The sequence below is a fragment of the Streptomyces sp. NPDC025273 genome (assembly GCF_040638585.1).
GTDB lineage: Bacteria > Actinomycetota > Actinomycetes > Streptomycetales > Streptomycetaceae > Streptomyces > Streptomyces cinereorectus.
In genome coordinates this window covers 56,333-113,361 of the sequence record NZ_JBEZYP010000015.1, presented here as the reverse complement: position 1 = coordinate 113,361, position 57,029 = coordinate 56,333, and the positions used below count along the sequence as shown (strand labels likewise).

General features: G+C 71.8%; 48 protein-coding genes and 3 pseudogenes (1 of these 51 cut by a window edge). 25 read left to right on the top strand and 26 right to left on the bottom strand.

The features are described from left to right. From AB0F38_RS23665 to AB0F38_RS23655, 3 genes are all read right to left on the bottom strand, one after another. Positions 1-574 carry the 5' portion of a transglycosylase family protein gene (locus tag AB0F38_RS23665; protein WP_361896761.1) on the bottom strand. 173 nt of this gene lie to the left of the window's left edge, so 574 of the gene's 747 nt are visible here — the first part of the coding sequence; it begins with the start codon at positions 572-574; its stop codon lies off the left edge, out of view. 196 nt (positions 575-770) lie between these two features. Continuing rightward, on the bottom strand, positions 771-1,505 hold the full coding sequence (locus AB0F38_RS23660) for a peptidoglycan recognition protein (protein WP_361896758.1): 735 nt from the start codon (positions 1,503-1,505) through the stop codon (positions 771-773). Positions 1,506-1,593: 88 nt separating this feature from the next. Beyond that, positions 1,594-2,238: a ScbR family autoregulator-binding transcription factor gene (locus AB0F38_RS23655; protein WP_361896755.1), complete on the bottom strand. Its 645-nt coding sequence runs from the start codon at positions 2,236-2,238 to the stop codon at positions 1,594-1,596. Positions 2,239-2,344: 106 nt separating this feature from the next. Between AB0F38_RS23655 and AB0F38_RS23650 the strand changes: the two genes are divergently transcribed. Next, positions 2,345-3,259: a ScbA/BarX family gamma-butyrolactone biosynthesis protein gene (locus AB0F38_RS23650; protein ID WP_361896752.1), complete on the top strand. Its 915-nt coding sequence runs from the start codon at positions 2,345-2,347 to the stop codon at positions 3,257-3,259. A 33-nt stretch (positions 3,260-3,292) separates the two neighbouring features. On the opposite strand, the gene AB0F38_RS23645 is transcribed toward AB0F38_RS23650, so the two are convergent. Beyond that, a complete protein-coding gene (locus AB0F38_RS23645) occupies positions 3,293-4,054 on the bottom strand; it encodes a glucose 1-dehydrogenase (protein WP_361896749.1) in 762 nt (253 codons plus the stop codon). Further along, positions 4,047-4,667 (bottom strand): ScbR family autoregulator-binding transcription factor, encoded by a 621-nt coding sequence (locus tag AB0F38_RS23640; RefSeq protein WP_361896746.1) that lies wholly within the window; start codon positions 4,665-4,667, stop codon positions 4,047-4,049. The genes AB0F38_RS23645 and AB0F38_RS23640 overlap by 8 nt, the downstream gene beginning before the upstream one ends. 187 nt (positions 4,668-4,854) lie before the next feature. Between AB0F38_RS23640 and AB0F38_RS23635 the strand changes: the two genes are divergently transcribed. Together AB0F38_RS23635 and AB0F38_RS23630 are read left to right on the top strand one after the other, a co-directional pair. Next, positions 4,855-5,763 (top strand): zinc-binding dehydrogenase, encoded by a 909-nt coding sequence (locus AB0F38_RS23635; RefSeq protein WP_361896743.1) that lies wholly within the window; start codon positions 4,855-4,857, stop codon positions 5,761-5,763. A gap of 65 nt (positions 5,764-5,828) precedes the next feature. Continuing rightward, complete coding sequence (locus AB0F38_RS23630) at positions 5,829-6,905, top strand: acyltransferase family protein (protein ID WP_361896740.1); 1,077 nt, start codon at positions 5,829-5,831, stop codon at positions 6,903-6,905. A 184-nt stretch (positions 6,906-7,089) separates the two neighbouring features. Here the strand turns inward: AB0F38_RS23630 and AB0F38_RS23625 are convergent, their stop codons facing one another. From AB0F38_RS23625 to AB0F38_RS23610, 4 genes and pseudogenes are all read right to left on the bottom strand, one after another. Continuing rightward, positions 7,090-7,410 carry an SCO5918 family protein gene (locus AB0F38_RS23625; protein ID WP_361896737.1) on the bottom strand — a complete coding sequence of 107 codons (321 nt, stop codon included), beginning with the start codon at positions 7,408-7,410 and terminating at the stop codon, positions 7,090-7,092. Between the two features lie 60 nt (positions 7,411-7,470). After that, positions 7,471-9,033, bottom strand: a complete 1,563-nt coding sequence (locus AB0F38_RS23620) for a DEAD/DEAH box helicase (protein WP_361896734.1) — start codon at positions 9,031-9,033, stop codon at positions 7,471-7,473. Between the two features lie 302 nt (positions 9,034-9,335). After that, complete coding sequence (locus AB0F38_RS23615) at positions 9,336-9,539, bottom strand: cold-shock protein (protein ID WP_031090619.1); 204 nt, start codon at positions 9,537-9,539, stop codon at positions 9,336-9,338. A gap of 305 nt (positions 9,540-9,844) precedes the next feature. Further along, a pseudogene (locus AB0F38_RS23610) lies at positions 9,845-10,176 on the bottom strand (MerR family transcriptional regulator). A 345-nt stretch (positions 10,177-10,521) separates the two neighbouring features. Here AB0F38_RS23610 and AB0F38_RS23605 point away from each other — a divergent pair. Beyond that, the gene (locus AB0F38_RS23605; RefSeq protein ID WP_361896730.1) at positions 10,522-11,370 is read left to right on the top strand and encodes a GNAT family N-acetyltransferase; all 849 of its coding nucleotides are present in this window, start codon (positions 10,522-10,524) and stop codon (positions 11,368-11,370) included. Between the two features lie 25 nt (positions 11,371-11,395). Here AB0F38_RS23605 and AB0F38_RS23600 read toward each other — a convergent pair whose 3' ends face one another. The 3 genes from AB0F38_RS23600 to AB0F38_RS23590 form a co-directional block, all read right to left on the bottom strand. Continuing rightward, the gene (locus AB0F38_RS23600) at positions 11,396-11,809 is read right to left on the bottom strand and encodes a hypothetical protein (protein ID WP_361896727.1); all 414 of its coding nucleotides are present in this window, start codon (positions 11,807-11,809) and stop codon (positions 11,396-11,398) included. 52 nt (positions 11,810-11,861) lie between these two features. Beyond that, positions 11,862-13,559, bottom strand: coding sequence for a SpoIIE family protein phosphatase (locus AB0F38_RS23595; protein ID WP_361896724.1), 1,698 nt, complete (start codon positions 13,557-13,559; stop codon positions 11,862-11,864). A gap of 73 nt (positions 13,560-13,632) precedes the next feature. Beyond that, positions 13,633-14,421 carry an alpha/beta hydrolase gene (locus AB0F38_RS23590; RefSeq protein ID WP_361896721.1) on the bottom strand — a complete coding sequence of 263 codons (789 nt, stop codon included), beginning with the start codon at positions 14,419-14,421 and terminating at the stop codon, positions 13,633-13,635. A 161-nt stretch (positions 14,422-14,582) separates the two neighbouring features. Between AB0F38_RS23590 and AB0F38_RS23585 the strand changes: the two genes are divergently transcribed. The 5 genes from AB0F38_RS23585 to AB0F38_RS23565 all read left to right on the top strand — a co-directional run bounded on the left by AB0F38_RS23585 (position 14,583) and on the right by AB0F38_RS23565 (position 19,343). Continuing rightward, positions 14,583-15,068 (top strand): peroxiredoxin, encoded by a 486-nt coding sequence (locus AB0F38_RS23585; RefSeq protein ID WP_361896717.1) that lies wholly within the window; start codon positions 14,583-14,585, stop codon positions 15,066-15,068. A 105-nt stretch (positions 15,069-15,173) separates the two neighbouring features. After that, positions 15,174-15,695, top strand: coding sequence for a hypothetical protein (locus tag AB0F38_RS23580; protein ID WP_361896715.1), 522 nt, complete (start codon positions 15,174-15,176; stop codon positions 15,693-15,695). Positions 15,696-15,787: 92 nt separating this feature from the next. After that, complete coding sequence (locus AB0F38_RS23575; RefSeq protein ID WP_361896712.1) at positions 15,788-17,239, top strand: SPFH domain-containing protein; 1,452 nt, start codon at positions 15,788-15,790, stop codon at positions 17,237-17,239. 377 nt (positions 17,240-17,616) lie between these two features. Then, on the top strand, positions 17,617-18,087 hold the full coding sequence (locus AB0F38_RS23570; protein ID WP_361896709.1) for a TrkA C-terminal domain-containing protein: 471 nt from the start codon (positions 17,617-17,619) through the stop codon (positions 18,085-18,087). Positions 18,088-18,089: 2 nt separating this feature from the next. After that, positions 18,090-19,343 (top strand): cation:proton antiporter, encoded by a 1,254-nt coding sequence (locus tag AB0F38_RS23565; RefSeq protein ID WP_361896706.1) that lies wholly within the window; start codon positions 18,090-18,092, stop codon positions 19,341-19,343. A 310-nt stretch (positions 19,344-19,653) separates the two neighbouring features. Here the strand turns inward: AB0F38_RS23565 and AB0F38_RS23560 are convergent, their stop codons facing one another. Next, a complete protein-coding gene (locus AB0F38_RS23560; RefSeq protein WP_361896703.1) occupies positions 19,654-20,727 on the bottom strand; it encodes a helix-turn-helix domain-containing protein in 1,074 nt (357 codons plus the stop codon). Positions 20,728-21,010: 283 nt separating this feature from the next. On the opposite strand from AB0F38_RS23560, the gene AB0F38_RS23555 reads away from it, so the two are divergent. The 4 genes from AB0F38_RS23555 to AB0F38_RS23540 all read left to right on the top strand — a co-directional run bounded on the left by AB0F38_RS23555 (position 21,011) and on the right by AB0F38_RS23540 (position 30,923). After that, the gene (locus AB0F38_RS23555; RefSeq protein WP_361896700.1) at positions 21,011-21,661 is read left to right on the top strand and encodes a hypothetical protein; all 651 of its coding nucleotides are present in this window, start codon (positions 21,011-21,013) and stop codon (positions 21,659-21,661) included. Positions 21,662-21,767: 106 nt separating this feature from the next. Beyond that, positions 21,768-23,903: a flotillin family protein gene (locus tag AB0F38_RS23550; RefSeq protein WP_361896697.1), complete on the top strand. Its 2,136-nt coding sequence runs from the start codon at positions 21,768-21,770 to the stop codon at positions 23,901-23,903. A gap of 136 nt (positions 23,904-24,039) precedes the next feature. Then, positions 24,040-28,911, top strand: a complete 4,872-nt coding sequence (locus AB0F38_RS23545) for a DNA repair ATPase (protein WP_361896694.1) — start codon at positions 24,040-24,042, stop codon at positions 28,909-28,911. A gap of 17 nt (positions 28,912-28,928) precedes the next feature. Continuing rightward, positions 28,929-30,923 carry an NAD-binding protein gene (locus AB0F38_RS23540; protein ID WP_361896691.1) on the top strand — a complete coding sequence of 665 codons (1,995 nt, stop codon included), beginning with the start codon at positions 28,929-28,931 and terminating at the stop codon, positions 30,921-30,923. Positions 30,924-30,999: 76 nt separating this feature from the next. On the opposite strand, the gene trpS is transcribed toward AB0F38_RS23540, so the two are convergent. After that, positions 31,000-32,064 (bottom strand): tryptophan--tRNA ligase, encoded by a 1,065-nt coding sequence (trpS, locus tag AB0F38_RS23535; protein ID WP_361896688.1) that lies wholly within the window; start codon positions 32,062-32,064, stop codon positions 31,000-31,002. A gap of 303 nt (positions 32,065-32,367) precedes the next feature. Then, positions 32,368-32,496 carry a DUF6126 family protein gene (locus AB0F38_RS23530; protein WP_361896685.1) on the bottom strand — a complete coding sequence of 43 codons (129 nt, stop codon included), beginning with the start codon at positions 32,494-32,496 and terminating at the stop codon, positions 32,368-32,370. 180 nt (positions 32,497-32,676) lie between these two features. Here AB0F38_RS23530 and AB0F38_RS23525 point away from each other — a divergent pair, with 180 nt between their 5' ends. The 3 genes from AB0F38_RS23525 (at position 32,677) to AB0F38_RS23515 (ending at position 34,968) form a co-directional block, all read left to right on the top strand. After that, complete coding sequence (locus AB0F38_RS23525) at positions 32,677-33,771, top strand: LLM class flavin-dependent oxidoreductase (RefSeq protein WP_361896682.1); 1,095 nt, start codon at positions 32,677-32,679, stop codon at positions 33,769-33,771. A 5-nt stretch (positions 33,772-33,776) separates the two neighbouring features. Further along, on the top strand, positions 33,777-34,436 hold the full coding sequence (locus AB0F38_RS23520; protein ID WP_361896680.1) for an FMN reductase: 660 nt from the start codon (positions 33,777-33,779) through the stop codon (positions 34,434-34,436). Between the two features lie 109 nt (positions 34,437-34,545). Next, positions 34,546-34,968 carry a universal stress protein gene (locus AB0F38_RS23515; RefSeq protein ID WP_361896887.1) on the top strand — a complete coding sequence of 141 codons (423 nt, stop codon included), beginning with the start codon at positions 34,546-34,548 and terminating at the stop codon, positions 34,966-34,968. 146 nt (positions 34,969-35,114) lie between these two features. On the opposite strand, the pseudogene AB0F38_RS23510 reads toward AB0F38_RS23515, so the two are convergent. Together AB0F38_RS23510 and AB0F38_RS23505 are read right to left on the bottom strand one after the other, a co-directional pair. Continuing rightward, positions 35,115-35,251 (bottom strand): annotated as a pseudogene (locus AB0F38_RS23510) (daunorubicin/doxorubicin resistance ABC transporter ATP-binding protein DrrA); the annotation flags it as partial. 11 nt (positions 35,252-35,262) lie between these two features. Next, positions 35,263-35,673 (bottom strand): hypothetical protein, encoded by a 411-nt coding sequence (locus AB0F38_RS23505; RefSeq protein ID WP_361896677.1) that lies wholly within the window; start codon positions 35,671-35,673, stop codon positions 35,263-35,265. A 128-nt stretch (positions 35,674-35,801) separates the two neighbouring features. Here AB0F38_RS23505 and AB0F38_RS23500 point away from each other — a divergent pair, with 128 nt between their 5' ends. The 3 genes from AB0F38_RS23500 (at position 35,802) to AB0F38_RS23490 (ending at position 38,118) form a co-directional block, all read left to right on the top strand. Next, entirely contained in the window at positions 35,802-36,668 is an 867-nt protein-coding gene (locus AB0F38_RS23500) for a hypothetical protein (RefSeq protein WP_361896674.1), read from the top strand. A 208-nt stretch (positions 36,669-36,876) separates the two neighbouring features. After that, entirely contained in the window at positions 36,877-37,818 is a 942-nt protein-coding gene (locus AB0F38_RS23495; protein WP_361896671.1) for an NADP-dependent oxidoreductase, read from the top strand. A gap of 54 nt (positions 37,819-37,872) precedes the next feature. After that, a complete protein-coding gene (locus AB0F38_RS23490) occupies positions 37,873-38,118 on the top strand; it encodes a DUF2630 family protein (RefSeq protein ID WP_361896669.1) in 246 nt (81 codons plus the stop codon). 24 nt (positions 38,119-38,142) lie between these two features. Here the strand turns inward: AB0F38_RS23490 and AB0F38_RS23485 are convergent, their stop codons facing one another. Together AB0F38_RS23485 and AB0F38_RS23480 are read right to left on the bottom strand one after the other, a co-directional pair. After that, positions 38,143-38,547 carry an RNA-binding S4 domain-containing protein gene (locus AB0F38_RS23485; RefSeq protein ID WP_361896666.1) on the bottom strand — a complete coding sequence of 135 codons (405 nt, stop codon included), beginning with the start codon at positions 38,545-38,547 and terminating at the stop codon, positions 38,143-38,145. Positions 38,548-38,708: 161 nt separating this feature from the next. Continuing rightward, positions 38,709-40,769, bottom strand: coding sequence for a PhoX family phosphatase (locus tag AB0F38_RS23480; RefSeq protein ID WP_361896663.1), 2,061 nt, complete (start codon positions 40,767-40,769; stop codon positions 38,709-38,711). A 293-nt stretch (positions 40,770-41,062) separates the two neighbouring features. Here AB0F38_RS23480 and AB0F38_RS23475 point away from each other — a divergent pair, with 293 nt between their 5' ends. Next, positions 41,063-42,784 carry a VWA domain-containing protein gene (locus AB0F38_RS23475; protein WP_361896660.1) on the top strand — a complete coding sequence of 574 codons (1,722 nt, stop codon included), beginning with the start codon at positions 41,063-41,065 and terminating at the stop codon, positions 42,782-42,784. Here AB0F38_RS23475 and AB0F38_RS23470 read toward each other — a convergent pair. Beyond that, positions 42,718-42,892: pseudogene (locus tag AB0F38_RS23470) on the bottom strand (two-component sensor histidine kinase); the annotation flags it as partial. The gene AB0F38_RS23475 and the pseudogene AB0F38_RS23470 overlap by 67 nt on opposite strands. Before the next feature lie 279 nt (positions 42,893-43,171). Between AB0F38_RS23470 and metG the strand changes: the two are divergent. Next, on the top strand, positions 43,172-44,785 hold the full coding sequence (metG, locus tag AB0F38_RS23465) for a methionine--tRNA ligase (RefSeq protein WP_361896657.1): 1,614 nt from the start codon (positions 43,172-43,174) through the stop codon (positions 44,783-44,785). Positions 44,786-44,849: 64 nt separating this feature from the next. On the opposite strand, the gene AB0F38_RS23460 is transcribed toward metG, so the two are convergent. After that, positions 44,850-45,599 (bottom strand): L,D-transpeptidase family protein, encoded by a 750-nt coding sequence (locus AB0F38_RS23460; protein WP_361896654.1) that lies wholly within the window; start codon positions 45,597-45,599, stop codon positions 44,850-44,852. A 473-nt stretch (positions 45,600-46,072) separates the two neighbouring features. Continuing rightward, a complete protein-coding gene (gene aspS / locus AB0F38_RS23455; RefSeq protein WP_361896651.1) occupies positions 46,073-47,887 on the bottom strand; it encodes an aspartate--tRNA ligase in 1,815 nt (604 codons plus the stop codon). Positions 47,888-48,071: 184 nt separating this feature from the next. Here aspS and AB0F38_RS23450 point away from each other — a divergent pair, with 184 nt between their 5' ends. Beyond that, a complete protein-coding gene (locus AB0F38_RS23450; protein WP_361896648.1) occupies positions 48,072-50,183 on the top strand; it encodes a SpoIIE family protein phosphatase in 2,112 nt (703 codons plus the stop codon). A 35-nt stretch (positions 50,184-50,218) separates the two neighbouring features. Here the strand turns inward: AB0F38_RS23450 and AB0F38_RS23445 are convergent, their stop codons facing one another. From AB0F38_RS23445 to AB0F38_RS23435, 3 genes are all read right to left on the bottom strand, one after another. Beyond that, the gene (locus AB0F38_RS23445) at positions 50,219-51,274 is read right to left on the bottom strand and encodes an AI-2E family transporter (RefSeq protein ID WP_361896646.1); all 1,056 of its coding nucleotides are present in this window, start codon (positions 51,272-51,274) and stop codon (positions 50,219-50,221) included. An 80-nt stretch (positions 51,275-51,354) separates the two neighbouring features. Beyond that, entirely contained in the window at positions 51,355-52,311 is a 957-nt protein-coding gene (locus AB0F38_RS23440) for a pirin family protein (RefSeq protein WP_361896643.1), read from the bottom strand. A 175-nt stretch (positions 52,312-52,486) separates the two neighbouring features. After that, positions 52,487-52,927 carry an SseB family protein gene (locus tag AB0F38_RS23435; protein WP_307126116.1) on the bottom strand — a complete coding sequence of 147 codons (441 nt, stop codon included), beginning with the start codon at positions 52,925-52,927 and terminating at the stop codon, positions 52,487-52,489. Between the two features lie 168 nt (positions 52,928-53,095). Between AB0F38_RS23435 and AB0F38_RS23430 the strand changes: the two genes are divergently transcribed. Next, complete coding sequence (locus AB0F38_RS23430; RefSeq protein ID WP_361896640.1) at positions 53,096-54,922, top strand: acyl-CoA dehydrogenase; 1,827 nt, start codon at positions 53,096-53,098, stop codon at positions 54,920-54,922. On the opposite strand, the gene AB0F38_RS23425 is transcribed toward AB0F38_RS23430, so the two are convergent. Continuing rightward, a complete protein-coding gene (locus AB0F38_RS23425; protein WP_361896637.1) occupies positions 54,919-55,317 on the bottom strand; it encodes a hypothetical protein in 399 nt (132 codons plus the stop codon). The two genes, AB0F38_RS23430 and AB0F38_RS23425, sit on opposite strands and share 4 nt — an antisense overlap. On the opposite strand from AB0F38_RS23425, the gene AB0F38_RS23420 reads away from it, so the two are divergent. After that, the gene (locus AB0F38_RS23420) at positions 55,316-56,614 is read left to right on the top strand and encodes a M18 family aminopeptidase (protein ID WP_361896635.1); all 1,299 of its coding nucleotides are present in this window, start codon (positions 55,316-55,318) and stop codon (positions 56,612-56,614) included. The genes AB0F38_RS23425 and AB0F38_RS23420 overlap by 2 nt on opposite strands. Before the next feature lie 103 nt (positions 56,615-56,717). Further along, the gene (locus AB0F38_RS23415; RefSeq protein WP_361896632.1) at positions 56,718-56,936 is read left to right on the top strand and encodes a DUF6458 family protein; all 219 of its coding nucleotides are present in this window, start codon (positions 56,718-56,720) and stop codon (positions 56,934-56,936) included. The last annotated feature ends 93 nt before the right edge of the window (positions 56,937-57,029 follow it).

Here is a 57,029-nt window from a genome sequence, read left to right as displayed (position 1 = left end):
CGTGGGAGTCGGACGCCTCAGCGGCGTCGGACGCCTCGTGGGAGGAACCTTCCGAGCTGCTCGGACCGCTGTCCGACTGACGCTGCGGTGCGGCCTTCGCCGTCTCGTCGCGCTGAGGGGTGCTGCCTGCCTGCGGGCTCGATGTGCCGTTCGCGCCGAGCCGGCCGCAGGTGGGCCAGGCCGACAGTCCCTGCGAGCGGGCGACGCGTTCACCGACGGCGATCTGCTCGGACCGGGTGGCGAGGTCGGCGCGCGGTGCGTACTGACCGCCGCCGTACGCCCGCCAGGTGGAGGGCGCGAACTGCAGCCCGCCGTGGTAGCCGTTACCGGTGTTGATGTTCCACCGGCCGTTGCTCTCGCACTCGGCGATGCGGTCCCAGTCGGTGCCCGCGGTGACCGTCGGCGCCGTGACGGCCAGGGCCGGGAAGGCCTGCACGGTGGCGGACTGCGCGGTGGCGGGCCGGGCCGGGGCGGCCGCGGCGCCGCGGCCGGAGAGGCCCAGCACGCTCAGGAGGACCAGCAGAAGGGCGAGCGCCGATTCAACGGGTCGCTTGGCGAGGGGTGATGCCGGCATGTCGGTATTCCTCCGCTGTGCTCCGGAATGTGCAAGGGCACGAACAGATAAGCCGCCGATATGCTTTTGAAGGCGCTCCGACGCGTTTCGCGTCCGCGACTTCACCCGAGTGGAGGCCGCGGCCCCATCGCCCGGGCCGGCGCTGCGGGGCCGGGCGCGCAGGGCGGGCGGAACGCCGGCGCAGGGCGGGCGGAGGTCACCTCCGCGGAACTCGCAGCCTGGCCATCTCGGCCCGGATCACGGGCAGTTGGTCGTACAGCGCGTCCCCGGGGCAGCTGGTCCGGAACGTGTCGCGGTGACCCGAGACCGCGTGGAGGTGGACCACCTCACCCCGCTGGTAGAGGCTCTCGTCGTTCGTCGAGACCATTCGCACGGTGCTCCGCGGGTCGGTGCCCGGCCGCAGCTTCCACGCGCCCACCTTCGCGATCCCCTCGATGAGCGCCTGCGGCACCGGCACCCCGGGACCGAAGCTGCCCAGCGCCGCGATCCCCACGCTGTGCGCGTTGAAGCCCTTGGCGTGCGCGCCGCGCACGGAGCGGCCCACGCCGCCCGCCCTGCCCTCGTAGATGGTCCCGCAGCGGTCGACGACGAAGTTGTAGCCGATGTCGTCCCACCCCTCCCCCGCGACGTGGTCCTCCTCCATCGCCCGGAGCATCCTCGGGGCGTCGGCGCAGTCGTAGTCGTTGGTGTGGTTGGTGTGGTGGACGAAGACCGCGTTCACCGACCCCGTGTACGTCGCGTGCTCCCTGACCAGGCTCTCGTCCGCGTGCCAGTCCGCCCGTCCGACGATCGCGGGCCGCGGGGCTCCTCGCGGGGCCTCGGGCTCGGCCGTGGTCGGCTCGGGTGCGACGAGCCGTACCGGCGCGTCCCGGAACACCAGGACGGCCAGCGGCACGACGACGGCGCCCAGGGCTGTTCGGCGAAGCCACATAGCGCCACCCTGCCCGCTGACCAGCCACGTCGCAGTCGTGCCGCACCCGGTCGGGTGAAGCGGCAGCCGCCGGCCGGGAGGCGACGGGTCAGGACGCGGCGGCGGCCCTGTGCTCCTCGATGATGCGCCGGGCGCGGTGTGGGGAGGTGTCCAACCGGGCGAGCACACCGGGGACGGCGTTGTTGGGGAGGATGAGCTCGAAGAGCGCGGATATCTCGGCGACCAGGTCCGGCGCGTCGGCCATCGACTCGGTCACCAGCTGCACACCGGTCCAGGCACCGACGAGCAGCCGGGACGTGGCGACCGGGTCGACGTGCGGCAGCAGCTCGCCCCGCTCCTTGGCCTCGGTGAGGAGTTCGGCGCCGAGCGTGATCCAGTCCGGCCAGCGGGTGCCGAACAGGCTGCGTGCCCGGGGGTCGACGGACAGCCGTATCGAGGCGCTGAGCATGGGTTCCCGGGGCAGCCGGTAGGCCAGCAGGAGCGCGATGTCCACCCACTCCTGCAGCTTGAAGGTCTGCGGAGTCACTCCGTCCGAGGTCACGGCCTCTTCGAGGACACCGCGCGCCAGCTCTTCCTTCGAGGTGAAGTGGAAGTAGAGCGCACCCCTGGTGAGACCGGCCCGCTCAAGGATCGCGGCGATCGTGGCGGCGTCGTAACCGTGCTCGTCGAAGACCTCCGCAGCGGCCTCCAGGAAGATTCTGCGCGTCCGGATCGCCCGTTGCTGTCTTGCCAACTCGCGCTCCCCTTGACCTCGGCTTGACGCTTCTCCAAAAAAGACCGGTGAACCGGTATTATATCAGCGCCAGGCTGCCCACTTTGCGCCATGTCCGGGGGGGACCGTGCCCGACGTACCTGTTTTCCCTCATACTCCGCGCGCCGACGTCGGGGGCGGCGACAGGGTCCCTGAGGAATACGTCCACCTCAGGCGTGCCGAAGCCGTTCTCGTCACCGGATGGCACCGCCGCGAAGATGGCGAATTCTCGCTCACCGTCATCTGGCCGGCCCCCGGTGGCGGACTGCCCTACGACCCCCGGATGCTCACCCAGGCCATCCGGCAGAGCGGCCTGCTCATCGCGCACGCGGAGTACGGCGTACCGCTTTCCCACCACACGCTGCTGCACTCCTTCGACTTCACCGTAGCCCCCCGGTTCCGTGTTCCGGCGAGCGGGCCGTCCCCGCTCACCGTCGGGATCTCCCTCGCGGAGCCGAAGAAGCGTGGCCGGGCCGTGAGTTCCCTCGGCATGGACATCCGCCTCTACCAGGACCACACCATGGTGGCGCGGGCGGATTGCGACTTCGGCTGGATATCCCCGGGCGCCTACCGCAGGCTCCGCGGCGAGCACCTCACGGCCGGGTGGAACACCTGGGCGCTCCCCGCGCCGGCCGACCCCCGCACCGTCCGGCGTGCCACCGGCACCGATGTCGTCCTGGCACCCGGCGACGGACCCCACCGCTGGCAGCTGCGCAACGACGTGGACAACGTCCTGCTGTACGACCACCCCGTCGATCACGTCCCGGGGCTCGTCCTGATCGAGGCCGCACACCAGGCGGCCAACGCCGTCCTGCACCCTGCCCCCTTCGAGGCGACCACCGTCCACACGTCCTTCGAGCGGTACGTCGAATTCGACAGCCCCTGCTGGATCGAGGCGCGGGTGGCGCCCTCCCCCCGCCCCGGGGAGGCCACGGTGCTGGTCACGGGGACACAGGCCGGCGAAACGGTCTTCCGGGGCCGGCTGAGCGGTCCGTACGGCTGAGAGCCCCACAAAGCCGCCGGGCGAGCGGGCGGCTCACTGGTTGACGAAGCCGCCGTCCACCGGCAGGACCGTGCCCGTGAGGAACGGGCAGCGGTCGCTGAGCAGCCAGGCCGCCGCGTGCGCCACCTCTTCCGGCTCGGCCGTACGGCCTTGCGGTGTCATGCTGTTGACCATCTCCTCCAGACCCGGATTGCGTCCGAACCAGTCGGCGGTGATCTCGCTGCGCGTGGTGCCGGGGGCAACGGCGTTGACCCTGATGCCCTGTTGGGCGTACTCGTCGGCGGCGGCCCGCGTCAGGCCGACGACCGCGTGCTTGGCCGCTATGTAGGGCGCCGCGGCGGGAATGGCCACCAGGCCGCCCACACTGCTGTTGTTCACGATGGAGCCTCCGCCGTTCGACAGCATGGCCGCGATCTCGTGACGGAGACAATTCCAGACACCGCGCACATTCGTGTCCATGACGGCGTCGTAGACGTCGTCGCCCATCAGGTGCAGGGGAGTCCGGTCGCCGCCGAGCCCGGCGTTGTTGAACGCCGAGTCCAGTCGCCCGTAGGTGTTCACCGCGAAGTCCACCGCCCTGGCGGCGTCCTTCGCCACGGTGACATCGCAGACGACGTGGGAGGCCTCCCCGCCCTTGCCCCTCAATTCCGCGGCCAGTGCGGCCAGTCGGTCCTCCCTGCGCGCGGCGAGGACCACCGTCGCGCCTTCCTGGGAGAACACGCGTGCCGCGGCCGCGCCGATGCCGCTGCTGGCCCCGGTGACGAGGACGACTCTGCCGTTCAGAAGATCACTCATGGGGCGCAGTCTGGCAGGCCCGGTCGAGCGGGACCATGGCCGCGGAGATCCGCGGCAGCATCAGGTTCCAGAACTGGGCGACCGCGTACCGCGGGGACCATTCCACATCCAGCCGCGCGAGGGCCTGCGTCCCCGCGACCGCCGCCGTCACGGTGGAGACCACGTCCTCCAGCGGGACGTCCGGCGCCAGCGCGCCCTCGCTCCGGGCCTGGGTCAGCGTCGAGCGGACCCAGCCGCCCCACACCTGCCACAGCGCGACGTCCTGCCGCCAGGTGACGTCCGCGGCCAGGCCGAAGCCGGCGCGCAGCACGACGTCCTCGGTGAGCCGCCGGGCCAGCACGTGCGAGGTGTCCACCAGATTTCCCAGCGGGGCCGGACGGTCCCCCGGGCGCGGGGCGAGGATGTCCTGGAGGAGGCCCACCGCGGCGGTCTCGACGGCAGCCCCCAGCGCCTGCTTGCTGCGGAAGTGGAAGTGCAGCGCCCCACTGCTGACCCCGGCCCCGCGGGCGATCCCGGTGAGCGAGGAGAGCGCGAATCCGCCCTGGTCGAAGGCCTCCGCGGCCGATCGGATCAGCTGCTGGCGCGTGCGTACCGCGCGGTCCTGCTTGGCCATCCTGCCGCTCCGGTGAGTACGGGGATCCGGGAGGTACGAGTGCCGCTGTCCGTTCGGTACCCATGGGCAGCGACGCAGAGTGATCACCTTAACAAACCGGGTGTATTGTTTTCCCGCTCTTCCACCGATCCGCCCCGACGCCGTCCGGGATGTCCCCACGGCGTCGCACCCCGCGATACCGTGCGACATGATCGCTATCCAGTTCGACCGCTTCGGTGGTCCCGAAGTCCTCCGGCCCGTTGAACTGGCCGCCCCCGTCCCGGGCCCCGGTGAGGTGCTGCTCACCGTCGAGGCAGCCGGGGTGAACTTCGCGGACACCCATCAGACGGACGGCTCCTATCTGGGCGCGGACGCCCTGCCGTACGTCCCGGGCAGCGAGGTCGTGGGCCGTACCCCGGACGGCAGGCGGGTGCTGGCCCGGGTGTCGCACGGGTACGCGGAGCAGGTGACCGCCAAGGAGTCCGCCCTCCTGGAGATCCCCGAGGAGCTCGGCGCCGCCGAGGCGCTCGCCCTGATGGTGCAGGGGCTGACGGCCTGGCACCTGCTGCGGTCCTCCGCCCGGCTGCGGGCCGGCGAGACCGTCGTGGTGCACTCCGCGGCGGGCGGCGTGGGCAGCCTCGCCGTCCAGTTGGCCAGGGAGTTCGGGGCGGGCCGGGTCCTCGCCCAGGTGTCCTCCCCGGCGAAGGAACGGCTCGTCCTGGACCTCGGCGCCGACGCGGTCATCAGCTATCCGCTCCAGGAGAGGGCGGACGTCGTCCTGGACGCCGTCGGCGGCGAACTCTTCGACCAGGCGCTGGACTCCCTGGCGTCCTCCGGCCGGCTCGTGACCTACGGCAGCGCGGCCCGGACCGGATTCACACCGGTCGACCCGGCCAGGCTGGGACGGCTCAACGCCGCCGTGGTCGGGTTCTGGCTGCGCCCCACCCTGGCGGCACCAGGGGCGGTCGACGGACCCCTCGAGGAGCTCTTCGGACTGGTCGCCGAGGGACGGCTGCGGCCGGTGGCGGGCGGCAGCTATCCGCTCGCCGAGGCCCACCGCGCCCACGAGGACCTGCTGGCCCGCCGGACGGTCGGCAAGGTGGTCCTGATCCCCTGAACGGCACCTGACCGACCGGGCCCCGCACGGGGCCGGGTGCTTGCGGTGGTCATTAGGGTGGCCGGATGCCCTCCCTGACCTCAAGCACCCCGGGTCCGGCCCCCGCCGGGGCGGGGCCCACGGTTCCCGCCCCGTCCCGGGCCGGCCGCGATCCGTACTTCGACAACGCGAAGTACCTGGCCATCGTCCTGGTCGCGATGGGGCACTCCTGGGAGCCGCTGCCCGGCAGCGGCCGCGTGATCGAGACGGTCTACACCTTCGTGTACGCCTTCCACATGCCGGTCTTCATCATGATCGCCGGCTACTTCTCCCGCGGCTTCGATCTGCGGCGCGAGCGGGTGTGGAAGCTCGTCACCAGCCTGGTCGTGCCCTACGCGGTCTTCGAGGTGGCCTACACGCTCTTCGAGCGCCTCACCGGAGCCCCCGGCTTCCCGCTGAGCCCGCTCACCCCGTACTGGGTGCTGTGGTTCCTGCCCGCGCTCTTCCTCTGGCGTCTGACGACACCGGTCTGGCAGACCGTCCGGTGGCCCGTGGCGGTGTCCCTGGTCATCGCGGCCATGGGGGCGGTGACCAGCAACATCGGCGGCGATCTGCAGCTCCAGCGGGTCCTGCAGTTCCTGCCGTTCTACGTGCTGGGCCTCCAGCTGCGGCCCGCGCACTTCGACTTCGTGCGCCGCCGCGCGGTGCGCCTCGCGTCCGTCCCGGTCTGCCTGGTCGCCCTGGCCGCGGCGTACTGGGCGGTCCCGCGCACGACAACCTCGTGGTTCTTCCGCCGCTACGGCGCCGAACAGCTCGGCTCGCCCGCCTGGACGGGCGCGGTGGTGACCCTCCTGCTGTTCGGCTGTGCCGTGGTGCTCAGCGCCTGCTTCCTCGCCTGGGTGCCGAGCCGCCGCACGTGGATGACCGCACTCGGCGCGGGCACCCTCTACGGCTACCTGCTCCACGGCTTCGTCGTGAAGGGCGCGGTCCGGCTGGACCTCTTCGAGGCGGACCTGGTCTCCACGCCGCTCGGCCGGATCGTGGTGACGGTCCTCGCGGCGGCCGTCGTCACGCTGCTGTGCAGCCCGCCCGTCCGCCGGCTGTTCCGCTTCGTCGTGGAGCCGCGGCTCGACTGGGCGAAGAAGCCGTCCCCGGCGGCCTGAGGCCTCCCGGACGTGTCAGCGCGACACGCCAGACGTAAGAAGCGGCCCCTGGCGTGTCCGGGATTTGCGCCCGAGAGGCGCGGGAAGGACCTTCACTGACATTCCCGGCATCGGCGGAAGGCCGCGCCGGTGTCCGGACGCACCGCACCCCCCGGCCCGTAGGGGCGCGGGGGGTGCGGTGTCATCAGACGGACGGACGGACGTCCGCGGGCGTTCCGAGCATGGCTGACGCGTTCTCCAGCGGAGTGAGGGGCACCGCCGGGGCGGGCACCTCCGCCGGGCGGCAGGTGAAGCCGAGACGCGTCAGCGCCCTGGTCACCTCGGCGGCGCTGAAGTCGCGGCGGTCCTGCCGGGTGATGATTTCCCCGACCTGCTTGACGGGGTAGACGCGGCGGCTGATGACCACCGCGTCACCGGTGACGGGTTCGGGCTTGATGCCCTTCATCGAATCCTCGACCTCGTTCTTGAACAGATCGAAGGGGAAGCGGGCGATGACACAGCGCATGGTGCCTCAACAGGGTCGGTGAGAAAGCCGGAAAGGGTCTGCCGGACTGCTGTCCGGTGACTACGCGGCCCGGTTGGACCGGCGCAGCGCGGCAGCGGCACGCGCCTCGGGGGTCGCCGTGTTGGCGTTGGCACGCCGGCCCTGCGGGGGCCTGCTGCCACGCCGACGCGAGGGGGAACCGCTGCCCTTGCGCTCCGTCAACGGCGCGGAGATCGTCACGGGGACGCCCGAAGGCGCCTGCGCCCCGGTGATGCGGCTGAGCTCGGCCTCGCCGGAGCGGACCTGGGCGACCTGCGGGGTGATCCCGGCGTCCACCATCAGGCGGGTCATCTCGCGGCGCTGGTTGGGCAGCACCAGCGTGACGACGCTGCCGGACTCCCCGGCACGGGCGGTACGGCCGCCGCGGTGCAGGTAGTCCTTGTGGTCGCTCGGCGGGTCGACGTTGACGACGAGGTCGAGGTTGTCGACGTGGATGCCACGGGCGGCGACGTTCGTCGCGACCAGCACCGTGACGTGGCCGGTCTTGAACCGGTCCAGGGTGCGCGTGCGCTGCGGCTGCGACTTGCCGCCGTGCAGCGCCGCGGCCCGGACCCCGCTGTGCAGCAGGTGGTCGGTGAGCTTGTCCACCGCGTGCTTGGTGTCCAGGAACATGATCACCCGGCCCTCGCGGGCCGCGATCTCGGTGGTCGTGGCGTACTTGTCGGAGCCCTGGACGTAGAGCACGTGGTGCTCCATCGTCGTCACCGCACCGGCCGCGGGGTCGACCGAGTGGACGACCGGGTCGTGCAGGTAACGACGGACCAGCAGGTCCACGTTGCGGTCCAGGGTGGCCGAGAACAGCATCCGCTGGCCCTCGGGGCTGACCTGGTCGAGCAGCTCGGTGACCTGCGGCATGAAGCCCATGTCGGCCATCTGGTCGGCCTCGTCGAGCACCGTGATGGCGACGCGGTCGAGCTTGCAGTCACCGCGCTCGATGAGGTCCTTCAGCCGGCCCGGGGTGGCGACGACGACTTCGGCGCCGCCGCGCAGGGCGCTGGCCTGGCGGCCGATGGACATGCCACCGACGACCGTGGCCAGCCGCAGCTTGAGGGACCGGGCGTACGGGGTGAGCGCGTCGGTGACCTGCTGGGCCAGCTCCCGGGTGGGGACGAGGACCAGGGCCAGCGGACGCCGCGCGTCGGCGCGGTTGCCCGCGGTACGGGCCAGCAGCGCCAGGCCGAAGGCGAGCGTCTTGCCCGATCCGGTCCGGCCGCGGCCCAGGACGTCACGCCCGGCGAGCGAGTTGGGCAGGGTGGCCGCCTGGATGGGGAACGGCACGGTCATGCCCTCGGAGCCCAGCGCCGCCAGCAGGGGCGCGGGCATGTCGAGGTCGCCGAACGTCTCGACGGCGGGGAGGGCCGGGGTGATGGTCACCGGCAGGGCGAATTCGCCCGAGACGGAGGAGGAGCGGCGTCCGTAGCCGCCGCCGGAGCGCTTCGGTCCGCCGGAGCGGCCCTGCGAGGGTGCGCCCTGTCGGTTGGAGCCCTGCGAGCGGAATCCGTTGGCGGTACGACTACCGGAGGATCCGCCGGAGCGCGTCCGGGAAAATCGGTCGTTCGTGCGAGCTGTGCGATCGCGGTTCAATGGAGAACCTTCCCTCGAATGGCACGTATCGAGGGATTCTTTCCGGGCGGCTGCAGCCATGTACGGCGCCAAGAATCGCAAGAACGAGCCGGTGAAATATCGAAAAACGAAGCCCGTCCGCCGGATGAACCAGCTGCCTACGGCACTTCAGAATGACTGCAATGACGTGCACCGACGTGACATGCGCACACCCGGAATTGGTTCACGGGTCAAGACGTCCGCGGTCACGGTCGGGGAAAAACAACGAGCTGGGGCCCGCACCCCAAGGTGCGGGCCCCAGCTGCGCCATACGCCTGAGGTGATCAGGCGGGGGTGATGTTCTCCGCCTGCGGGCCCTTCTGGCCCTGCGTGACGTCGAAGTTCACCTTCTGGCCTTCCTGCAGCTCGCGGAAGCCCTGGGCGGCGATGTTCGAGTAGTGGGCGAAGACGTCAGCGCCGCCACCCTCCTGCTCGATGAAGCCGAAACCCTTTTCCGCGTTGAACCACTTCACGGTGCCAGTAGCCATGTCATATCTCCTTCGGGGCGTTGCCCGTGGACTCACACTGTGCGAGTCCTACGTCGCCGCAAATGATTGCCCCGACCGGAAGAGTCCGGAAATACAAAAGTGCACCCACCCGAGTGAAACCGGCGAGAGCACTTGAAGTTTTGGGAACCACAACTGCAACTGAGATCAACAGTAGCACGATTCGGGCAGATGCGAGCTGTACGCCATATCACTCCACCGTCACTCCGTCGCACAGGGCATAAACTCTCACCGCTGATTGCGCGTATTTCTGTGCCCACGGAAACAGATATGCGCCCGTCCGCCGGTCAGAAATCGGTACCGCTCCGGCCGGCCGCGGGCCGCCGCAGTTCCTCGTCGAGCCGCAGGGCCTCCTCGAGCCGGTCCTCCAGAATCACGATGCGGCACGCGGCGTCGATCGGCGTACCCCCCGTCGACCAGCTCGCGGCACGGGAGGCGACGCGCAGCTGGTAGCGGGAGTAGCGGCGTGGCCCCCCTCGGAACGCGGCGGCGTGATCAGTCGGGCCCTGAGAAAACCCGGCGTCGCACCGGTGATCTCGGCGGCTCACCCCATCGTGTAAGCGGGGTAGTCGTCGTCTTCGAGACGATCCGTGGCGTGCGAAGGGGATTCCGGGGGCATCTGCGTCTCTCTGCGTGCCGTGCCATAAATATGACCTGGCTGCACAAGAAAGCCTAGGCATGCGGGTAGGTCATGTCTATCGTGACCGGCACAAGTTTCCACGGCCTGCGGCGTCCCGCGCGTCCGGCGGCCCACCGGGGGATTCTCGCGCCGCACCGCGCGGGGCCACCGGTACGCCCCAACGCGGCTGACCGACCGGTCAGTTGTCGACTGACCGGCGAAGGGTCATACTGCACGGGTAGCCCTTCACGCATCCCCCGTCGTGAAGGGCTACATTCATGCCCGGGCGCACGGGTCACCCCGGCCCGGCCGTTGAACCGGCCCCGCACCGGGTACGAGTGATCCGTGCCGACATTCGAGATCACCACCGCCAGCGCCGACGACCTGGGAACGCTGGGAGGCTGGGCGCACGACGTGGGCTGGAACCCCGGCCTCACCGACGGGCAGACCTTCTTCGCCGCCGACCCCTGCGGCTTCCTGATCGGCCGGCTCGACGGCGAGCCCGTCACCTCCGTGTCCGTCGTGCGCTACGGCCCCTGCTTCGGCTTCCTGGGCCTCTACCTCACGCGGCCGTCGCTGCGCGGCCGGGGATACGGGAGCCAGGTCTGGCGGGCGGGCATGGCCCGGCTCTCCGGGCGCACGGTCGGCCTCGACGGCGTACCCGCCCAGCAGGACAACTACCGCAGGTCCGGCTTCCGTGCCGCCTGGAGCAACGCGCGCTACGAGGGCTTCGTGCCCGCCGGCATCGCCCCGCCGGACGGCGTCACCCTGACCGACGCCCGCACCCTTCCCTTCGACCGGCTCGCCGCGTACGACAGGCGCTACTTTCCCGCACCGCGCGACAGCTTCCTCGCCCTCTGGATCACCGCACCCCGGCGCACGGCACTCTGCGCGGTCCGCGACGGAGAGCTCGTGGGCTTCGCCGTACTGCGCGCCTGCCGGGAGGCCTCCCGGATCGGACCGCTGCACGCCGATTCCCCGGGCGTGGCCGCCGCCCTCGTGAGCGCGCTGGCGGCCACGGCACCGGGCACGGCGGTCGCGATCGACGTGCCCGACGTCAACCCGCCGGCCGTGTACCTCGCGGAACAGCTCGGTCTGACCCCGTCGTTCGACACGGCCCGGATGTACGCGGGCCCCGTACCGGAGATGGACCGGACCGGCATGTTCGGCATCACCAGCCTCGAACTGGGCTGAGCCGCCCCCTGTCCTGCGCGGCCCCTCAGACCGTCCGGACCGGCGCACCCGCCCGCTTCCGCCCTCGCAGCCGCTCCAGCACCCGCCCACGCAGCAGCTCGTACTCCTCACGGAGCCGGACGATCTCCACCGGACGCTCGATCACCACACCTGCGACGACGATCTCGTGCGGTCCGAACTGCTCACGCGTCAGGTCGATCTCGATGCCCATGCCCAGGCGGTTCCACCAGTGGTAGTCGACACGCACGCCGTCGACCCGCACCTCGCCCCGGATCAGCTCGCCGCCCAGCAGGTCGTTGACCACCAGCGCGGTGACCCCGCACTGGTCCCGGGCCGGATTGTCCGGGTCCCACCGCGGACGCCATGCGGGCGTGGTCGTGTCCGCGTCCCAGCTGCTGCGGACGGCGGCCTCGATGTCGGCGAGAAGCAGAGGTTCCATGCCGCTGATCCTCGCACCCGCCACTGACGACGTCACCGTCCGGCGTGGGAGTTCAGTGCTCCCGGGCCCGCGAGGCAAGGATCGCGATGTCGTCCTGCGCCATGTCCCCGAACCGGTCCACGGCCTGGTCCAGCAGGTCATCGAGCCGCCCGCTCGCCGGGAGGGTGAGCCGGGTGAGGCGTCCGACGGAGACGTCGATGTCCTCCCCCCGGCGCTCCACCAGGCCGTCGGTGTACAGGAACAGCACCGTCCCGGCCGGGCACGGCACCACCGTCGTGCGGTACCCGCCGAATCCCGTACCGAGCGGCGGCCCCGCCCGCAGGCGTGCCACCCGCGCGCCGGACGGACCCGGATCGATGAACACCGGCGGCGGATGGCCGGCGCTGGCCACCTCGCAGACCCCGGCCTTCCGGTCGACGACCGCCAGCAGACAGGTGGCCGCCCGGTCCAGGCCGGACCGTTCCACCGCCGCGTCGAGCCGATCCAGAATGCGGTGCGGCGACAGGCCGTCCTCGGCCACGAGGCGCAGCATCGAGCGGTAGTGGTTCATGGCGACGGCGGCTTCCACACCGTGGCCCGCCACATCGCCGATCACTTCGAGATGGCGTCCGTCCCCCAGCCGGATGGCGTCGAACCAGTCGCCTCCCACCAACGCGCCCTGCCCGGCCGGGAGATAGCGGGTCGCGATCTCGATGCCCTGGTCGGGCAGGCGCGGTTCGGAGAGCAGGGAGCGCTGGAGCTCCCTGGCGACCCCGTGCTCGCGGACGTACTGGCGGGCGTGGTCCACGTCGACGGCTGCCCGGCCCGCCAGCGCGCGGGCGATGACGAGGTCCTGGCCCTCGGTGAAGGGGGGAGAGTCCCCGGCCCGCAGAAGGCTGAGGACGCCCAGCGGCCTCCCGCGCGTGGTCAGCGGCACGACGACCGCCGAGTGCAGTCCGACGGCACGGTAGGCGGCGACCCGCTCGGGGGTGGGGGCGGGGCCGCTGAGCTGTCCGTCGCCGGAAAGATCCTCGATCACCGGTGATCCGGCGGCCAGGCAGCGTGGCACGGCCGCGTCCTCCTGGTACTCGATGTCCGACCCCGGGCCGCCGAACTGGTCCATGGCATCGGCCAGTTCCGGGATCGCGGCCAGCCCGGCACGTCTCAGCCGCAGGGGCCCCGACACCGGCTGCCGCGCCGAGTGACGCCTGTCCACGGGGAAGATCTCGACCACCGCGACATCGGCCAGCGCGGGGACGACGAAGTCCGCGAGTTCCTGGCAGGTGGTGTCCACGTCGAGCGTCGTACCGATGCTGACGGCCGCGGTGTCCAGGAGCGTCAGACAGCTCCTGGACCGTTCGAGCTCTTCCTCCTGGTTCTGGGTGGTGCTGATCTCCAGCGCGATCGCGAGGAGCACCCGCGCACGCCCGTCCCCGTCGAGCCGGTGGCAGGCGACGCGCCAGAAGCGCCGTTCCGGGGCGGAGTCGGCCCAGGTCCGGCCGCTCGTGGTGACCTCGCGGGGCCGCCCGTCGGCCAGCACCCGCCGCAGGACGTCCGCCTGTACGTCGACCTCCGGCAGCACCTCGGTGATCGTCTTGCCCATGTGCGCGGCGGCGGGCACCCCGTTGATCCGTTCGAGTGCCGCGTTCACGTACAGATAGCGCAGCCCGCTGTCGAGGACGGCCACCCCGGCCGGAGTGCCGCCGACGAGGGCGGCCACCGCCTCCGCGTCGAAGGCCGGCGGAAGGTCGGCGTGCTCGTGGGCGGGCAACGGAGCCTCCAGTGGTGCGGACGCGACGGACGGGAAGCGGACGGGGCCACGGCTTTCCCGCGTACCGGGTCCCTCATCGTCGGACGCCCCACCCCGCTCCGCATCTCCGCGGGGGCTGTCCGTCCGGCCCGCTCCGGTGGAGCGCGTCCAGGCACAGTGTCCCGTCGGACGCCGGGGCGCCCGGCGGTAGGTCGAACACCTTTTCGATCTGATCCGGGACCGGGGCCAGTCCCAGCAGCCCGGTCACGAGCGTGCTCGTCAGGTCGTGCCAGGCCGGGGCGCGGCGGAGCATCGCATGGTCGCTCCCGGGGATCGTGACCAGGCAGGTGCGGGCACCCGCGCGACGGGCCCTGGCCGTCAGCGACTGGGAGGCCTGGGGACTCGTCACCCGGTCCCGGCTGCTGTGCAGCAGGACGACGTCGCGCCCCCCGAGCTGCGTCACCGGGTCGCCGGGCGGACACCACGGGGCGAGGCCGACCACCGACCGGACCAGCGGGTGACCTGCGGCGTGGAGGGCGGCGCGCGCACCCATGGAATGGCCGACGAGCACCACGGGGATGTCTCCCGCCTCGTCCCGCAGGGCGTCCAGCGCCTTCATGGTGTCGTGCAGCGGATCCGCACGGGTGCCGTTCCAGCCGCGGCGCGTGTAGCGGACGGTGCGCACGCGCACGCGGGACTCGCCGCGTCCGCCGGGCTCGCCGCGCACCGCGGACCCGACGCGTACGGCGCGGGTCACGGCGCGGGCGATCGGCAGCATCCGCAGGCCGGGCAGGTTCAGGACTCCGCGCGCGGGCGGTGCGAGGCCCGTCTCGTAGCCGCCGTGGAGGATGAGAACCGCTGCCGACGGCGATCGTTCGGCCACACGTACCTCCAGGTCGGGGTGCGGAGCCGGTGTCCGCCCTCTCCCCCCATGTTCGGCGCCGGACGCCGTACGGATGGGTCGAACCCGTCGACGCGTGGAAAGTACCGTTCACCGCACGAGGCACCGATCCACGCGCACACCGAGACCAAGGAGCTTCCGACATGGCATCAGGACCCCAACCGGGAGAGATCGCGCAGGACTTCACCCTGCCCGGCGGCATACTGTCCGACGACACCTTCGAGCGCCGGGACTACACGCTCTCCGCGGCCCGCGGCCGGGCCGTCGTCCTCGCCTTCTATCCCGGCGACAACACGTCCGTCTGCACCAGGCAGCTGTGCTCCTACTCCTCCGGGTTCGAGACCTTCGAGGGGCTCGACGCCGAGGTCTGGGGAATCAGTCCACAGGGTGTGGACAGTCACGAGTCGTTCGCCCGCGCCTACGAGCTGCGCATGCCACTCCTGGCCGACGAGGGCCGGGAGATCGCCCGCGCGTACGGCGTCACGGCACCCGGGATCGGTGTCCGTCGTTCGATCTTCCTGATCGGGCCGGACGGTGTGCTGCGCTGGAAGCACGTCGCCCTGCTCGGCGCCACGTTCCAGTCGCTGGACACCCTCGCCGAGCAGCTTTCCGGCATCAGAACCGCGTAAAGACTGCCGGGGTCCGGCAGTACCCCTCACCCGTGGTCCATGGGATCATTCAGCCAGTTGGACGGAAACACACCGGGGGAATGCGAAAGTCGGGGGAGTGATCGCGTGACCATCCTTCTTGGTCTCGGCCTGGTGGGAATCGCTCTCCTCACGCTCTCGCTGATCTTCGACGGAATCCTCGAAGGGCTCTTCGGCGACGCCCTGGGCGGACTGCTGAACGGCTTCTTCGACGGCCTGCTCTCGCTGCCCGTCATCGCGGGCTTCCTCTCCATGCTCGGCTTCGGCGGCGCGATCGTCCTCGGCACCACCGAGGCGGGCGCGACCGTCGCGGTCGCGGCCGGAGCCGCGGCAGGGGTCGTCGCGGCCTGGCTGACCTGGAAGCTCAGTCAGGCCCTGATGCGGGACCAGACCACCGCGACTCCGCGTGGCGAGGACCTCGTCGGCACCTCCGGGTCCGTCGTCACGCCGATCCCGGCCGACGGCTACGGCGAGGTCCTGCTGCGACTCGCGGGCCAGACCGTGAAGTTCTCCGCGAAGAGCGCGGTCCCGGTCGAGCGCGGCGCCGAGATCTGGGTCGAGGCCACGCTCTCGACCACCGCGGTCACGGTCCGCCCCGTCGAGCGCTGACCCGCGCCGCCCACCCCGACCGATTCCCGCACAGCCCGAACAGTCCGATCAGAACTGCCGCCCTCCGCGGGAGGCAGAGGGGGACACCACTCATGAGTCCAGTAGTGACAGCCGTCATCGGCATAGTCGTTCTCGTCGTACTCCTGGCCCTCGCGGTCATCACCCGGTACAAGGTCGCGGGCCCCAGCCAGGCCTTCATCATCACCGGCCGCCGCGGCAAGAAGTCCACCGACCCGGTGACCGGCCGCACCAGCATCGACAACAGCGGCCAGAAGGTCGTCGTCGGAGGCGGCGTCTTCGTCGTGCCGTTCGTCCAGCAGAAGTTCACCCTGGACCTCTCCAGCCGGCACATCCCCGTCGCCGTACGCGGCGCCGTCACCCTGCGCGGCGTGAAGTCCAACCTCGAAGGCGTCGCGATCGTCAAGGTCGGCGGCAGCGAGGACGCGATCCGCGCCGCCGCCCAGCGCTTCCTGCAGCAGCAGAACGGCATCGTCGGCTTCACCCAGGAAGTGCTCTCCGGCGCCCTGCGCGCGATCGTCGGCCGGATGTCCGTCGAGGACATCATCCGCGACCGCGCCGCGTTCGCCGGCCAGGTCGCCGAGGAGGCCGAGGCCAGCCTCTCCGGCCAGGGCCTCATCCTGGACGCCTTCCAGATCCAGGACATCACGACCGAGGGCTCCTACCTGGAGGACCTCGGCCGTCCCGAGGCCGCGCGCGCCAAGCAGGAGGCCGACATCGCCGAGGCCATCGCCCGGCGTGCCTCGGAGCAGGCCCGGCTGAAGGCGGCCGAGGAGATCGCCATCGCGGAGCGGACGTTCTACCTGAAGCAGGCCGAGATCAAGGCCGAGACGGAGGCCGCCGCGGCCAAGGCCAACGCCGCGGGCCCCCTCGCCGAGGCCGCCCGCCAGCAGGAGGTCCTCGCCGAGCAGGAGAAGGTCGCCCAGCGCCAGGCCGCCCTGACCGACCGCGAGCTCGACACCAAGGTCCGCAAGCCCGCCGACGCCGCCCGCTACCAGGCGGAGCAGGAGGCCGAGGCCCGTCGCATCGCCCAGGTCAAGGAGGCCGAGGCGGACGCGGAGCGCTCCCGCCTGACCGGACAGGGCGAGAAGCTCCACCGCTCGGCCCTCGCCGACGCCGTACGCATCGAGGGAGAGGCCGAGGCCGCCGCCATCGCCGCCAGGGGTGCGGCCGAGGCCGAAGCCATGCAGAAGAAGGCGGACGCCTTCGCCCGGTACGGTGACGCCGCCGTGCTCCAGATGCTGGTCGAGGTGCTCCCGCAGGTCGTCGCCAAGGCGTCCGAGCCGCTGAGCGCCATCGACAAGCTGACGGTCATCTCGACGGACGGCGCCGGCCAGCTGGCCCGCACGGTCACCGACAACGTGGCCCAGGGCATGGAACTGCTGAGCTCGACCACGGGCGTCGACCTGGGCGCGCTGCTCCAGAACCTCAAGGGCAGGACCGGCGGCGGCGCGGCGTCCGAGCAGGCGGCCGTCGCCGTACCGCGGCCCGCGAACGCGGACGACAAGATCGAGGTAACGGACTGACGCACCCCTGCTCCACCGGGTCCGGCGGTGAACCCTCACCGCCGGGCCCTTCCGTATGCCCCGGCCTCACACACCCTGTGTGGCGACCCGCTCCCGCCACGGGATACGGCGGTCCGGATCCTCGCCCGCCACCGCCCGGTCCTCGGCCTCCCGCCGCTCCGCCCAGAGCTTCCACGCCGCAGCCCGACGGCAGGGATGGATATCACGACGTGCCGACAGCACCGCCGCCCGGTTCCGGACGCCCGCCGCGCGGTCGCCGCCCGGCCCGGCCGGTCCGTCAGCCAGGCGGCCGAAAATCGCCGCCGGTTAGGGTAATGGGCAGCTAAAGAGATCACCAACAAGCCGCGCCGGACCGCCGCGCTCCTCGGGAGGAAGCCATGGGAACCCACCGCACACCGCTGCCAGGAGTCGGCGTTCAGTACGACTACACCACCGAGTCGGGACAGCACATCTCCGTGGTCGTGCACCATGACGGACGGCGTTTCCTCGGGTTCTACGAGAAGGACGACCCTGATTCGTGCCGGCTCTCCGTGCCCCTGACCACCGCTGAGGCCACCGGGCTCGCCCATCTCATCGACGCCGCGCCGATCGACGCCGTGCGGACCGAGGGGATCGATCTCGTCACCGAGCACATTCCGCTCGGGACCCGCTCCCCCTACGGCGGGCGGCTGCTCGGGGAGACGAAGGCACGGACGCGGACCGGTGCGTCGATCGTGGCTGTTCTGCGTACGCACAGTGCGCATCCGTCTCCGGGGCCGGACTTCCGGCTGGCCATCGGGGACACGCTCGTCGTCGTAGGCACACGTGAGGGCGTCGACGCGCTCTCCGAGATCATTGCGGAGGGCTGACCGTGCACGACACGACTGCGCTGCTGGTGGAGCTGGGCTCCGTCATTCTGGGGCTCGGCATCATCGGGCGCCTCGCCGGACGGGTCGGGCTCTCGCCGATCCCCCTCTATCTGCTGGCCGGTCTGGCCTTCGGCAAGGGCGGGCTGCTGCCGCTCGGTGCCAGCGAGGAGTTCACCGCCATCGGGGCGGAGATAGGTGTCATCCTCCTGCTCCTCCTGCTCGGGCTCGAATACAGCGCCTCCGAGCTCGTCACGAGTCTCAAGACGCAGTATCCGTCCGGGGCCGTCGACTTCGTGCTCAACGCGACGCCCGGTGCGATCGCGGGCCTGATGCTCGGATGGGGGCCCGTGGGGGCCGTCGCGCTGGCCGGGGTCACCTGGATCTCCTCGTCCGGCGTGATCGCCAAGGTGATGACCGACATGGGGCGGCTCGGTAACCGCGAGACGCCCGTCATCCTCGGTGTCCTCGTCATCGAGGACCTCGCCATGGCCGTCTACCTCCCGCTGCTCACCGCGATGCTGGCCGGAGTCGGCCTGGCCGGTGGCAGCATCGCTCTGCTGATCGCGCTCGGGACCGTCGGGTTCGTGCTGTATCTGGCGCTGCGGCACGGGCGGCTCATCAGCCGTGCGGTGTCCTCCGACAATCCGGAGATGCTCCTGCTCGTCGTCCTCGGGCTCACCGTCCTGGTGGCCGGGGTGGCACAGCAGCTGCAGGTGTCCGCGGCCGTCGGTGCGTTCCTCGTGGGCATCGCCCTGTCCGGTGAGGTCGCCGAGGGTGCCCGCAAGCTGCTGACGCCGCTGCGGGACCTTTTCGCCGCCGTCTTCTTCGTGTTCTTCGGTCTGTCCACCGACCCGGCGGACATCCCGCCCGTGCTGCTTCCGGCGGCGCTGCTGGCGATCGTCACCGTCTTCACCAAGATCGGCACCGGCTGGTACGCGTCGCGGCGGGCCGGGATCGGTCCGCGGGGCCGTTGGCGCGCGGGCGGCACGCTGGTCGCGCGTGGCGAGTTCTCGATCGTCATCGCCGGTCTGGCCGTGGCGACGGAGCCGCGGATCGGCCCCATCGCCACCGCGTACGTGCTGATTCTCGTGATCGTCGGACCCCTCACCGCCCGCTGGACCGAACCGGCCGCCACCAGGCTCCAGGCGATGCTGGCCGACAAGGGGGAGAAGGCCGCACCCGCCGTGGCGCGTGACGAGCCGAAGCCCTCCCACGACGACCTCACGCCGGAGCCCGCCGGGCGCGACGCCGACTGACCTGCGGGACAGGGAACGCAGAAGGGGCGGGGAGCTGCGTTGGGCCGAGCGGGCGGACGCCCGGCCGGACGGCTCCCCGCCCGCTTCCGCGCCGGGCCGCCGAGGCCGGGGCTTTCATCCGGACCGCATCGTCATCGGCGGTGCGCCTGGAGGACGACTCCCCCGTACGGCCCGGGGAGCAGACGGGCCGTACGCTCCATGACGCCGGACGACCGCGGACCACCCACTCCGGTCCGCATCCGGCGGGCCGGGGGCGCTGCACCCCCCTGTGCGCCCCCGGCCACCCCGCACCGGGCCCCGCCCGCCCAGGTCAGAGCTCCTTCGCCGGCCAGTCCAGCAGCCGGGCACCGATCACCGCGGTCTGCAGCGTGTAGCGGTGCATCGGATCGGACGGGTCGGAGCCCGTGAGCTGGTGGATCCGCTCCAGCCGGTAGGTCAGGGCGCGCACGCTCAGCGACAGCCGTCGGGCCGTCTCCGCGGCGACACAGCCCGCGTCGAAGTACACCGACAGCGTCCGCAGCAACGGTTCCGCACCGCCCCTGGCCTCCTGGAGCGGGCCCAGCTCGCTGCGCACCAGATCGGCCATCGCCTGCCGGTCGCGGGTCAGCACCGGATAGACCAGCAGGTCGGCGGCGTACAGCACCGGTTCGTCGAGCCCCATCCGCCGGGCCAGGTCGATCGCGTCGAGCGCCTCGTCGTACGAGTGGACGACCCCGCCGGGACCGCGGTGCGGGCGGCCCACCGCCACCTGGCCGCCGTCCGTCGCCGCGTGCGCCTGCTTGGCGAAGTACCGCAGGACGTCCGGCTGGCTGCCGGGAGCGATACAGACGAGACGGCCGTCCTTCGTGGTGAGCAGGATCTTCCGGCCGCTGAAGCGTGCGAGCAGGGCCGCCTCCACGTTGCGCGGCACGGCGTCGGTCTCGGTGTACGCCTCGGGGCCCGCGGCCACCGCGACGGCGTGCGCGCGTGAGAGGCGGAGCCCGAACCGTGTGGCGCGCTCCGCGAGCCGGCCCAGGTCGCTGCGCCCGTAGAGCAGGTCGTCGATGAACTCCCGCCGCGCCGCCTCCTCGCGCCGCACCGTGAGCCGCTGCGCCCGCTCGAAACCCTCCGCGAAGGCGTCGACGGCCTGCTCCACGGCCGCCAGCACGGCATCGCCGGCGCTCGCGCCCGCCCCGATCACGGTGTGCGGCCAGGCCGAACGGGTCGCCGACAGATGGAGGTTCACCAGGGCACGCAGCTGGTGGCCCGCCTCCGCGGCCCCCCTGCCGAGGGTGCGCCTGGTCTCCAGCTCGTCGCGCGTGAGCCGACGGCCCGTGTCCGCGACCTCGGCCAGGATGCGGGCGTAGTCCCCCAGGACATCCGCGGTGATCTCCGGCTCCGCCATGGTGCGTTCCTCCGTACGTATGTCAGCGTCTCCGTCCGCCGACGCAGGAGTCGGTGTGCCGGTATCCGGCAGGGTGACCCCACCAAGTTTGCCGGATTCCGGCAATGCGTGGCGACGCCCCCGGCTGACACCATCTGTTCAGCAACACACGGGGGAATCACGGGGGTCACGGGGGAAATACCGGTTGCTGCGGGACCGTTCGCGGTGTCGCGGCGCCGGTGCCCCGGCTGTCGCCCGGCCTCCTGGACCGCACAAGGACGCGCAGAGTCACAGGGGGGACCGGATGAACGCTTTCCTTTCCGCGGCACTCGCCTTCCCGGCCGTCCTGTTCGGTGCCGCCCTGGTGGTCGTCGTCTGCTTCTGGCTGCTGGTGCTGGCCGGGGCCGCCGCGCACGACTCCTTCGACACCGACCTCGACGCCGACGCGGTCGGCGTCGGCGGGGTGCCGGTATCCGTCTCGGTGTCACTGGCCGTCGTCGTCTCCTGGTTCATCAGCCTGACGGGGTCGGTCCTGGTGGTGCGCGCCGGCGTCACCGGTACCGCGCGCTCCCTGCTCCATGTCCTCGTACTGGCGGCCGCCCTGCTGATCGCCTGGGGGGTGGTCCGCATGCTCGTACGTCACTTCCGCCGGTACTTCCCGGCACAACCTCCTCCCTCGCGCCAGGACTTCGTGGGGCAGGTCTGCACGATCCGGACGGGTTCCGTCACTGCCGGCTTCGGGCAGGCGGAGGTCGCGGCGGCCGATGGTTCGACCGCGATCGTGCAGGTACGCCGGCTGGAGCGGCCGGACGCGTCCGGCGGCGGTGACCTGCTCGTGGCGGGCGGTGCGGGGCTTCTCTACGCGTACGACGCGGAGGGCGAGTTCTTCTGGGTGTCGCCGTACGACGCGGCGCTCGACCCAGGACCGCGACCACTGCCACGCGAGGCCGGCTGACCCACCGTCGGACGCTCCGGGCCCTCCGGGCCCTGGTTCCGCGTGCCGTCCTCACACGACGGTGCGCCCTTCCTCCTCCCTTTCTCACCAGCCGCCAAGGACTGACATGGATGCCATCTCCCTGGGCATCGGCGTGATCGTCGCCGTTGTCCTGCTCATCACCGTTGCTCTGCTCCTCGTCGTCACCCGCCTGTTCCGCAAGGTCGAGCAGGGCAAGGCGCTGATCATCTCCAAGACCAAGAAGGTCGACGTCACCTTCACCGGTGCGGTCGTCCTGCCGGTGCTGCACAAGGCCGAGACCATGGACATCTCGGTGAAGACCATCGAGATCCGCCGTACCGGCCGCGAAGGGCTGATCTGCCAGGACAACATCCGCGCCGACATCCACATCACCTTCTTCGTCCGGGTCAACAAGACCGTGGAGGACGTCATCAAGGTGGCGCAGGCCATCGGTACGGAGCGGGCGAGCGACAAGGTCGCCATCCAGGACTTCTTCGCCGCGAAGTTCTCGGAGGCGCTCAAGACCGTCGGCAAGCAGCTCGACTTCGTCGACCTGTACACCAAGCGCGAGGAGTTCCGGGACCGGATCATCCGGGTCATCGGGACCGACCTGAACGGCTACCACCTCGACGACGCCGCGATCGACTTCCTCGAGCAGACGCCGATGGCGCAGCTCGACGGCGCCAACATCCTGGACGCGCAGGGCATCCGGAAGATCACCGAACTGACGGCGATCGAGCACGTGCGGACCAACGAGTTCCAGCGCACGGAGCAGAAGGAGATCACCCGGCAGGACGTCGACGCCCGCGAGACCATCCTGGAGCTGGAGCGCCGGCAGGCCGAGGCCGAGATCAAGCAGCGCCGCGAGGTCGAGACGCTGCGGGCCCGCGAGGAGGCGGCCACCGCCCGGGTGCAGGAGGAGGAGCGGCTCGGTTCGCAGAGCGCGTTCATCCGTACCGAGGAGCAGCTCGGCATCCAGCGGGAGAACCAGGCCCGTGAGGTCGCGGTCGCGCAGAAGAACCGCGAGCGGGTCATAGCCGTGGAGAACGAGCGCATCGAGAAGGACCGGCTGCTGGAGGTCATCGGGCGCGAGCGTGAGACCGAGCTGAACAGGATCGCCGCGACGAAGGAGGTCGAGGCCGAGCGCCGCGAGGTCGCGGACGTGATCCGGGAGCGGATCGCGGTGGACCGCACGGTCGCCGAGCAGGAGGAGTCGATCCTGACGCTGCGGGCCGTCGAGGAGTCGGAGCGCACCCGCAGGTCGGTCATCATCGCGGCCGAGGCGGAAGCGCAGGAGAAGCTGGTCAAGGACATCAAGGCGGCCGAGGCCGCGGAGGCGGCGGCGACGCACCTGGCGGCCGAGCAGCTGACGCTCGCGGAGGCCCGGCTGAAGACCGCCGACCTCGACGCACAGGCGAAGCTGCGGCTCGCGGAAGGCATCCAGGCCGAGACCGCCGCCGCGGGGCTGGCGGACGTCCAGGTCCGGGAGGCGGAGGCCGACGTCACGGAGAAGGCCGGACTCGCTGAGGGCCGGGCGACGGAGGCGCGGCTCAGGGCGGAGGCGGAGGGCTCGCGGCTCAAGGCGCTGGCGGTCGCGGAGGGCACACGGGCCCAGGCGACGGCGGACGCGGCGGTGATCGGCGAGAAGCTGAAGGCCGAGGCGGAGGGACTCACGCAGAAGGCCGCGGCGATGGCCGCGCTGGACGACGCGTCGCGCGGGCACGAGGAGTACCGGCTGCGGCTGGCCGCGGAGAAGGAGATCCGGCTGGCCGAGTTCGATGTGCGGCGGCAGGTCGCCCAGGCTCAGGCCACGGTGCTGGCGACGGGGCTGGAGAACGCGGACATCGACATCGTCGGCGGCGACTCGGTCTTCCTCGACCGGATCGTGTCGTCGATCTCGCTCGGTCGCGGCATGGACGGGTTCGTGGACCACTCGAAGACCGCGCAGGCGCTGGCGGGTCCCTGGCTGGACGGCAGCGCGTCGTTCACGGACGACCTGACCCGGGTGCTGGGGTCAGTCTCCACGGGGGACGTGCAGAACCTGACGGTGTCGGCGCTGCTGATGCGGCTGATGCGGGGGACTTCGGGCGCGGCCTCGGGGCAGGTACGGCAGTTGCTGGCCGCGGCGGAGGAGCTGGGGCTGGCGGGGATGACGGTGTCCTCGTTGACCGGGACGGGTGCGGGAGCGGGTGCCGGGGCCGGGGATTCTCCGGCGGCCCGGAACGGGGCGGCTGCGAGGTAGCCGGGGGCGCTGTGTCCCCGGACGCCGGGCGGGCCGCAGCCGGCCGGGCATCCCGTCCCCGGTGTAGGGGCCGGCCTTGCGGGCCCGGGCCGGGGGCGGTGGGTCGGACGTAGACATCTCGTAGGGAGCCGTACGCATGGACCGCGACACCACACTCACCGATGCCGGTGCCTACGAGGTGCTCCGGCGCCGGCTCGGCGCGCAGGCCGCCGAGCTGGTCCGGCGGGCCGAGGCGCTCAATGTGCGGCGGACCGAGGAGTTCGGGTCGACCGGGCTGCGGCTGCTCGCCACCGAGCGGGTGACCACGGAGCGGGAGTCCACCGCCCGGGATCTCGTCGCCGTGGGCGGGCAGCTGCTGTTCGGCTTCGAGCGCGGGCCCGGGGCGGGCGGGGAGACGGCCGTGGGTGACGTACTCGTCCTGCGGGGGGCCGGGCTGGAGGAGGCGGGTGCCGGGCTGCTCGGCGACGAGGCGTTCGTCAGGGAGTTCGCCGGGCTGCACCGCTACTACCGCAGCGCCCGCCTGCTCCGGCTGCGGCGCGTCAACGGCCGGCTGCTCGCCGTCTTCCGTACCGGCGAGACCGCCGGGGACGTCCGCGTGCTGCGCTGGGCGCTCGGCCCGGACGGTGCGCCCGGGGCGTTCCTGGACGCCCGGGGGGACCGGGACCACGTGTTCCCGCCGTCCCACGACGTCGACTGGACCCCGGCCGGCCGGGACGCGCATGTTCCGGGGCGGCACCCGCACATCGCAATCCTCGGCACGGTCTTCGTCGACACGCTGCACGGCAGCCTCACGGTCAAGACCGTCGACGACACCGAGTCTCCCGACGGGATCCACGAGGAGCCCGTCGACGAGCCGCTCCAGTCGCTCGCGGACGCCGACGTCGAGTACGCCGAGGCCGGACCGCTGATCCTGCTGCGGGTGCGCCCGTACAAGGAGGAGCACTGGCGCTACCTGGTCTTCAACACGCTGCTCTCCACCGTCCGGCGGCTCGACGCGATCGGGCCGTCCTGCCACCGGCTGCCCGAGGACCAGGGCATCATCTTCCCCGGCGGCTACTACCTCACCACCGGCTCCGCCAGGACCTTCGAGACGGCCGAGGAGCTCACCGACCCGGTCTTCGAGGGCGCGGTCCACTCGCCCAACGGCGAGGACGTGCTGTACGTCTTCCGGTCCCGGGACGAGAGCCGCACCCTGCTCCTGCCCTACAACCTGATCCGGCAGGAGGTCGCCACCCCGCTGCTCGGCCGCGGCCACGCCCTCCTCGACGACGGCACGCTGATCCTGCTCAGGGGCGGCGGCGGGAGTGACGACGGGCCCGGGCGCGTCCACCCCCTGCAGCGCTGGCAGACCCCGTACGTCTCCGACACCTACGCGGCCTCCCGCCCCGCCGGCACGGGCCCGCTCGCCCGGACCGGGAACGCCGACCTGGTGCGCGGGATCTCCGACTGCCTCGCCCTGGCGCACGGCGTACGGGACATGACCCCGACCACCGCCGTGTACCGGCAGCTCGTCGCCGACTGCGCCAGGGCCGGCGACCGCTACCACTGGCTCGCCGACCCGGACCTGGGCGCGCTCGCCGAGCCGCTGGAGGAGCTGAGGGCCACCGCCCACCAGGTCCTGGCCGAGTTCGGGACGGTGCAGGAGCTGACCCGGCAGGCCGCCGACGCCCTCGCGGAGACGGCCGCCCGGCTCACCGCACTCGTCCGCCGCATCCACGGCGAGGCGCCGCGGACGGCCGCCGCCTGGGTGACCCAGCTCACCGAACTGCGCCGCGCCCACGGCCACTTGGCGACGCTCGCCGAGATGCGGTACGCGGACACCGGCCGCATCGCCGAGCTCTCCGCCGAGACCGAGCACGACCTCGCCTCCGCCGCCCGGCGGGCCGTGGCGTTCCTCGCCGGGCAGGACGCGTTCACCGGCTACCACGAGGACCTCGCACAGCTCACGGAAGCCGCGGGCGCGGCGGCCGGCGTCGCCGACACCCGTGCCGTCGCGGACCGGCTGACCGGGATCACCGAGGGCCTCGGCACCGTGACGGACGTCGTCGCCGGGCTCGACATCGGCGACGCGGGCGTCCGCACGTCGATCCTGGAGCGGATCGCCGAGGTGCTGGGCGGCGCCAACCGTGCCCGCGCCACGCTGGACGCCCGCCGCGCGGAGCTGCTGTCCCGCGAGGGACGGGCCGAGTTCGCCGCCGAGTTCGCGCTGCTCGGGCAGACCGTCACGGGGGCGCTGGCCGCCGGGGACTCCCCCGACGCCTGCGACGAGCAACTGGCGCGGGTGCTGCTCCAGTTGGAGAACCTGGAGTCCCGGTTCGCTGAGTCCGACGACTTCCTGGGCCGGCTGGCCGAGCGCCGTGCGGAGGTGTACGAGGCGTTCTCTTCCCGCAGGCAGACGCTGCAGGATGCCCGCGCCCGTCGGGCCGAGCGGCTCGCGGACTCGGCGAACCGGGTCCTGGAGACGGTCACCCGGCGTCTGGCCTCGCTGGAGGACCTGGACGCGGTCCACACGTACTTCGCCTCCGACCCCATGGTCGGCAAGGTCCGCCGCACCGCCGAGGAGCTGCGCGGGCTCGGCGACCCGGTGCGCGCCGAGGAGCTCGACGGGCGGCTGAAGGCGGCCCGGCAGGAGGCGGGGCGGGCACTGCGCGACCGCGGCGAGCTGTACGCGGACGGCGGGTCGGTGATCCGGCTCGGCCGGCACCGGTTCGCGGTGAACACCCAGCCGTTCGATCTGACCCTGGTCCCGTCCGGCGACGGACTCGCCTTCGCGCTGACCGGCACGGACTACCGGGCCCCGGTCACCGACCCGCGCTTCGCGGCGACCCGCCCGTACTGGGACCAGCTGCTGCCCTCGGAGTCCGCGGCCGTCTACCGGTCCGAGCACCTGGCCGCCCGCCTCCTGGAGGAGCACGGCGCGGATGCCCTGGGCGCCGCCCCGGACCTCGCCGCGCTCGTGCGGGAGACGGCAGCGGCGGCGTACGACGAGGGCTATCAGCGCGGCGTGCACGACGAGGACGCGACCGCGATCCTGACCGCCCTGCTGCGGCTGCACCCGGGCGCGGGGCTGCTGCGCTTCCCGCCCGCCGTGCGCGCGGCGGCGCAGCTCTTCTGGACGTACGGGGCGGACGACGCCCGGCGCGCGTCCTGGGCCCGGCGGGCGGTGTCGCTGGCGCGCGCCCGTGACACGTTCGGGCTCACCCCGGCCGTCGCCGCGCTCCAGGAGGAGTGGGCCGCGGCCATGGGGTCCGGGGCCGCGGTCGCCGCGTACCTCTTCGAGGAGCTGACCCGCGGGCCTGCCGGGTTCGTCACGAGCACGGCCACCCGTACGTTCCTGGACGCGTTCCGCCGGGCCACGGGCACGGCGGCGTACGACGAGGACCTGGCTGCCCTGGCCGACGACCTGCCGGCCCGGCGCCAGCTGGTCGAGGGCTGGCTCACCTCCTACGCCGCCGCGAGCGGCTCGGCGGTGGACGACGGGGACCTCGCGGAGGCCGTCGCCGTGGAGCTGTGCCCGGAGCTGGGGCGGTACGAGTGCGACGCCCCGCTCACCGCGACGGTCGAGGGCCTCCTCGGCGACCACCCGCGCGTCGACGGCGGGAGACTGGCGGTGCGGCTGGACGAGCTCCTCGCCCGTACAGCCCAGTTCCGCACCGTCACCGTCCCCGGATTCCGCGCGTACCAGCGGCTGCGCACCACCCTGGTCGCCGCGGAACGCACCCGGCTGCGCCTGGACGACCACCGGCCGCGGGTCATGCCGGCGTTCGTCCGCAACCGGTTGCTCGACGAGGTGTACCTGCCCCTCATCGGCGACAGCCTCGCCAAGCAGCTGGGCACCGCCGACGCGGACCGTCGCACCGACTCGCAGGGGCTGCTGCTCCTCGTGTCGCCGCCCGGCTACGGCAAGACGACACTCATGGAGTACGTCGCCGACCGGCTCGGCATGGTCCTCGTCAAGGTCAGCGGGCCGAACCTCGGCCACGACGTCACGTCCCTGGACCCGGCACAGGCCCGCAGCGCCACCGCACGCCGGGAGATCGAGAAGATCAACTTCGCTCTGGAGTCGGGCAACAACACCCTGCTCCACCTCGACGACATCCAGCACACCTCCCCCGAGCTGCTCCAGAAGTTCATTCCGCTCTGCGATGCCACCCGCCGGGTCGACGGGGTGCGTGACGGTGAGCCGCGCGGCTACGACCTGCGGGGGAAGCGGTTCGCCGTGGTCATGGCGGGCAACCCCTACACCGAGTCCGGGGAGCGCTTCCGGATCCCGGACATGCTCGCCAACCGGGCCGACGTGTGGAACCTCGGCGAGGTCCTGAGCGGCCGGGAGGACGTCTTCGCGCTGAGCTTCGTCGAGAACGCCCTGACCGCCAACCCGGTCCTCGCCCCGCTGGCCGCCCGCTCCCGTGAGGACCTCGCCCTCCTCGTACGCCTGGCCTCCGGCACCGGCACCGGCGCGGACCGCCTCGAACACCCGTACACGCCCGCCGAACTGGAGCGGATCGTCTCCGTCCTGCGCCATCTGCTCACCGCCCGGGACACCGTCCTCGCGGTGAACGCGGCGTACATCGCGTCGGCGGCGCGGACCGACGCGACGCGCACCGAGCCGCCGTTCCGGCTGCAGGGCTCGTACCGCAACATGAACAAGATCGCCGAGCGGATCGTGCCCGTCATGAACGACGCCGAGCTGGCCGCCGTCATCGACGACCACTACGCGGGCGAGGCGCAGACCCTGACCACGGGCGCCGAGGCGAATCTGCTGAAGCTCGCCGCACTGCGCGGCACCCTCACCCCGGTACAGGCCGACCGCTGGGCCGCGGTCACCGCCTCGTACGTCCGCACCCAGGCGCTCGGCGGCCCGGACGGCGACCCCATGACGCGGGCGGTCGCCGCACTGGGGCTGCTCGCGGACCGCATCGGCGCGGTGGAGGCGGCCATCGGGCGGGCGGCCGGCCCACGGCACTGCCCGGCCGGCCTCACGGGCCGTCAGGGCCGCGGCGACTGACACAGACAGGACAAGGCATGCTGGGTTTCGTGCCCCCACTCCCGCAACAGGCTCAACACCCCACCGTCAGTGGCCACATGGTGGTCTGCGGCGACGACACCCTGGCCCGGCGCCTCGCCGTGGAGCTGCGCTACGTGTACGGGGAGCGGGTCACCCTCCTCCTCCCGCCGGGCCGCGACACCACCCGGCCCGACCTGCCGCTGACCCAACGGGCCCGTGCGGCAGCCCTGTTCGGCCGGATGTCGGCGGCGATGAACCGCAACGGGGCGGCGGGGAGCGCCGACGACACCAACGCAGGGGTCGAGGCGGTACGCATCATGGAGGCCCCCGAGCCCTCCGACGAGGTGCTGGAGGAAGCGGGCGTCGACCGGGCCGCCGCCCTCGCCCTCGTCTACGAGGACGACGAGCGCAACATCCGGGCCGCGCTGACCGCCCGGCGTCTCAACCCGCGTCTGCGGCTGGTCATCCGGCTCTACAACCGCAAGCTCGGCCAGCACCTGGAGACCCTGCTCGACCAGGCCGCCGCCGTGGCCATGCCCGGTCTCGACCCGGCCGCCCTGGACACCTCCACGACCGTCCTGTCCGACGCCGACACCGCCGCCCCGGCCCTCGCCGCCACCGCGGTGACCGGAAGCAGCAAGGTCATCCAGGCCGAGGGCCTGCTCCTGCGCGCCGCCGAACGCACCCCGCCCCGGCAGGGCGAGCTCGCCGACCCCGGCCTGTGCACCCTGGCCCTGCTCTCCTCCACCACCCACGACCCGGCGGGCACCGAGGGCTCCGACAGCAGCGGCGCCGAGGGACCCCAGCTCCTGCCCGACCGGGCCACGGTGGCCGCGGCGACCGGCCGGGGCACGGTGGTGCTGGAAGCCATCCGCCAGGCGGGGCCGGACCGCGCCCCGGCGCGGATGGGCGGCAGGGGCGCTCCGCTGGGCCACATCTTCTCGCGCAGGCTGCGCTGGTCGGCGGCGGGCGTCGCGGCGGCCGTCGTGGCCCTGGCGGTCGCCTCGGTCGTGACCACGGGCGACAGCCCGCTCCACGCCGCCTACCTCACGCTGCTCGACCTGCTCGCGATGGGCGACCCCGCGGAGGACACGGCACCGGCCTCCCGCCGGATCATCCAGCTCCTGTCCGGGACGGCCGGGCTCCTGCTCCTGCCCCTGCTGGTCGCCGCCGTCCTGGAGGCGTTCGGCGCGCTGCGCACCGCGTCGGGGCTGCGCCGCCCGCCCCGGGGCCTGTCCGGCCACGTGGTGCTCCTGGGCCTCGGCAAGATCGGCACGAGGGTGCTCGTGCGGCTGCGCGAGATGAACATCCCCGTGGTCGTCGTCGAGGAGGACCCGGAGGCGCGCGGCATCCCGCTGGCGCGCAGCCTGCACGTGCCGACGGTCATCGGGGACGTCACCCAGGAAGGCGTCCTGGAAGCCGCCAAGATCCACCGGGCCCACGCCCTGCTCGCCCTGACCAGCATCGACACGACGAACCTCGAAGCAGCCCTGTACGCCCGCTCGGTGAAGCCTGACCTGCGGGTGGCACTGCGCCTGTACGACGACGAGTTCGCGACCGCCGTCTACCGCACCCTGCGCACGGCCCACCCGCAGGCGCTGACCCGCTCCCGGTCGGTGTCCCATCTGGCCGCCCCCTCGTTCGCGGTCGCCATGATGGGACGCCAGATCCTCGGCGCGGTCCCCGTCGAGCGCAAGGTGATGCTGTTCGCCGCCCTGGAGGTGGGAGGCCACCCGCAGCTGGAGGGCCGCACCGTCGAGCAGGCGTTCCGCCCGGGCTCCTGGCGGGTCCTGGCCCTGGACGCCACGCCGCCGGCCGACCGCCACCCGGACCTGGCCGCCGCCTGGCCGTACGACCCCTCCGGCCCCGGCGCGGCGGACCGGCCGTCCGGGCTGGTCTGGGACCTGCATCCGGGCTACGTGCTGCGGCGGGAGGACCGGGTCGTGATCGCCGCGACCCGGCGGGGCCTGGCGGAGCTGCTGCGCCGGCAGCGGGCGGCGGCCCGCCGCTAGGGGCCGCCCGCCCTGCCACGACGGGCAGCCGCACCGCGGGGTCCCGCCGCACGGCCGGACCCCGGGGACGGGCAGGTCAGCGGAGCATGCCCATCGCCCGCCGCACCTCGTCCAGCGTCTCCTCGGCGATGGCGTTCGCCCGCTCGTTCCCGGCACGCAGGACGTCCCGGACGTACCCCATGTCCTGCGCGTACGCGGCACGCCTGGCGCGGATCGGGGCCATCGTCGCGTTGACCGCGTCCGTCACCGTCCGCTTCAGGACGGCGGCGCCGCCGCTCCCGATGTCCGCGGCGACGGCATGCGGGTCCCGGCCGAGACAGAGCGCGGCCAGCAGCACCAGGCCGGACACTCCGGGCCTGGTCCCGGGGTCGTAGGTGATGTGCCGGTCGGCGTCGGTGGTGGCGCCCTTGATCAGCCGGGCGGTCTCGTCCTCGCTCGCACCGAGCGTGACGGAGTTGTTCCGGCTCTTGCTCATCTTGGTGCCGTCGGTGCCGAGCAGCAGGGGGGTGGCGGAGAGCAGGGCGTCGGGTTCCGGGAAGACCGCGCCGTACCGCTCGTTGAAGCGCCGGGCGACGGTGCGGGTGACCTCCAGGTGGGGCAGCTGGTCCTGCCCGACGGGCACGAGGTTTCCCTTGCAGAAGAGGATGTCGGCGGCCTGGTGCACCGGGTAGGTGTACATGAGCCCGCTGACGGCTGACTGCCGGGAGTGCGTGATCTCGTCCTTGACGGTGGGGTTGCGGCCGAGCTCGGCTACGGAGACGAGGGAGAGGAACGGCAGCAGGAGCTGGTTGAGGGCCGGTACGGCGCTGTGGTTGAACACCGTCGTACGGGCGGGGTCGATCCCGACGGCCAGATAGTCCAGCAGCAGCCCCTCCACATGTGCGGTGAGGCGCTCGGCGACGTCCCGGTCGGTGAGGACCTGGTAGTCGGCGATGAGGACGAAGACGTCCACACCGAGGTCCTGGAGGCGCACCCGGTTGTGGAGGGTGCCGAAGTAGTGGCCGAGGTGGAGGGCCCCGGTGGGCCGGTCACCGGTGAGGACACGGAAACGGGCGGGGTCCTGGGCCAGTTGCCGCTCCAGCTCGGCACTGCGCAGCTGGGCGGGGTGGAGGGGCAGGTCGAGGTCGGTGGTCGTGGTCACGGGGGCTCTCCTCGCGGTGGTGTGTGCGTGGAGGACGGCCCGCGCCGTGGGGCACCGGGGCAGCAGAAAGGGCCGTCCATGATCGAACGGCCCTGGTTCCGCGCAGATGAGGGAGGCCGCTCCTAGGAGGAGCGCCACCAGTTCCGGCACGGTACGGAGGTCATGGGGTGAGTGTACAGGGCACGGGTCGCCTCGCGCCGGATCGGCGGCCGAACCGCGTCCGCCGCGTGGAGCGCGCCCGGCACTCGTCCTGGAGTCATCCGGGGAGGTGCGGCGGGACGGGGCCGGGCGCGGCGGCCTGCCTCACTCTCCCCCGTGGCCGCCCACGTAGAACAGCACCATGAGGAAACCGGCGAAGAGATGCGTCGCGAAGATGTAGACGAAGACGCGCAGGGCGACGCTGCGCTCCTTCCAGCGTTCACTCTCGGCCATGCGCGCGTACCCCTTTCGCCCTGCCGCCCCGCGGCACGGCCTCCCCTCCAGAGTACGCAGCCACGGGTCCGCGCCCCGGGTGCGGGCGGGAATAGGGGGCGGGGGTCTCCCGTTGTAGGGTGTGTCCGGATAGTTCAACATTCAACAACCCTCGTTCAACACCTTCAGGAGGCGGGCGCCATGCAGTTCGGGATCTTCACCGTCGGGGACGTCACCACCGACCCCACCACCGGTACGACACCGAGCGAGAACGAGCGGATCAAGGCGACCCTCGCGATCGCGCTCAAGGCCGAGGAAGTGGGCCTGGACGTCTTCGCGACCGGCGAGCACCACAACCCGCCGTTCGTCCCGTCGTCGCCGACGACCACGCTCGGCTACCTCGCCGCCCGCACCGAGAAGCTGATCCTCTCCACGTCCACCACCCTGATCACCACCAACGACCCGGTGAAGATCGCCGAGGACTACGCCACGCTCCAGCACCTCGCGGACGGCCGTGTCGACCTGATGACGGGCCGCGGCAACACCGGGCCCGTCTACCCGTGGTTCGGCAAGGACATCCGTGAGGGCATCCCGCTCGCGGTCGAGAACTACGCCCTGCTGCACAAGCTGTGGCGCGAGGACGTCGTGGACTGGGAGGGGAAGTTCCGCACACCGCTGCAGTCCTTCACCGCGACCCCGCGCCCGCTGGACGGCATCCCGCCGTTCGTCTGGCACGGCTCGATCCGCTCCCCGGAGATCGCCGAGCAGGCCGCCTACTACGGCGACGGCTTCTTCCACAACAACATCTTCTGGCCCATGGAGCACACCCGGAAGATGGTCGGCCTCTACCGCCGCCGTTACGCCCATTACGGGCACGGCACGGCCGAGCAGGCCATCGTCGGCCTCGGCGGCCAGGTGTTCATGCGGAAGAACTCGCAGGACGCGGTGCGGGAGTTCCGCCCCTACTTCGACAACGCCCCGGTCTACGGGCACGGCCCCTCCCTGGAGGACTTCACCCAGCAGACACCGCTGACCGTCGGCTCCCCGCAGGAGGTCATCGAGCGGACCCTGTCCTTCCGGGACGCCGTCGGCGACTACCAGCGCCAGCTGTTCCTGATGGACCACGCGGGACTGCCGCTCAAGACGGTCCTGGAGCAGCTCGACATCCTCGGCGAGGAGGTCGTCCCCGTGCTGCGCAAGGAATTCGCCGCCCTGCGCCCGGCCGGTGTGCCGGACGCCCCCGTCCACCCCGCGGTCACCGCCGCCCGTACCGCCGCCGCCTCGAAGGAGGTCTGAGTAACGTGTTCCCCACCACCCCCCTGAAGATCGTGGCCGTCGCGGCCGGGCTCAGCAGCCCCTCGTCCACCCGGCTGCTGGCCGACCGGCTCGCCGAGGCCGCCCGCGAGCGGCTGACCGCCGTCCAGGACCGCAGGGTCGAGGTACAGGTCGTCGAGCTGCGCGGCCTGGCCGTGGACATCGCGAACCACCTGGTCACCGGGTTCCCGCCGGCCGGTCTGAAGGAAGCGATCGACACCGTGACCGGGGCGGACGGGCTGATCGCCGTGTCGCCCGTGTTCACGGCCTCGTACAGCGGACTGTTCAAGTCGTTCTTCGACCTGGTCGACCACACCGCCCTGACCGGCAAGCCCGTCGTCATCGCGGCGACCGGCGGCACACCCCGGCACTCGCTGGTCCTGGAGCACGCCATGCGCCCGCTCTTCGCCTACCTGCGGGCCGTCGTACTGCCGACGTCCGTGTACGCCGCCTCGGAGGACTGGGGCTCGTCCGGCGACGAGTACACCGAGGGGCTGCCGTCCCGGATCCGGCGCGCGGGCGGCGAGCTCGCCTCCGCCGTCACCGGGCGGACCGTCTCCGGGGCGTCCCGGGCGCTCACGCTCGACGACGGCGAGGACGCGCTCGTGCCGTTCGCCCAGCAACTCGCCGACCTGCGGGTGAACTGAGCCGAGGCACGGGCCCCCCGGATCCACGTGTGCCCGCCTTGACTAGAGTCGTCACGGATAGACGGATCGTGAGACGCAGGCCGTGCGTGACGAACAGACGGAGGCAGACATGGGCAGGATCGTCGTAGGCGTGGACGGCTCGGACGCGTCGATCAAGGCGTTGCGCTGGGCCGTGCGCCAGGCCGAACTCACCGGTGACACGGTCGAGGCGGTCAACAGCTGGGAGTACCCCGCGACCAGTTGGGCGTCCATGATGCCGGGCATGCCGGAGGACTTCGATCCGCAGTCCGTGGCGACCGTCGCGCTCAACGAGGCGCTGGAGGAGGCCCTCGGCGCCCAGGGCGCGGCGGCGGTGGAGAAGATCGTGGTGATCGGCAATCCGGCGCAGACCCTGCTGGAGCGGGCGAAGGGCGCGAACCTGCTGGTCGTCGGCGCCCGCGGATACAGCGGCTTCAAGGCGACCCTGCTCGGCTCGGTCAGCCTGCACGTCACCCAGCACGCCTCCTGCCCGGTCACCGTCGTCCACGACTGACAGTGAGGATGTGACGTGGTGACGCTGCGGGCGGGCCACCCTCTGCGGTGGCCCGCCCGTTTCCGTCTCCCCGTCGTCACCGGCGTCGCGCCCCACGGTCACTTCCGTTTGTAGAGCCGCATGGTCACCGCACCGACACAGCGTCGGCTCTTCCCGGCGCCGCTGGGTCCGAGGACCCCGTAGACGTGCCGGCCGGGACGGCGGGATCGACGCCGTCCACCGCGTGGTCGTCGCCGAAGACCTTCACCAGCTGCGTGGTCTCGACGGCCAGTCCGGTGTTCATGGGCGCCGCGCTCAGTCCTCGTGCGTGTAGAAGAGATAGAACGCCGAGAGGAACACCCCCGCTCCGACCACCAGGCCCAGCACGGCCGACGACAGCACGCTGTTGTCGTTCAGGCTGTACAGGAAGCCGATCGCGATCCCGGCCAGCGCGCCGTACGCCGCCGCCCTGAGTTCGCGCGGCAGGGCCCGCTGCGTCCGGCCCAGCAGGAAGCAGAGCACGGCGAAGGCCACCCCGGAGACGACGCCGAGCCAGATCTGCCCGGCGGTGGTCGCACCGCCGTCCCGCCGGATGAAGAAGGCCCAGAATCCGAGGATCACGCCCAGGGTGAGGGGCAGCGCCCACGCGGTCGCGCCGTGTCCGCGCCGTGCCGGCGTGCGGGTACGGCTGTGCCGGCGCACCGGCATCGTCGGGTGTGTGGCCATCGGACAGCTCCTTACCTCGCCCCCGTCCGTCGGTCCGTTCCTCCAGAGCACACCCTGCCGCGCCGCCCGGCAACTCGAATGGCGTACGGCCCGGAGCGCCCTGCCGCCGTACGGGATTGTCTGGGGCTGTGCGGACCTCTCTCTCAGCGGCTCTCCCGGCGGTACTGCTCGTGCTGCTCACCGTGCTGGTCCCGGTGAGCGCGCTCTCCGCCTGGGTCGATCTGGAGCTCGACGACGCCGACCGCTATCTCGCGGCCGTCTCACCGCTGGCCTCCGACCCCGATGTGCGCAACACCGTGGCGTCGGTGATCACCGACGAGGCGATGGAGAACATCGACGTCGGCCCGTTCCAGGAGACCGTCGCGCAGTTCGTGCACGAGGCCGCGCGGTCGTTCACGACGACCGAGACGTTCCAGCGGGCCTGGGACACCGCGAACCGGACGGCGCACGAGGCCGTGACCGCCGCACTGCACGGGGACGGCGGGCAGGCCGTGACGATCGATCTGGCGCCGGTGATCGAAGGGGTCCGACAGGAACTGATCGGCGACGGCGTTCCCTTCGCCGGCCTGATCCCGGTCCGGGACACCTCGATCACGGTGCTGACCGCCGACCGCGCGGACGAGCTGCGGACCTCGTTCCGATGGCTGCGGTCCCTCGGCATCCGGCCGGCCGTCGGCACGGTGGTGCTCCTCGTCCTGGCGCCGGCTGTCGTGCTCGTACGGGTCGGCGCGCGGGCCGCGCTGGGGGCCGCCGCCGTGGCCGGGGGCGGTTTCGTACTCGGCGCGATCGTGCTGCGCGTCCTGGTCGCGGCGGGCCGCGCCAGGGTGCTGGACCAGGTCCCGGGCAGCGACCGGGACGGGGCCGCGGCGGTGTACGACGCGCTGACCGCCTCGCTGCGGACGACGGTGTGGATCGTGCTCCTGGTGGGGGCGGTCCTGGTGATCGGCGGGGTCACGGGACGGATCCTGACGGCACGCGGGGCCACGGGGCGGTAGGCGGTCGGCCGGCGGAGGGGGATCGGCCGTCCTGGCCGGCGACGGCTTCTCCGACGGTCCGCCCGTTCCCCCGATCCGGACGGACCGGCCACCACGCGCCGTTCGTCCCGCCGGCCCCGCACGGGGCACGGGCCCGACATGCGCGGGCGGGTGGGCCGGGCGACAGTGGGATGCGTGAGAGCAGGGGGGCGACCGGGAGGCCTGCCATATGCGAGCCATCGCTGTCAGCACGTTCTGTGCGGAGCCCTGTCTCGTCGAGGTGCCGAAACCTGATCCGGCCGCGGGCGAGGTCCGGGTGAAGGTCGAGTACGCGGCCCTCAATCCGCTCGACTGGCAGATGACGGACGGCGCCCTGGACGGCGTGGCACCGCACGCCTTCCCGCTGATCGTCGGAACCGACTTCGCGGGCCGGGTGGACATGATCGGCAGCGGCGAGAACCGCTTCCGGGTCGGCGACCCCGTGTTCGGCCGGGTGACGGCACCGCCGGTGGGACGCTGCGGGGCGTACAGCGAGTACGTGTGCGTACCGCAGGACTCCCCGATCGCCCTGGTCCCGCGCGATCTGCCGCTCAGGACCGCGGCGGCGCTCCCGTCCGCCGGGACGACCGCGGCGCAGATCCTGGGGAGCACGGCGGTCCGCAGCGGCCGGAGCCTGCTGGTCATCGGTGCGGCGGGCGGGGTCGGCAGCTTCCTGACCCAGCTCGCGGCGGCCCGCTCCATCGGGGTCGTCGCGGCGGTGCGGGGCGAGGAGAAGCGGCGGATGGGGGCGCTCGGCGCCGCGGTCACCGTGGACACGACCTCCGACCCCGGCGCACTGGAAGCGGCGGTGGCGGGGCTGTACCCGGAGGGCGTCGACGCGCTCGTCGACCTGGTCTCCACCGACCCCGCCGAATTCGCCGCGCACACGGCCCTGGTGCGGGACGGCGGGGTCGCCGTCACCACCCGCGGGGTCGCCGCTCCGGCCGGTGTCGCCTGGGTCGACTTCCGGCTCGCGCCGGCCGGCGCACTGCTCGACGCCCTGGCCGCGGGGGCCGCGCGTGGGGAGCTGAGCGTGCCCATCGACACCGAGCTCCCGCTGGAGAAGGCCCCGCAGGCACTCGCCCAGAACCGTGCGGGCGGGGCGCGCGGCAAGACCGTCTTCGTCATCTGACGCGCGTCGGTCCGGCGCGCGTCGCCCGGTACGGATGGGGGCAGGAGGAGCGCCATGGGCGAGCAGGACATCTTCGAGGACATCGACGCGCTGGTCTCCGAGGAGCGCGCCCTGCGCGCCCGCTCGACCGCGGACCTGGGCCTCTGTGCCGAGGAGCGGTCACGGCTCCGGGAGGTGGAGGTCCAGCTCGACCAGTGCTGGGACCTGCTGCGGCAGCGGCGCGCGCTCAGCGAGTCCGGCGGGGACCCCTCGGCGGCGAAGGTCCGCCCCGCGCGGGAGGTGGAGGGCTACGAGGGATGAGGAGCCCTCCGTGGCGGGACCTCCTCAGGAGGGGTCCGGGCCCCGGCTCTGGAGCCGTTCCATCTCGCGCCGGTCCCGCTTGGTCGGGCGGCCCGTGCCCCGGTCGCGGACCGGCACCTGGATCGCGGCCTCACGGGGCGGCGGGGGCGGGCTGTTGTCGACGAAGCACTCCACCGCGACCGGCGGTCCGACGCGCTTCTTCACGATCTTCGAGACGACCACGATCCGGTCCCGGCCCGCGTGCCGGAGCCTTACCTCATCGCCCGTGTGCAGGGCCTGGGCCGGCTTGGCACGCTCGCCGTTGACCCGCACGTGCCCTGCCCGGCAGGCGGCAGCCGCCTGCGACCGGGTCTTGGTCAGCCGGACCGACCAGATCCACACGTCGACCCGGACGCTTCCCTGCGCCTGCGGCGCCTCACCGGAAACCATGCACCCGACTCTAGTCCGGCGAGGCGCCCTCACGGGTGCGGCTTTCGGACTCGTCCTCCGGGCCGTCGGCGGTGGACGACGCACATCGGGCCCGCACCGCGGGGGTGCGGGCCCGATGCCAGGTGTCTCTGCCCGTTCCCGGGTCCCCGGATTTTCCGGGATCAGACGCCGATGTCGCCGCCGTCCTTGCGCCACACGGCGACGACGGACGGCCGGACGATCTTGCCGGGTCCGTCCGGCCAGCTGCTCGCCGGCTTCTCGACGGACGCGCCGTCGATCTCGCCCGGGTGCTGCACGGCCACCAGGACCCGGCGGTCCTGGATCACCGGGCCGCAGGTCTCGGCACCGGACGGCACGGTCAGGAACTGCTTGAGCTCGCCCCGCCGTTCGCCCTGCGTCGCGACTCCGAACAGGCCGTCGTGCGAACCGAGCTGGGCACCGTCCGTGGAGATCCACAGGTTGCCGTGGTCGTCGAAGGCCACGTTGTCCGGGCAGGAGATGGGGCTGACGTTCTCCTTGGGGAATCCGGCGTAGTACGTCGCCGGGTCGTTCGGGTCACCCGCGACGAGGAACAGCCGCCAGGCGAAACCGTCGCCCGCCGCGTCGTCCCAGTTCTCCGCGAGCTCCAGGACCTGCCCGTGCTTGTTGGCGTTGCGGGGGTTGGCCTCGTCGGCGCCGGGCTTGCCCGCCTTGCCGCGGTCGGTGTTGTTGGTGAGGGCGACGTAGACGCGGCCGGTGCGCGGCGACGGCTCGACGTCCTCGGGGCGGTCCATCTTCGTGGCGCCGACCTTGTCGCCTGCGACGCGCGTGAAGACGTACACCTCCTCGGCGGTCATGCCGGGGACGTGCGAGGTGTTGCCCGTGGCGAGCGGGATCCAGACGCCGCTGCCGTCGAACTCGCCGTCGGAGGGGAGCTTGCCCGAACCGTCGAACTCCTCTGCCGGGGAGTCACCGGTCAGCTTGGCGACGTACAGCGTGCCCTCGTCCAGCAGCGTGAGGTTGTGCTCGCGGGCGGCCCGCGAGTTGCCCTTCTTCATCTGCTTGCTGGAGACGAACTTGTACAGGTAGTCGAACCGCTCGTCGTCGCCCATGTAGACGACCGGGCGGCCGTCGGCGGTCAGCCGGGGCTCCGCGGCCTCGTGCTTGAAGCGGCCGAGCGCGGTGCGCTTACGGGGGGTGGAATCGGGGTCGTACGGGTCGAGTTCGACGACCCAGCCGAAGCGGTGCGCCTCGTTGGGCTCCTGCGCCAGGTCGAAACGCTTGTCGAAACGCTCCCACTTGCGCTCCGTGGCGGCCGTCCCGATGCCGTAGCGCTTGTCGGTGTCGCGGGAGCCGTTGGCGAAGTACTGGTTGAAGTTCTCCTCGCCGTGCAGCGTGGTGCCCCACGGGGTCGTGCCGCCCGCGCAGTTGTTGAGGGTGCCGAGCACCTTGCGCCCGGTGGGGTCGGCGGAGGTACGGAGCAGGGGGCTGCCCGCGGCCGGGCCGGTGACCTGGAACTCGCTGGTCGCGGTGAGGCGCCGGTTCAGCGGGTGGCGGTTGACCGGGCCGAGCTTGCCGGTGCGGTTCTCCTCCTGGACGACGACCACGGAGAGTCCGTGCGCGGCCCAGGCGATCTCGACCTGCTCACGGGTCGGGCTGGCCGGATCGTAGCCACGGAACATCAGGATCTCGTCCGTGTACTCGTGGTTGGCGACCATCACCTGACGGCCGTGCTCCCCACGCAGCGGGAGCAGGGAGAGGAAGTCGTTGTTGTAGCCGAACTGACCCGCCTGCGCCTTCGCGGACTGCTTGTCCGGGTCGAAGGCGGGCGCACCGCGCAGAATCGGTTCGCCCCAGCGGATCACGACGTTCTGGCCGTACCCGTCGGGGACGGTGACCTTGTCGTCCTTGTTCGGTGCGACAGGGGTGAAACGCAGACCCCGTGCGCCCGAAGGGGTGGGCTTCGGCTTCTTGCCGGGGTGACCGGCGAGCGGTGCGGCCTCGGCCTGAGGGGCGCCGGGCCCGGTGAGAGCGGCGGTTCCGGCTGCGGCGGCGACCGTCACCACCGCGGCGGCGCGCATCATCGACCGGCGTGACAGGGCACCGGCGATGATGTCGCCGGCGTACTCGTTGTCGCTGGTGTTGGGTACCTCGTGGAAGCAGGCGTCTCCGCAGCGGTAGCGGCAGGTCAGCGCAGAGCGCCCGCCCGGGTGCGGGCTGATGAGCGGCAGCAGGTTGCGCACGTTGTCGTCCCTCCGTATGTGTGTCCTGCGTGACGGTAGGTGCGTCTTCACGCGGCACGTGGGACTGCCGGTGAACAGGGGGTGAAGTCCCGGACACCGCTGCCCTCCCGGTCCCGTCCGGGCGCCGGCGGGGGACTCGGACGGAGCTCGGTTCGAGCTCGGTTGACGCAGGGGCGGGCCGTACCACCGAACGGCCGGATCCGGCCGCTAACCTTACGTATCCGCCCTGGCCAGGGATCAATTCCCGCAGTACGGACATTTATCGCACCCAACTCATGCGAAAGGCCTCGCCCATGGGCATTCGGAGCTTGCTGCGCAAGGTGTTCGGCCGCACGGAGCAGGACGAGCCGACCACGGCCACCGTCCCGCCCCAGGCCGAGCGCACCCAGCCCACGGAGCCGGAGTCGGAGACCACCACTTCGGCGGCCGAGCCCGCGAGGGCCTCGGTACCGGCCCCGGCCTCATCCTCTTCGGCCCGGTCCACCACCACTGCGGGACGCGAGGACGGACCGGCATCGGACCTCGTGGCGGCGGCCTTCGACAAGGCGGCCGCCACGTCTGTGTCGACCCCCGCCTCCGCCTCCGCACCCACGCCGACGGTTCCTGCCCAGGGGTCGGATCCCGAGGCGAAGCGGGCCACGGAGACGGCGGACGCCGCGCCGGAGCCGGAGCCGGAGCCGGACGCCGCGTCACCGATCACGATCGACATCGACCCGGAGCCGGTGCCCGGCACGGCCGCTGAGCCGGAGGCCGGGGCCGCCGCCGAGGCTCCCGCTGCCGAGCCGGCGGCGGACGCGGCGCCCGAGCCCGTCGCGGAGGCCGGACCGGCCGCCCCCGCGGTCGCCGGGACTCCCGCCGAGCCCGCCGAGGAGGCGGAGCCCGAGCCGGCCGGCGCGCCCGAGGCCGAGGCGCCGAAGGCGGCGGAGTCCGCTCCGGAGCCCGCCGCCGAGCCCGAGGCCGTGGTCGCCGCGGAGGAGCCCGCCGCCGAGGCCGTGGCCGCGCCCGAGGAGGTCGCTGCCGAGGCCGTGGTCGCCACTGAGAAGACCGCCGCCGAGCCCAAGACCGCCGCCGAGGAGCCCGCCGCCGAGGCCGTGGTCGCGCCCCAGGAGGTCGCTGCCGAGGCCGTGGTCGCCACTGAGAAGACCGCCGCCAAGGAGCCCGCCGCCGAGCCCGAGGAACCGGCCGCGGCCGCGGCCGCGGCCGAGGCAGAGCCGGCCGCCACCGCGGTGGCGGAGCCCGCCGCCGAGGCGGCTCCCGATCCGGTCGCCGAGGCCGCCCCGGCGACGGCACCGCAGACCGCACCGGAGCCCGCACCGGTCACCGGCAAGCCCGCCACCACCCTCGCCCGGGTCAAGGCCGCCGCGCCCGAGCTCGTCGCCCCCTACAAGGCGGCGCAGGCCGGTCTCAGGGCGCACGGACTGACGGGGCTGCGGGCCACCGTGTATCTGGTCCTCGACCGGTCCGGATCCATGCGGCCGTTCTACAAGGACGGAAGTGCCCAGCACCTCGGCGACCGCACCCTCGCGCTCGCCGCGCACCTGGACGCGGACGCCACCGTGCCCGTCGTCTTCTTCTCGACCGACATCGACGGCACCGGAGCGATCGACCTCACCGCCCACGAGGGCCGGATCGACGAGCTGCACGCGGGCCTCGGCCGGCTGGGACGTACCAACTACCACCGGGCCGTCGAGGAGATCGTCGCGCACTACGAGAAGTCCGAGGCCTCGGGCCCGGCGCTCGTGATCTTCCAGACGGACGGCGCGCCGGACGCCAAGCAGGCGGCCAAGCAGGCCCTGGCGGACGCGGCACGGCTGCCGCTGTTCTTCCAGTTCGTCGCGTTCGGTGACGAGGAGGCGAAGGGCTTCGACTTCCTGCGCAGGCTGGACGTCGAGAACGCCGGCTTCTTCCACGCCGGCCCCGCCCCGCGCGAGGTGCCCGACGCGACGTTCTACCGGGAGGTGCTCGCCGGGCTGCCCGCCTGGGCCGCCGCCCGCGGAGTCGTCGCCGGGAGCTGATCCACCGGCAGCCGTACGGTCACGGCGACCCCGCCCGCGGGCCGGGTACCGCCGTGACCGTACCGCCGTGAGCACCGCAAGAGAACCTACGACCGACAGACCGGAACCCCGCGCTGTCCCCTCGGCCACCACCGGGCCGGTGTCGCGAGGACCGGAGTCGACGGCGGACCCGGCCCGCCGCAGTCCGGCCGCCACCGGCTCCGCCAGGATCTCTCCGTCCTCCGCGACAAGTACCCGCGTCGAGTGGTCTCCCGCCCCGTCCACGCGTGCCCACTCCTTCCCGGACGCGTCTTCGGTACGGGAAAAGATGTTTCGCGAAGCTCTCCGGGCGCGGGGCCGCGTTTATCGATGTGAGTGGATCCCCCACGGACCGTTAGGATTTCGACCATGGCGGCCACTGGATCCGAGAAGCAAGGGGGCGACGGCGTGAAGAGTTTCTACGTATCGACCCCCATTTACTACGTCAACGACGCTCCTCACCTGGGCCACGCCTACACGACCGTCGCAGGCGACGTGCTCACCCGCTGGCACCGTCAGCGCGGCGAGAAGGTGTGGTACCTCACCGGCACGGACGAGCACGGTCAGAAGATCATGCGCACGGCCGAGGCGAACGACGTCACCCCTCAGGCCTGGTGCGACAAGCTCGTCGAGGAGGCCTGGAAGCCCCTCTGGGAGCACCTCGACATCGCGAACGACGACTTCATCCGGACGACGGAGAAGCGGCACACCGACCGTGTGCAGGAGTTCGTGCAGGACCTGTACGACAAGGGCCAGATCTACAAGGGCGGGTACGAAGGCCCGTACTGCGTGGGCTGCGAGGAGTACAAGCTCCCCGGCGACCTGATCGAGTCCGAGGACGGCACGAAGCTGTGCCCGATCCACAAGAAGCCGGTGGAACTCCTCAAGGAGGAGAACTACTTCTTCAAGCTGAGCGAGTACGGCCCGAAGCTCATGGAGTTCTACGCGGCCAACCCGGGCTTCATCCAGCCCGAGTCGGCTCGCAACGAGATCGTGAACTTCGTCAAGCAGGGTCTGCAGGACCTGTCGATCTCGCGTTCCACGTTCGACTGGGGCGTCCCGGTGCCGTGGGACCCGAAGCACGTCATCTACGTGTGGATCGACGCGCTGCTGAACTACGCGACGGCGGTCGGCTACGGCGCCGACCAGGAGAAGTTCGACCGCACCTTCCCGGCGGACGTGCACCTGATCGGCAAGGACATCCTGCGCTTCCACTCGGTCATCTGGCCGGCGATGCTGATGGCGCAGGGCCTGCCGCTCCCCGGCAAGGTCGTCGCCAACGGCTGGCTGATGGTCGGCGGCGAGAAGATGTCCAAGTCGAACCTGACGGGCATCAAGCCGCAGGACCTGACCTCGCACTTCGGCGTGGACGCGTACCGCTGGTACTTCCTGCGGGCCATCGCGTACGGCAGCGACGGCTCGTTCTCCTGGGAGGACTTCAGCGCCCGCTACACCTCGGAGCTGGCCAACGACTACGGCAACCTCGCCTCGCGGGTCGCGGCCATGGTCGGCAAGTACTTCGGCGGCGCGCTCCCGGAGGCCACCGCGTCCGGTGACGCCGAGCGGGCGGTCCAGGAGGGCCTCGCGCGGGCCGTCTCCACGGCGGACCTGAGGATCGGCGAGGAGCTGGACTTCCAGGGCGGCATCCTGGCGATCTTCGACTTCGTGAAGCAGGTCAACGGTTACATCACGGAGCAGGAGCCGTGGAAGGTCGCCAAGGACGAGTCGCCGGAGGGCCGGGCACGGCTCGCGACCATCCTCTACACGGCGGCCGAGTCCCTGCGCGGTGTCGCGGTCCTGCTGAACTCCGTGATGCCGGACACCTCGCAGAGGCTGTGGGAGTCCCTGGGCGCCGAGGCGTCCCTGGGCGCCCTGGCCGGCCGGCGCGTGCAGGACGCGGGCCGCTGGGGTCAGCTGCCCGCGGGCACGACGGTGACGAAGGGCGCGGTGCTGTTCCCGCGCCTGGAGGAGAAGCCCGCGTAACCGTCCGTACGCAGCAGGGAGCCCGGGACCGGCCATCGGTCCCGGGCTCCCGTGCGTACGGTGCTCAGCGGCCCAGCGCCGCGGCGTCCCCCATCACGATCACCGGGTACTTCGCCGGGTCCAGGAGGCGCAGGAGCTCCCTCATCCGCTCCTCGGGAAGCGAGACACAGCCCTGGGTCGGGCCGCCGTGGTCCACATGGATCCAGATCCCGCCGCCCCTCTCCTCACCGAGCGGCCGGGTGCGGTCCAGCGGGGTCGTGCCCGGTGTCCGGTTGTAGTTGATGGCGACGACGTAGTCGAAGGACCCCTCCAGCGGCTCCCCGAAGAAGCCCTCGCCGCTCACCGCGAAGCGCGGCTGCTCGTCGTACGGGAGCAGCGCTCCTGGGTCGGGCAGCCGGCCGCCCGCGTCGGTGAGGCCGAACACGCCGACGGGTGACCGGAGGTCGCCCGCCACGTGGTGGTCCGTCCAGCCCTTCATGCCGTTGTGGGCGGCCCAGGGTCCTGCCTCCGGTCTCCAGCCGAGTGCGGGGTCGTCGCGCGTGTGGAGGACGGCCGTGGAGCGGTTGGCGTCGGGGCCCTGGCCGGTCACCACGACGGCCTGCCGGGCGGTGGCCGGGATCTTCGCCCGGACGAGCGGGCCCAGTCCCGGAATCTCCCGCGGGCGGACGGGCACAGCAGTGGGCGACGCCGCGGCCGAGGACTCGGGGCCGGCGGCACCACGGGGCGCCGAGGGCTGCACCGCACCGGCGGAGCAGCCGATGACCAGCAGGAACAGGACGACGAGAAGGACGTAGGGGCGGCGCGGGAGGGACACGGGCGGAACTCCTCGTGACGGGCGGTCGGTCTCCTTCGGTGCCAGTCATTGCCGTGCCCCGCGACGCCGAACCGAAACCGGGGCCATCCGGCTGTACCCGGTCCTCGCGCCGGGCCACGGGTGTCCGCACGGCTGTCCGGGCCGGCCGGGAGCGGGGTCGTCGCCGCCGTGGTCTCCGACGTCGGCCGGTGGCACTCCCCGCACCGACCGGTCTCCCAGCCGTCGGCGCCCTTCTCCTCACCGGCCGAGAGCAGGGCCCTGCGCCGGTCCCTGCCCCGGCGATGGCCGCACCACCCGACAGGACCACGCGTCGGCGGGTCGTCCCTCTGTGCGCGGGGCCCCGATTCCCTGTCATCAGAGGTGAGGCCGGGCAGGGACGTGAGCTGTGCGCACCCGGTGGGTGCACGTGAAACAGTCCCCGGCCGGGCGGCCGGGGACTGTTTCACGTGGAACCGGAGCGGAACAGCTGACGCCTACTTCGCGCCGGTGTCCCTCGCCACGGAGTCCTTGGCCCCGGCCTTCTCCTTGGCCGCGACGGGCTTGCGCAGCTGGATGTTCAGCTCGCGCAGGCGGGTCTCGTCCAGCTCGCTCGGGGCCCCCATCATCAGGTCCTGGGCGTTGCCGTTGAGCGGGAAGGCGATCGTCTCCCGGATGTTGGGCTCGTCGGCAAGCAGCATCACGATGCGGTCGACGCCCGGAGCGATGCCACCGTGCGGCGGGGCGCCGAGGCGGAACGCGCGCAGCATGCCCGCGAACTCCCTCTCGACGGTCTCCGCCTCGTACCCGGCGATCGCGAAGGCCTTCAGCATGACCTCGGGCTCGTGGTTACGGATGGCGCCGGAGGACAGCTCGATGCCGTTGCAGACGATGTCGTACTGCCACGCCAGGATGTCGAGCGGGTCCTTCTCCTGCAGGTCCTTCATGCCGCCCTGGGGCATGGAGAACGGGTTGTGCGAGAAGTCGATCCTGCCGGTGTCCTCGTCCTTCTCGTACATCGGGAAGTCGACGATCCAGCAGAAGCGGAAGACGCCCTCCTCGAAGTGGCCGGCGCGCTTGGCGGCCTCGACGCGGACGACGGACATGATCTTGGAGACCTCGTCGAACTCGCCCGCACCGAAGAAGACGGCGTGACCGGGGACGAGGGACAGACGCTCGGTGAGGGTCTTGATGTCCGTCTCGGTGAGGAACTTGGCGATCGGGCCCGCCAGCGTGCCGTCCTCGCCCACCCGGACCCAGGCGAGACCCTTGGCGCCGTGCTCGACCGCGTACGCGCCGAGACCGTCGAAGAACTTCCGGGACTGGCCCGCCGTGTCCGGCACCGGAAGGGCGCGGACGTGCTTGCCGGCGAACGCCTTGAACTCCGAGTCCGCGAAGATGTCGGAGATGTCGACGAGCTCCAGCCGGGCGCGCAGGTCCGGCTTGTCGTTGCCGTACTTCAGCATCGACTCGCGGAACGGGATGCGCGGGAACGGCGAGGTCACGTGGCGGCCGTTGCCGAACTCCTCGAAGAGCTCGGTCATGAGCTTCTCGATCGGCTGGAAGACGTCCTCCTGCTCGACGAACGACATCTCGACGTCGAGCTGGTAGAACTCGCCGGGCGAACGGTCGGCGCGTGCGTCCTCGTCGCGGAAGCACGGCGCGATCTGGAAGTAGCGGTCGAAGCCGGAGATCATCAGCAGCTGCTTGAACTGCTGCGGCGCCTGCGGAAGGGCATAGAACTTGCCCGGGTTCAGGCGGGACGGGACCACGAAGTCACGGGCGCCCTCGGGGGACGTCGCGGCGAGGATCGGGGTCGCCATCTCGTTGAAGCCGAGGGCCACCATCTTGGAGCGGATGGAGGCGATGACGGACGAGCGCAGCATGATGTTGCGGTGCATGCGCTCGCGACGCAGGTCGAGGAAGCGGTACTCCAGGCGCCGCTCCTCGTTGACCCCGTCGTCGGCGTTGATCGTGAAGGGCAGCGGGGCGGCCTCACCCAGCACCTCGACGTCGGTGACCTCGATCTCGATCTCACCGGTCGGGAGCTCCGGGTTGACGTTGTCGGCGCCGCGCGCGGAGACCTTGCCGTCGATCCGGACGACGGTCTCCTTGGTCAGCTTCGCCAGGGCGTCGTTGCCGGGGGTGCCGGGGCGGGCGACGAGCTGCACCAGACCGTAGTGGTCGCGCAGATCGATGAAGAGGATGCCGCCCAGGTCTCGGCGATTGTGCAGCCAGCCGCTCAGCCGGACGTCGGTGCCGACGTCAGAGGCGCGGAGCTCGCCGCAGGTGTGGGACCTGTACCGATGCATCGTCGTTCATCCAGTCTTCGCGGTTCGGGGCGGATTGACACCCCAGGCTACCGCCCGTAGGCGCACCGCTTCATTGACTTGCTTCCGCACGGCCCTCCGGGAGGAGCCGGGGGCGGGCCCGTACGGCCTCCGGGCGGCCGTTCATCGGTGGCGACGACGGAGAACACCTTCCTAAAGTGGGGCAATGCGCACCGAGGAGATCCTGGCTGCGATCGGAACCGGTCTGTGGAGCTGGGAGAGCTCCACGGGGATGGTCACGTTCGACGCCGAGGCGGCCCGGCTGGTCGGACTGCCCGCCGAGCCCGTGTCCTGCCACGGGTACGACGTGCGCTCCCGCTTCCATCCGGCCGACTGGAACGAGGTCGACGGGGTCGTGAACTTCGCGATCGCCGAGGGCACCGTGGCCGAGGCCAGGATGCGGATCGTGGACGACCACGGCACGGTCGTGCGCACGGTGCGCAGCAGGTCGAAGCCGGTCGCCGTCGATTCCCCGGGCCGCCACGAGTACGTGCTGGTGGGCATCCTCCAGGACGTCGCCGAACCCTCCGCGGCCTCGGCGGTGCACACCCCCGTCACGGGTGACTGGCGCCGGTCGCGCGAGGCGTTCCTGCTGGACGCGGGGCGTGCGCTGGCCGAGGCGGGTTCCACCGAGGAGGTGCTGCGGGTCGCCGGGTCGCTCTCCATGCCGGGGTTCTCGCCGGACGGCCTCGCCGTCTTCGGCGTCACGGGCGATCGCCTGAAGGTCGTCGGGCACCACGGGCACCACATGGGCGACGAGAAGCCGTTCACCGACATGCCGCTGGACACCGACTACCCGGCCGCCGAGGCCGTGCGGACCGGGCAGCCGGTCTACCTGCCCTCCCCCGAGGCGTACCGCACCCGCTACCCCACCACCTGGCCGCTCGCCAGCGGCTTCGGGCGGCGCTCCTGGGCCTTCCTCCCGCTGATCGCGTCGGGCCACACCATGGGGGCCTGGATGGCCGGGTTCCGGCACAGCGTGGCCTTCTCGCCCGACGAGCGCGCCGTGCTGACGACGGTGGCCCGGATGCTCGCGCAGGCACTGACCCGCGCCGGGGCCGCCGAGACGGAGCGCGAGCTGTCGCTGGGGCTCCAGAGGGCGATGATGCCGTCCCTCGGCGCCGGCGTACCGGGGCTGACGGTGGCGGCCCGGTACATCCCGACCGGCGGCGGGCTCCAGGTCGGGGGCGACTGGTACGACATGATCCCGCTCCCCAACGGCCGTATCGCCCTCGTCATCGGTGACGTCCAGGGGCACGACGTGCGGGCCGCGGGGCTGATGGGCCAGCTGCGGATCGCCCTGCGGGCCTACGCCTCCGAGGGGCACCGCCCCGACGGGGTGCTCTCCCGGGCCTCACGCTTCCTGTCGGGGCTCACCGGGGCGGACGACCGCACCGACGGCGAGGACGGGCCCCACGCGGCCCGCTTCGCCACCTGCCTGTACGCGGAGGCCGACCCGGACACCGGCACCCTCGACATCGCCCGGGCCGGCCACCCCGACCCGGTGGTGATCAGCGTCGACGGCAGGGCGGTGATCCGGCAGACCGCGGGAGGACTCCCCCTGGGCATCGAGAGGGACGCCGACTATCCGACCACCCGTGTCGTCCTCGGGCCCGGCGAAACGATCATGCTGTGCACGGACGGGCTCATCGAGACCGGCGGGCACGACATGGCCACCGGCTGGACCAGGCTCCGGCCGATCCTGGAAGAGCCCGTGGAGGACCTGGAGAAGCTCGCCGACACCCTCGTCCAGGCGGTGCACGGCCCCGGCTCGCACTACACGACCGGCCCGCTCGTGGACCGCCGGGAGGACGACATCGCGGTGCTCGTCCTGCGCCGCGAGGCTCCGCGGTCGCGCAGGCCGCTGGGGCGCCGTTCGGCGATGACCATCGCCCAGGCGGAGCCCGAGCGGGTCGCCGCGAGCCGGCAGCAGCTGCGGGAGCTGCTGCACGACTGGGCCGACGGGGAGCAGGTCGACGCGGCGGTGCTGATGGTGTCCGAGATGGCCACGAACGTGCTGGTCCACACGGACGGGGACGCCCTGCTGGTGGCGGAGGTGAGCGGCGAGCGCGGCGAGAGACGGCTGCGCGTCGTGGTGGGCGACTCCAGCGACGAGCTGCCCCACAAGCGGTGCCCCGGCGAGATGGCGTCCAGCGGCCGGGGGCTGGTGCTCATGGAGATGCTCGCCGACGCGTGGGGGGTGGACCCGCAGGGGGAGGGGAAGTCGATCTGGTTCGAGCTGTACGAGTCGTCGGAGCCCGCGGCCGTCGGCTCATGAGACAGCGATCGGGTCCGCGGGGTTCCGGGCGTGGTTCATGAGGGTTCCGCGATCCCGTCGGCCTTGCGCAGTTCGCCGATCACGCCGAAGACCGCCGCGCACACCGGCACCGCCAGCAGCATGCCCAGCAGACCGGCGACGCTCGCGCCCGCGGTCAGCGCGATCATGATCATGGCGGGGTGCATCTGGACCGTGCGGCTCTGGATGACCGGCTGCAGCACATGCCCCTCCAGGACCTGGACGGCGAGCACCACCCCCAGCGCCCAGAGCGCGATCACGAAGCCCCGGTCGGCCAGGGCGACCAGCACGGCCACGGCCCCGGAGATGAAGGCACCGAGATACGGGATGTAGGCCCCCACGAAGACCAGTGCCCCCAGCCCCACCGCGCCCGGCACCCGCAGGATCAGTAGGCCGGCCGTGATGCACAGCGCGTCGATGAGGGCGATGAACGTGGTGCCGCGCATGAAGCCCTCGACTGCCTCGAAGGCCCTGCGCCCCATGGCCTCCACGAGGTCGCCGGTGCCACGCGGGGCGATGCGGTGGGCGAGGTGGGCGGCACGGTCGGCGTCGCGCAGGAAGAAGAAGGTCAGCAGCAGGGCCAGGACGGCCGTGGTGACCAGGGAGCCGATGAGGCTGATACCGGTGAGGAGCCCGCCCGCGGCGCTCGCACCGAACTTCTCCACGAGACCCCTGGTGTTGTCCGCGAGGTCGTCGACGTTCGCGACACCCGCGATCTCGAAGTGGTCGACGACCCACTGCGCGGCGTCCTTGAGGGAGCTGACGATCTGGTCGCCGGTGTCGACGAGTGCGGTGACGACGATGTACCCGGCGCCCCCGGCCACCGCGACGAGCGCGGCACAGGTGAGCCCGGCCGCCAGCGACCCGTTCACCTTGTGCGCGGTCAGCCAGCGGTGCACGGGCCCCAGCAGCGCCGTACCGAGCAGGGCGAGCAGGACGGGTGTGACCGCGGTCTTGAGGGCGACGCACAGCCAGATGGCCACCGCCGCGACGCCGGCGGCCAGGAGCAGGACGCCGCACCAGGCGGCCGTCCGCCGCGCACTGTCGGGCAGGAGGGGCTTGCGGGTAGGCACCCTCCCACCCGATCACGGGCGGGCGCGGGCGGCCCGCCCGCCCGGGCGTACGGGTGACGGTCCGTCACCCGCATACTCCGTCACATGCCGTGCACGGCGGGCACCGTGCCGAGCCGGCCGGCCTGGAAGTCCTCGAAGGCCTGCTTGAGCTCGTCCTGGGTGTTCATCACGAACGGCCCGTAGTGCGCCATCGGCTCACGGATCGGACGCCCGCCGAGGAGCACGACCTCCAGGTCCGGGGTGTTGCCGTCCTGCGCCTCGTCGGCGCGGACGGTCAGCGAGGATCCCTTGCCGAACACCGCGGTCTGCCCCATGCGGACCGGGCGGCGCTCCTCGCCGACGGTCCCGCGTCCGGCCATGACGTACGCGAGGCCGTTGAAGTCCTCGCGCCACGGCAGGGTCACCTCGGCACCCGGCCGGACCGTCGCGTGGACCATGGTGATCGGGGTGTGCGTGATGCCCGGTCCCTCGTGGCCGTCCAGGTCGCCGGCGATGACGCGCAGGAGCGCGCCGCCGTCCGGGGACGCGAGGAGCTGGACCTGGCCTCCTCGGATGTCCTGGTAACGCGGGGCCATCATCTTGTCGGCCTTGGGCAGGTTCACCCAGAGCTGGAGGCCGTGGAAAAGGCCGCCGGACATGACGAGGGACTCCGGCGGGGCCTCGATGTGCAGCAGACCACTGCCGGCAGTCATCCACTGGGTGTCACCGTTCTCGATGGTGCCGCCGCCACCGTTGCTGTCCTGGTGGATGAAGCTTCCGTCGATGAGGTAGGTGACGGTCTCGAAGCCGCGGTGCGGGTGCCAGGGGGTGCCCTTGGGCTCTCCGGCGGCGTACTCCACCTCACCCATCTGGTCCATCATGATGAACGGGTCGAGGTGCCGGTAGTTGATCCCGGCGAAGGCGCGCCGCACCGGGAACCCCTCGCCCTCGAAACCGCTCGGCGCGGTCGTGACGGTGAGCACGGGGCGTGCCACGGCCTCGGCCTGGGCCGCGACCTTCGGCAGGGTCAGCGGGTTTTCGACGGTCACTGCGGGCATGGGAGCCACCTCCGGAAGTCTTCTGCCATCAATTTAGTTGAATGGTGAACATCTGGCAAGGCGGCATCCATTCCCCGACACCCCCGGGCACCGGAAAGGGGCCCGCACCTTGTCGGTACGAGCCCCTTCCGGTCAGCCGGTCCACCGCCCGGCGCGAACCGGACGGGCGGCGGCCCTAGCCGTACATGCGGCGCATCGCGAAGTCGACCATCTGCTCCACCGCCTTGGCGTCGAAGACCATGCGGTGGTCCCCCTCCATGTCCAGAACGAAGCCGTACCCGGTCGGCAGCAGGTCGATCACCTCGGCCCCGGTGATCACGAAGTACTTGGACTCCTTGCCCGCGTACCGCCGCAGCTCCTTGAGCGTGGTGAACATGGGGATCACCGGCTGCTGGGTGTTGTGCAGGGCCAGGAAGCCGGGGTTGTCGCCGCGCGGGCAGTAGACCTTCGACGTCGCGAAGATCTGCTGGAAGTCCTCGGCGGAGAGCGAACCGGTCGTGAAGGCCCGTACCGCGTCCGCCAGGGAGGGCGGCGAGGGCTCGGGATACAACGGCTGCTCGCCGTAGCCGCCACCCATCTGCTGCTGTGCACCCGGGTTCTGGTCGTAGCCATACATGCCGCAAAGAGTAATCGGACACATCTGTGCCTTGAGGGGTTGCGTCTTATTACTGACGGGTAGCATCATCGTAGGAGTCGGCTGATACACCCACGGCCGGCCCGTCGCCCGATCCTCACCCCTCCACGGGGCGCTGCGCGCCACTGCTATTGATTACGGAGCCTTCCCATGGGGCACTACAAGTCGAATCTCCGCGACATCGAGTTCAACCTCTTCGAGGTCCTCGGGCGCGACAAGCTGTACGGCACCGGACCGTTCGCGGAGATGGACGTCGACACCGCGAAGACCATCCTGGACGAGATCACCCGCCTCGCGGAGAACGAGCTCGCCGACTCGTACGCCGACGCCGACCGCAACCCGCCGGTCTTCGACCCCGAGACCAACACCGCGCCCGTCCCGGACTCCTTCAAGAAGTCCTACAAGGCGTTCATGGACTCCGAGTACTGGCGCCTGGGCCTGCCCGAGGAGATCGGCGGCACCACCTCGCCCCGCTCCCTGATCTGGGGTTACGCGGAGACGCTGCTCGGCGCCAACCCGGCGGTCTGGATGTACTCCTCCGGCCCGGCCTTCGCCGGCATCCTCTTCGACGAGGGCAACGAGGCGCAGAAGAAGATCGCCGAGATCGCCGTCGAGAAGCAGTGGGGCTCGACGATGGTGCTGACCGAGCCGGACGCCGGTTCGGACGTGGGCGCCGGCCGCACGAAGGCGGTCGAGCAGGAGGACGGCTCCTGGCACATCGAGGGTGTGAAGCGCTTCATCACCTCGGGCGAGCACGACATGTCCGAGAACATCATCCACTACGTGCTGGCGCGCCCCGAGGGCGCCGGCCCGGGCACCAAGGGCCTCTCCCTCTTCATGGTCCCGAAGTTCCACTTCGACTGGACCACCGGCGAGCTCGGTGAGCGCAACGGCGTGTACGCGACGAACGTCGAGCACAAGATGGGCCTCAAGGCGTCCAACACCTGCGAGATGACCTTCGGCGACCAGCACCCCGCCAAGGGATGGCTCATCGGTGACAAGCACGACGGCATCCGCCAGATGTTCCGCATCATCGAGTTCGCCCGCATGATGGTCGGCACGAAGGCCATCGCGACCCTGTCGACGGGCTACCTCAACGCGCTGGAGTACGCCAAGGAGCGCGTCCAGGGCACCGACCTGTCGCAGTTCATGGACAAGACGGCTCCCAAGGTCACCATCACGCACCACCCCGACGTGCGCCGCTCACTCATGACGCAGAAGGCGTACGCGGAGGGCATGCGCTCCCTCGTGCTCTACACGGCCTCCGTCCAGGACGCGATCCAGGTGAAGGAGGCCGCGGGCGAGGACGCCAAGGCGCTGAACGGCCTCAACGACCTGCTGCTCCCGATCGTGAAGGGCTACGGCTCCGAGAAGTCCTACGAGCAGCTCGCGCAGTCGCTCCAGACCTTCGGCGGCTCCGGGTACCTCCAGGAGTACCCGATCGAGCAGTACATCCGTGACGCCAAGATCGACACCCTGTACGAGGGCACGACCGCGATCCAGGGCCAGGACTTCTTCTTCCGGAAGATCGTCCGCGACCAGGGTGCCTCGCTGAACACCCTCTCCGAGGAGATCAAGAAGTTCCTCGCGGGCGCCCAGGGCAACGAGGAACTGTCCGGCGCGCTGGACAACCTCGCCAAGGCCGCCGTGGACCTGGAGGCGATCGTCGGCACGATGATCACCGACCTCACCGCCACCGGCGAGGACGTCAGGAACATCTACAAGGTCGGCCTCAACACCACCCGTCTGCTCATGGCCTCCGGCGACGTCGTCGTCGGCTACCTGCTGCTCAAGGGTGCGGCCGTGGCCGCCGAGAAGCTGCCGACCGCCGCCGCCAAGGACGTCGCCTTCTACCAGGGCAAGATCGCCGCCGCGAAGTTCTTCGCCGCGAACGTCCTGCCGGGCGTCTCGGCCGAGCGCGCGCTCGCCGAGACCGTGGACAACTCGCTGATGGAGCTGGACGAGGCCGCGTTCTAGTCGTCCTCTTCAACGCTCTTCGGCACAGAGATGGATACGGCCCGCCCCCGCCAGGGGCGGGCCGTCCCCATGATCGTCGTAGGTTCGGAGGGGGACGCCGTCATGGGTGTGAAGTCGGCGAAGGCGGCCGGGACACGGTGGGCGGTGGCGGCCGGAGCGGCCGTGCTGCTGCCGGCGGGGACGCCGGGACCGGGGCGACGGCGCTGGACAGGGGGCTGGCCAAGGACCTCGCGGCCCTGTTCTCCGGCCGCGCGCAGGAGGCGCAGGACGGTGACGAGCCGGCCGCGACGCTCCGAGTCCGGCGGTGACCCGACGACGATTTCCGGACGATGACCGCGGGCACCGGCCGTCCACCGTGAACCCCCCGCGGCGGCCGTCGTTACAGTGAAGAACATGAGCTCTCCCCTCCGCTTCGACCGCGGGCACACCGACGACCTGATGGCCTTCCTCATGGCCGGCCCCACCCCGTACCACGCCGTGGCCACCGCCGCCGCGCGGCTGGAAAAGGCCGGTTTCCGACAGGTCGAGGAGACGGCGGCCTGGGACGCCACCACGGGTGGGAAGTACGTGCTGCGCGGCGGCGCGATCGTCGCCTGGTACGTGCCCGAGGGTGCCGAGGCGCACACCCCGTTCAGGATCGCGGGGGCTCACACCGACTCCCCGAACCTGCGGGTCAAGCCGCAGCCCGACACGGGATCCCACGGCTGGCGCCAGGTCGCTGTCGAGATCTACGGCGGGACGCTCCTCAACACCTGGCTCGACCGGGACCTCGGCCTGGCCGGGCGGCTCTCGCTCCGCGACGGGACCCACCGTCTGGTGAACATCGACCGGCCGCTGCTGCGCGTGCCCCAGCTGGCTGTGCACCTGGACCGGTCGGCCAACACCGACGGCCTCAAGCTCGACCGCCAGAAGCACATGCAGCCGATCTGGGGGCTCGGTGAGGTCCACGAGGGCGACCTCATCCGTTTCGTGGCCGAGGAGGCCGGCGTCGACCCGGCGGACGTGACCGGCTGGGACCTGATGCCGCACGCCGTCGAGCCGCCGGCCTACCTGGGCCGGGACCGTGAGCTGCTGGCCGGGCCGCGCATGGACAACCTGCTCTCCGTGCACGCCGCGACGGCCGCGCTGACCGCCGTGGCCGGACTGCCGGACGACGAGATCCCGTACATCCCCGTGCTCGCCGCCTTCGACCACGAGGAGAACGGCTCGCAGTCCGACACCGGCGCGGACGGCCCGCTGCTCGGCGGGGTCCTGGAGCGCTCCGTGTTCGCCCGCGGCGGCTCGTACGAGGACCGGGCCCGGGCCTTCGCCGGGACCGTCTGCCTCTCCTCCGACACCGGCCACGCGATCCACCCCAACTACGGGGAGCGCCACGACCCGACGCACCACCCGGTGGTCAACGGCGGGCCGATCCTCAAGGTCAACGTCAACATGCGGTACGCGACCGACGGCAGCGGCCGGGCCGTGTTCGCGGCGGCCTGCGAGAAGGCGGGCGTGCCCTGGCAGACCTTCGTCTCCAACAACGCGATGCCCTGCGGCACCACGATCGGCCCGATCACCGCCGCCCGGCACGGCATCCAGACCATCGACATCGGCGTCGCGATCCTGTCCATGCACAGTGCCCGCGAGCTGTGCGGCGCGGACGACCCGTATCTGCTGGCCGGCGCGCTCGCCACGTTCCTGGCCGGCTGATCCTCCTCTCCTCGACGGGCCACCGGGACATGGTTGTCGCCGGGCCGGGTACGCGACCCGTACACCGGCCCGGATCCACCGGGCCGTCGAGGAGGCGGAATTCATGGGACTCGGAGGATGCATTCTCCTGATCGGTGCCGGGGCGATTCTCGCTTTCGCCACCGACTGGAAACTGGACACCGTCAACGTCGACATGGTCGGCTGGATCATGATGCTGGTCGGCCTCGTCGGCGTGTTCGTCTACATGAGCATCGCGCGTCGGCGCCGCATGGTCGTGCCGCCCACCACCACGGTCGTGTCGGAGGACGAGCGCCGCCTGTGACCTGAGGGACGCGGCCGGACCGCTCCCGCCGACCCGGCGTGACCCTTCGTCGGCTCGGCGGTGCCCCCGATATTCTGGGACCCGATCCGGGCC

Excerpts from the sequence above, each read along its gene's own strand:
- AB0F38_RS23570 (WP_361896709.1), top strand. The coding sequence starts at position 17,617 with ATGGGAACCCACCGCACACCGCTGCCAGGAGTCGGCGTTCAGTACGAC.
- AB0F38_RS23625 (WP_361896737.1), bottom strand. The coding sequence starts at position 7,410 with ATGCGCTGTGTCATCGCCCGCTTCCCCTTCGATCTGTTCAAGAACGAG.
- AB0F38_RS23515 (WP_361896887.1), top strand. The coding sequence starts at position 34,546 with ATGGGCAGGATCGTCGTAGGCGTGGACGGCTCGGACGCGTCGATCAAG.
- AB0F38_RS23550 (WP_361896697.1), top strand. The coding sequence starts at position 21,768 with ATGGATGCCATCTCCCTGGGCATCGGCGTGATCGTCGCCGTTGTCCTG.
- AB0F38_RS23475 (WP_361896660.1), top strand. The coding sequence starts at position 41,063 with ATGGGCATTCGGAGCTTGCTGCGCAAGGTGTTCGGCCGCACGGAGCAG.
- AB0F38_RS23660 (WP_361896758.1), bottom strand. The coding sequence starts at position 1,505 with ATGTGGCTTCGCCGAACAGCCCTGGGCGCCGTCGTCGTGCCGCTGGCC.
- AB0F38_RS23645 (WP_361896749.1), bottom strand. The coding sequence starts at position 4,054 with ATGAGTGATCTTCTGAACGGCAGAGTCGTCCTCGTCACCGGGGCCAGC.
- metG (WP_361896657.1), top strand. The coding sequence starts at position 43,172 with ATGGCGGCCACTGGATCCGAGAAGCAAGGGGGCGACGGCGTGAAGAGT.
- AB0F38_RS23430 (WP_361896640.1), top strand. The coding sequence starts at position 53,096 with ATGGGGCACTACAAGTCGAATCTCCGCGACATCGAGTTCAACCTCTTC.
- AB0F38_RS23485 (WP_361896666.1), bottom strand. The coding sequence starts at position 38,547 with ATGGTTTCCGGTGAGGCGCCGCAGGCGCAGGGAAGCGTCCGGGTCGAC.
- AB0F38_RS23575 (WP_361896712.1), top strand. The coding sequence starts at position 15,788 with ATGAGTCCAGTAGTGACAGCCGTCATCGGCATAGTCGTTCTCGTCGTA.
- AB0F38_RS23495 (WP_361896671.1), top strand. The coding sequence starts at position 36,877 with ATGCGAGCCATCGCTGTCAGCACGTTCTGTGCGGAGCCCTGTCTCGTC.
- AB0F38_RS23490 (WP_361896669.1), top strand. The coding sequence starts at position 37,873 with ATGGGCGAGCAGGACATCTTCGAGGACATCGACGCGCTGGTCTCCGAG.
- AB0F38_RS23585 (WP_361896717.1), top strand. The coding sequence starts at position 14,583 with ATGGCATCAGGACCCCAACCGGGAGAGATCGCGCAGGACTTCACCCTG.
- AB0F38_RS23560 (WP_361896703.1), bottom strand. The coding sequence starts at position 20,727 with ATGGCGGAGCCGGAGATCACCGCGGATGTCCTGGGGGACTACGCCCGC.
- AB0F38_RS23440 (WP_361896643.1), bottom strand. The coding sequence starts at position 52,311 with ATGCCCGCAGTGACCGTCGAAAACCCGCTGACCCTGCCGAAGGTCGCG.
- AB0F38_RS23615 (WP_031090619.1), bottom strand. The coding sequence starts at position 9,539 with ATGGCTACTGGCACCGTGAAGTGGTTCAACGCGGAAAAGGGTTTCGGC.
- aspS (WP_361896651.1), bottom strand. The coding sequence starts at position 47,887 with ATGCATCGGTACAGGTCCCACACCTGCGGCGAGCTCCGCGCCTCTGAC.
- AB0F38_RS23630 (WP_361896740.1), top strand. The coding sequence starts at position 5,829 with ATGCCCTCCCTGACCTCAAGCACCCCGGGTCCGGCCCCCGCCGGGGCG.
- AB0F38_RS23505 (WP_361896677.1), bottom strand. The coding sequence starts at position 35,673 with ATGGCCACACACCCGACGATGCCGGTGCGCCGGCACAGCCGTACCCGC.
- AB0F38_RS23415 (WP_361896632.1), top strand. The coding sequence starts at position 56,718 with ATGGGACTCGGAGGATGCATTCTCCTGATCGGTGCCGGGGCGATTCTC.
- AB0F38_RS23540 (WP_361896691.1), top strand. The coding sequence starts at position 28,929 with ATGCTGGGTTTCGTGCCCCCACTCCCGCAACAGGCTCAACACCCCACC.
- AB0F38_RS23425 (WP_361896637.1), bottom strand. The coding sequence starts at position 55,317 with ATGTTCTTCACTGTAACGACGGCCGCCGCGGGGGGTTCACGGTGGACG.
- AB0F38_RS23545 (WP_361896694.1), top strand. The coding sequence starts at position 24,040 with ATGGACCGCGACACCACACTCACCGATGCCGGTGCCTACGAGGTGCTC.
- AB0F38_RS23555 (WP_361896700.1), top strand. The coding sequence starts at position 21,011 with ATGAACGCTTTCCTTTCCGCGGCACTCGCCTTCCCGGCCGTCCTGTTC.
- AB0F38_RS23450 (WP_361896648.1), top strand. The coding sequence starts at position 48,072 with ATGCGCACCGAGGAGATCCTGGCTGCGATCGGAACCGGTCTGTGGAGC.
- AB0F38_RS23600 (WP_361896727.1), bottom strand. The coding sequence starts at position 11,809 with ATGGAACCTCTGCTTCTCGCCGACATCGAGGCCGCCGTCCGCAGCAGC.
- AB0F38_RS23420 (WP_361896635.1), top strand. The coding sequence starts at position 55,316 with ATGAGCTCTCCCCTCCGCTTCGACCGCGGGCACACCGACGACCTGATG.
- AB0F38_RS23635 (WP_361896743.1), top strand. The coding sequence starts at position 4,855 with ATGATCGCTATCCAGTTCGACCGCTTCGGTGGTCCCGAAGTCCTCCGG.
- AB0F38_RS23525 (WP_361896682.1), top strand. The coding sequence starts at position 32,677 with ATGCAGTTCGGGATCTTCACCGTCGGGGACGTCACCACCGACCCCACC.
- AB0F38_RS23530 (WP_361896685.1), bottom strand. The coding sequence starts at position 32,496 with ATGGCCGAGAGTGAACGCTGGAAGGAGCGCAGCGTCGCCCTGCGCGTC.
- AB0F38_RS23435 (WP_307126116.1), bottom strand. The coding sequence starts at position 52,927 with ATGTATGGCTACGACCAGAACCCGGGTGCACAGCAGCAGATGGGTGGC.
- AB0F38_RS23640 (WP_361896746.1), bottom strand. The coding sequence starts at position 4,667 with ATGGCCAAGCAGGACCGCGCGGTACGCACGCGCCAGCAGCTGATCCGA.